At 64.6% G+C, this 44,672-nt stretch carries 51 protein-coding genes and 1 tRNA gene; 18 read left to right on the forward strand and 34 right to left on the reverse strand.

Translation table 11 applies throughout. The features are described from left to right. On the forward strand, positions 1-1,881 hold a 1,881-nt coding region (gene cobT / locus LXM94_RS13560), incomplete at its 5' end, for a cobaltochelatase subunit CobT (RefSeq protein ID WP_235772002.1). A gap of 59 nt (positions 1,882-1,940) precedes the next feature. Further along, complete coding sequence (locus LXM94_RS13565; protein ID WP_235772003.1) at positions 1,941-2,942, forward strand: esterase-like activity of phytase family protein; 1,002 nt, start codon at positions 1,941-1,943, stop codon at positions 2,940-2,942. Between the two features lie 93 nt (positions 2,943-3,035). Here LXM94_RS13565 and LXM94_RS13570 read toward each other — a convergent pair whose 3' ends face one another. Beyond that, the gene (locus tag LXM94_RS13570; RefSeq protein WP_235772004.1) at positions 3,036-3,683 is read right to left on the reverse strand and encodes a VUT family protein; all 648 of its coding nucleotides are present in this window, start codon (positions 3,681-3,683) and stop codon (positions 3,036-3,038) included. A gap of 115 nt (positions 3,684-3,798) precedes the next feature. Then, complete coding sequence (gene rpmB, locus LXM94_RS13575; protein ID WP_235772005.1) at positions 3,799-4,089, reverse strand: 50S ribosomal protein L28; 291 nt, start codon at positions 4,087-4,089, stop codon at positions 3,799-3,801. A gap of 281 nt (positions 4,090-4,370) precedes the next feature. On the opposite strand from rpmB, the gene LXM94_RS13580 reads away from it, so the two are divergent. Together LXM94_RS13580 and yddG are read left to right on the forward strand one after the other, a co-directional pair. Then, positions 4,371-5,144, forward strand: a complete 774-nt coding sequence (locus LXM94_RS13580) for a DUF3108 domain-containing protein (protein ID WP_235772006.1) — start codon at positions 4,371-4,373, stop codon at positions 5,142-5,144. Between the two features lie 54 nt (positions 5,145-5,198). After that, entirely contained in the window at positions 5,199-6,098 is a 900-nt protein-coding gene (yddG, locus tag LXM94_RS13585; protein ID WP_235772007.1) for an aromatic amino acid exporter YddG, read from the forward strand. 99 nt (positions 6,099-6,197) lie between these two features. On the opposite strand, the gene LXM94_RS13590 is transcribed toward yddG, so the two are convergent. Next, positions 6,198-6,626, reverse strand: a complete 429-nt coding sequence (locus LXM94_RS13590) for a cupin domain-containing protein (RefSeq protein ID WP_235772008.1) — start codon at positions 6,624-6,626, stop codon at positions 6,198-6,200. Continuing rightward, a complete protein-coding gene (gene gloB, locus LXM94_RS13595) occupies positions 6,626-7,396 on the reverse strand; it encodes a hydroxyacylglutathione hydrolase (RefSeq protein WP_235772009.1) in 771 nt (256 codons plus the stop codon). The genes LXM94_RS13590 and gloB overlap by 1 nt, the downstream gene beginning before the upstream one ends. 89 nt (positions 7,397-7,485) lie before the next feature. Here gloB and LXM94_RS13600 point away from each other — a divergent pair, with 89 nt between their 5' ends. After that, complete coding sequence (locus LXM94_RS13600) at positions 7,486-8,235, forward strand: class I SAM-dependent methyltransferase (protein ID WP_235772010.1); 750 nt, start codon at positions 7,486-7,488, stop codon at positions 8,233-8,235. A gap of 104 nt (positions 8,236-8,339) precedes the next feature. Then, a complete protein-coding gene (locus LXM94_RS13605; RefSeq protein WP_235772011.1) occupies positions 8,340-9,269 on the forward strand; it encodes a prephenate/arogenate dehydrogenase family protein in 930 nt (309 codons plus the stop codon). A 3-nt stretch (positions 9,270-9,272) separates the two neighbouring features. Here the strand turns inward: LXM94_RS13605 and LXM94_RS13610 are convergent, their stop codons facing one another. Next, positions 9,273-10,277 carry a DUF2125 domain-containing protein gene (locus LXM94_RS13610; protein ID WP_235772012.1) on the reverse strand — a complete coding sequence of 335 codons (1,005 nt, stop codon included), beginning with the start codon at positions 10,275-10,277 and terminating at the stop codon, positions 9,273-9,275. A 104-nt stretch (positions 10,278-10,381) separates the two neighbouring features. On the opposite strand from LXM94_RS13610, the gene LXM94_RS13615 reads away from it, so the two are divergent. Continuing rightward, positions 10,382-10,921, forward strand: a complete 540-nt coding sequence (locus tag LXM94_RS13615) for a gamma-glutamylcyclotransferase (RefSeq protein WP_235772013.1) — start codon at positions 10,382-10,384, stop codon at positions 10,919-10,921. On the opposite strand, the gene LXM94_RS13620 is transcribed toward LXM94_RS13615, so the two are convergent. The 4 genes from LXM94_RS13620 to ftsE all read right to left on the reverse strand — a co-directional run bounded on the left by LXM94_RS13620 (position 10,916) and on the right by ftsE (position 14,210). Further along, the gene (locus LXM94_RS13620) at positions 10,916-11,707 is read right to left on the reverse strand and encodes a lysophospholipid acyltransferase family protein (RefSeq protein ID WP_235772014.1); all 792 of its coding nucleotides are present in this window, start codon (positions 11,705-11,707) and stop codon (positions 10,916-10,918) included. The genes LXM94_RS13615 and LXM94_RS13620 overlap by 6 nt on opposite strands. A gap of 75 nt (positions 11,708-11,782) precedes the next feature. Then, on the reverse strand, positions 11,783-12,463 hold the full coding sequence (locus LXM94_RS13625; protein ID WP_235772050.1) for a YdcF family protein: 681 nt from the start codon (positions 12,461-12,463) through the stop codon (positions 11,783-11,785). Between the two features lie 84 nt (positions 12,464-12,547). Beyond that, the gene (locus LXM94_RS13630) at positions 12,548-13,558 is read right to left on the reverse strand and encodes a cell division protein FtsX (protein WP_235772015.1); all 1,011 of its coding nucleotides are present in this window, start codon (positions 13,556-13,558) and stop codon (positions 12,548-12,550) included. Continuing rightward, positions 13,551-14,210 (reverse strand): cell division ATP-binding protein FtsE, encoded by a 660-nt coding sequence (gene ftsE / locus LXM94_RS13635; RefSeq protein ID WP_235772016.1) that lies wholly within the window; start codon positions 14,208-14,210, stop codon positions 13,551-13,553. The genes LXM94_RS13630 and ftsE overlap by 8 nt, the downstream gene beginning before the upstream one ends. Positions 14,211-14,397: 187 nt before the next feature. Here ftsE and LXM94_RS13640 point away from each other — a divergent pair, with 187 nt between their 5' ends. From LXM94_RS13640 to LXM94_RS13650, 3 genes are all read left to right on the forward strand, one after another. Further along, positions 14,398-15,072, forward strand: a complete 675-nt coding sequence (locus tag LXM94_RS13640; protein ID WP_235772017.1) for a hypothetical protein — start codon at positions 14,398-14,400, stop codon at positions 15,070-15,072. A gap of 66 nt (positions 15,073-15,138) precedes the next feature. After that, entirely contained in the window at positions 15,139-15,684 is a 546-nt protein-coding gene (gene hpt, locus LXM94_RS13645; protein WP_235772018.1) for a hypoxanthine phosphoribosyltransferase, read from the forward strand. A gap of 135 nt (positions 15,685-15,819) precedes the next feature. Continuing rightward, the gene (locus LXM94_RS13650; RefSeq protein WP_235772019.1) at positions 15,820-16,179 is read left to right on the forward strand and encodes a response regulator; all 360 of its coding nucleotides are present in this window, start codon (positions 15,820-15,822) and stop codon (positions 16,177-16,179) included. 10 nt (positions 16,180-16,189) lie between these two features. Here the strand turns inward: LXM94_RS13650 and LXM94_RS13655 are convergent, their stop codons facing one another. From LXM94_RS13655 to argH, 4 genes are all read right to left on the reverse strand, one after another. Continuing rightward, positions 16,190-18,856, reverse strand: coding sequence for a TIGR02302 family protein (locus LXM94_RS13655; RefSeq protein ID WP_408015642.1), 2,667 nt, complete (start codon positions 18,854-18,856; stop codon positions 16,190-16,192). Between the two features lie 169 nt (positions 18,857-19,025). Then, positions 19,026-20,294, reverse strand: a complete 1,269-nt coding sequence (lysA, locus tag LXM94_RS13660) for a diaminopimelate decarboxylase (protein WP_235772021.1) — start codon at positions 20,292-20,294, stop codon at positions 19,026-19,028. 12 nt (positions 20,295-20,306) lie between these two features. Continuing rightward, on the reverse strand, positions 20,307-20,498 hold the full coding sequence (gene lptM, locus LXM94_RS13665) for an LPS translocon maturation chaperone LptM (protein ID WP_235772022.1): 192 nt from the start codon (positions 20,496-20,498) through the stop codon (positions 20,307-20,309). Between the two features lie 106 nt (positions 20,499-20,604). Further along, positions 20,605-22,008 (reverse strand): argininosuccinate lyase, encoded by a 1,404-nt coding sequence (argH, locus tag LXM94_RS13670; RefSeq protein ID WP_235772023.1) that lies wholly within the window; start codon positions 22,006-22,008, stop codon positions 20,605-20,607. 23 nt (positions 22,009-22,031) lie between these two features. Between argH and tlpA the strand changes: the two genes are divergently transcribed. Further along, positions 22,032-22,712, forward strand: coding sequence for a thiol:disulfide interchange protein TlpA (gene tlpA, locus LXM94_RS13675; RefSeq protein ID WP_235772024.1), 681 nt, complete (start codon positions 22,032-22,034; stop codon positions 22,710-22,712). Here the strand turns inward: tlpA and LXM94_RS13680 are convergent, their stop codons facing one another. The 11 genes from LXM94_RS13680 to LXM94_RS13730 form a co-directional block, all read right to left on the reverse strand. Continuing rightward, a complete protein-coding gene (locus LXM94_RS13680) occupies positions 22,713-23,735 on the reverse strand; it encodes a sulfate/molybdate ABC transporter ATP-binding protein (RefSeq protein ID WP_235772025.1) in 1,023 nt (340 codons plus the stop codon). It abuts the gene before it with no gap. After that, positions 23,732-24,625, reverse strand: a complete 894-nt coding sequence (cysW, locus tag LXM94_RS13685) for a sulfate ABC transporter permease subunit CysW (protein ID WP_235772026.1) — start codon at positions 24,623-24,625, stop codon at positions 23,732-23,734. The genes LXM94_RS13680 and cysW overlap by 4 nt, the downstream gene beginning before the upstream one ends. Positions 24,626-24,627: 2 nt before the next feature. Beyond that, complete coding sequence (gene cysT, locus LXM94_RS13690) at positions 24,628-25,449, reverse strand: sulfate ABC transporter permease subunit CysT (protein ID WP_235772027.1); 822 nt, start codon at positions 25,447-25,449, stop codon at positions 24,628-24,630. A gap of 71 nt (positions 25,450-25,520) precedes the next feature. Continuing rightward, positions 25,521-26,504 (reverse strand): thiosulfate ABC transporter substrate-binding protein CysP, encoded by a 984-nt coding sequence (gene cysP / locus LXM94_RS13695; RefSeq protein ID WP_235772028.1) that lies wholly within the window; start codon positions 26,502-26,504, stop codon positions 25,521-25,523. 140 nt (positions 26,505-26,644) lie between these two features. Next, positions 26,645-27,517: a 3-hydroxybutyryl-CoA dehydrogenase gene (locus tag LXM94_RS13700; RefSeq protein ID WP_235772029.1), complete on the reverse strand. Its 873-nt coding sequence runs from the start codon at positions 27,515-27,517 to the stop codon at positions 26,645-26,647. Positions 27,518-27,667: 150 nt separating this feature from the next. Continuing rightward, positions 27,668-28,597, reverse strand: a complete 930-nt coding sequence (locus LXM94_RS13705; protein WP_235772030.1) for an electron transfer flavoprotein subunit alpha/FixB family protein — start codon at positions 28,595-28,597, stop codon at positions 27,668-27,670. Positions 28,598-28,622: 25 nt separating this feature from the next. Further along, the gene (locus tag LXM94_RS13710) at positions 28,623-29,372 is read right to left on the reverse strand and encodes an electron transfer flavoprotein subunit beta/FixA family protein (protein ID WP_235772031.1); all 750 of its coding nucleotides are present in this window, start codon (positions 29,370-29,372) and stop codon (positions 28,623-28,625) included. Positions 29,373-29,556: 184 nt separating this feature from the next. After that, a complete protein-coding gene (locus tag LXM94_RS13715) occupies positions 29,557-30,342 on the reverse strand; it encodes a rhomboid family intramembrane serine protease (protein ID WP_235772032.1) in 786 nt (261 codons plus the stop codon). Between the two features lie 33 nt (positions 30,343-30,375). Next, positions 30,376-30,954 carry a cob(I)yrinic acid a,c-diamide adenosyltransferase gene (locus tag LXM94_RS13720; protein WP_235772033.1) on the reverse strand — a complete coding sequence of 193 codons (579 nt, stop codon included), beginning with the start codon at positions 30,952-30,954 and terminating at the stop codon, positions 30,376-30,378. A gap of 17 nt (positions 30,955-30,971) precedes the next feature. Next, the gene (locus LXM94_RS13725) at positions 30,972-31,178 is read right to left on the reverse strand and encodes a twin transmembrane helix small protein (protein ID WP_235772034.1); all 207 of its coding nucleotides are present in this window, start codon (positions 31,176-31,178) and stop codon (positions 30,972-30,974) included. 110 nt (positions 31,179-31,288) lie between these two features. Then, complete coding sequence (locus tag LXM94_RS13730; RefSeq protein WP_235772035.1) at positions 31,289-32,137, reverse strand: SDR family oxidoreductase; 849 nt, start codon at positions 32,135-32,137, stop codon at positions 31,289-31,291. Positions 32,138-32,240: 103 nt separating this feature from the next. Between LXM94_RS13730 and LXM94_RS13735 the strand changes: the two genes are divergently transcribed. Next, positions 32,241-33,182, forward strand: a complete 942-nt coding sequence (locus LXM94_RS13735) for a YihY/virulence factor BrkB family protein (protein ID WP_235772036.1) — start codon at positions 32,241-32,243, stop codon at positions 33,180-33,182. Here LXM94_RS13735 and gluQRS read toward each other — a convergent pair. Next, a complete protein-coding gene (gluQRS, locus tag LXM94_RS13740) occupies positions 33,129-34,025 on the reverse strand; it encodes a tRNA glutamyl-Q(34) synthetase GluQRS (protein ID WP_235772037.1) in 897 nt (298 codons plus the stop codon). The two genes, LXM94_RS13735 and gluQRS, sit on opposite strands and share 54 nt — an antisense overlap. A gap of 95 nt (positions 34,026-34,120) precedes the next feature. Here gluQRS and LXM94_RS13745 point away from each other — a divergent pair, with 95 nt between their 5' ends. Continuing rightward, entirely contained in the window at positions 34,121-34,765 is a 645-nt protein-coding gene (locus LXM94_RS13745; protein WP_235772051.1) for a DNA-3-methyladenine glycosylase family protein, read from the forward strand. Positions 34,766-34,888: 123 nt separating this feature from the next. Next, the gene (locus LXM94_RS13750) at positions 34,889-35,446 is read left to right on the forward strand and encodes an HNH endonuclease (RefSeq protein ID WP_235772038.1); all 558 of its coding nucleotides are present in this window, start codon (positions 34,889-34,891) and stop codon (positions 35,444-35,446) included. A 95-nt stretch (positions 35,447-35,541) separates the two neighbouring features. Here the strand turns inward: LXM94_RS13750 and LXM94_RS13755 are convergent, their stop codons facing one another. Next, positions 35,542-36,051, reverse strand: coding sequence for a disulfide bond formation protein B (locus LXM94_RS13755; RefSeq protein WP_235772039.1), 510 nt, complete (start codon positions 36,049-36,051; stop codon positions 35,542-35,544). Between the two features lie 177 nt (positions 36,052-36,228). Between LXM94_RS13755 and LXM94_RS13760 the strand changes: the two genes are divergently transcribed. After that, a tRNA-Leu gene (locus LXM94_RS13760) sits at positions 36,229-36,313 on the forward strand. 167 nt (positions 36,314-36,480) lie between these two features. On the opposite strand, the gene LXM94_RS13765 is transcribed toward LXM94_RS13760, so the two are convergent. The 5 genes from LXM94_RS13765 to LXM94_RS13785 all read right to left on the reverse strand — a co-directional run bounded on the left by LXM94_RS13765 (position 36,481) and on the right by LXM94_RS13785 (position 40,356). Then, positions 36,481-37,377 (reverse strand): LysR family transcriptional regulator, encoded by an 897-nt coding sequence (locus LXM94_RS13765; protein ID WP_235772040.1) that lies wholly within the window; start codon positions 37,375-37,377, stop codon positions 36,481-36,483. Positions 37,378-37,461: 84 nt separating this feature from the next. After that, positions 37,462-38,187, reverse strand: coding sequence for an amino acid ABC transporter ATP-binding protein (locus tag LXM94_RS13770; RefSeq protein WP_235772041.1), 726 nt, complete (start codon positions 38,185-38,187; stop codon positions 37,462-37,464). Further along, positions 38,165-38,824: an amino acid ABC transporter permease gene (locus LXM94_RS13775; protein WP_235772042.1), complete on the reverse strand. Its 660-nt coding sequence runs from the start codon at positions 38,822-38,824 to the stop codon at positions 38,165-38,167. The genes LXM94_RS13770 and LXM94_RS13775 overlap by 23 nt, the downstream gene beginning before the upstream one ends. Then, entirely contained in the window at positions 38,821-39,492 is a 672-nt protein-coding gene (locus LXM94_RS13780; RefSeq protein WP_235772043.1) for an amino acid ABC transporter permease, read from the reverse strand. Before LXM94_RS13780 ends, LXM94_RS13775 begins: the two co-directional genes overlap by 4 nt. Positions 39,493-39,561: 69 nt before the next feature. Continuing rightward, positions 39,562-40,356 (reverse strand): transporter substrate-binding domain-containing protein, encoded by a 795-nt coding sequence (locus tag LXM94_RS13785; RefSeq protein ID WP_235772044.1) that lies wholly within the window; start codon positions 40,354-40,356, stop codon positions 39,562-39,564. A 334-nt stretch (positions 40,357-40,690) separates the two neighbouring features. Here LXM94_RS13785 and LXM94_RS13790 point away from each other — a divergent pair, with 334 nt between their 5' ends. From LXM94_RS13790 to ubiG, 3 genes are all read left to right on the forward strand, one after another. After that, positions 40,691-41,581 (forward strand): transglutaminase family protein, encoded by an 891-nt coding sequence (locus LXM94_RS13790; protein WP_235772045.1) that lies wholly within the window; start codon positions 40,691-40,693, stop codon positions 41,579-41,581. A 153-nt stretch (positions 41,582-41,734) separates the two neighbouring features. Next, positions 41,735-42,616, forward strand: a complete 882-nt coding sequence (locus LXM94_RS13795; protein WP_235772046.1) for a transglutaminase-like domain-containing protein — start codon at positions 41,735-41,737, stop codon at positions 42,614-42,616. Between the two features lie 55 nt (positions 42,617-42,671). Continuing rightward, positions 42,672-43,433 (forward strand): bifunctional 2-polyprenyl-6-hydroxyphenol methylase/3-demethylubiquinol 3-O-methyltransferase UbiG, encoded by a 762-nt coding sequence (ubiG, locus tag LXM94_RS13800; protein ID WP_235772047.1) that lies wholly within the window; start codon positions 42,672-42,674, stop codon positions 43,431-43,433. A 13-nt stretch (positions 43,434-43,446) separates the two neighbouring features. Here ubiG and LXM94_RS13805 read toward each other — a convergent pair whose 3' ends face one another. From LXM94_RS13805 to LXM94_RS13815, 3 genes are all read right to left on the reverse strand, one after another. Continuing rightward, positions 43,447-44,031, reverse strand: a complete 585-nt coding sequence (locus LXM94_RS13805; RefSeq protein WP_235772048.1) for a DUF3291 domain-containing protein — start codon at positions 44,029-44,031, stop codon at positions 43,447-43,449. After that, a complete protein-coding gene (locus LXM94_RS13810; RefSeq protein WP_235772049.1) occupies positions 44,031-44,459 on the reverse strand; it encodes a DUF1178 family protein in 429 nt (142 codons plus the stop codon). Before LXM94_RS13810 ends, LXM94_RS13805 begins: the two co-directional genes overlap by 1 nt. Further along, positions 44,456-44,672 (reverse strand): nitrilase-related carbon-nitrogen hydrolase (locus tag LXM94_RS13815; protein ID WP_329605609.1); only part of this gene is annotated, 217 nt, incomplete at its 5' end. The genes LXM94_RS13810 and LXM94_RS13815, both read right to left, overlap by 4 nt.

Raw genomic sequence — 44,672 nt, forward strand, 5'->3', positions numbered from 1 at the left:
TCCAAACCAAGACCCGGTGCCCCGATCGACGCGGAACCGTTCCGGCGGGCGCTGACGGGCTGCATCCGTTCGATTGCCGGCGATCCGGAGATAGAGGTGAGCTTCGCCAACGAACGGCCCGGCATGACCGGCGAGCGGATGCGGTTGCCGGAGATTTCCAAGCGGCCGACGCGCGAGGAACTCGCGGTCACGCGCGGGCTCGGCGATTCCATGGCGTTGCGCAAGGCCTGCCACGATGCCCGCATCCACGCGACCATGTCGCCGCAGGGTGCCGACGCGCGTGCCATTTTCGATGCCGTCGAGCAGGCGCGCGTCGAAGCGATCGGCGCCACGCGCATGAGCGGCATGGCGGCCAATCTCGGTTCGATGCTCTCGGAAAAATATGCCAAGGCGAATTTCGGGGCGATCAGCCGGCAGGCCGATGCACCGCTCGAGGAGGCCGTCGCGCTGCTCGTCCGGGAGAAGCTGACCGGCACGAAGCCGCCGGCGTCGGCGGGCCGGGTGCTCGATCTCTGGCGCGATTTCATCGAAGAGAAGGCCGGCCGGGACATGCAGGGCCTGTCGGCCGCTCTTACCGACCAGCAGGCCTTCTCCCGCGTCGTGCGCAACATGCTCGCCTCGATGAATGTCGCCGAACAGTACGGCGATGACGACGTCGAGCCCGACGACCAGGACAGCGAGACCGACGAGGACCAGCCGCGCAGCGACGAGCAGGACGACAGCACCTCCGAGGAGGAGGCGGGCGACGACGCCGCGCCGGCGGACGAGAACGAAACCTCCGACGACCAGATGGACGAAGGCGAGATGGACGGCGCGGAAATATCCGACGACGATCTCGTCGATGACGACAGCGACGACAGTGAGACGCCCGGTGAGGTGCGCCGTCCGAACCATCCGTTCTCGGATTTCAACGAGAAGGTCGACTATACGGTTTTCACCGAGGAGTTCGACGAGACGATTACTGCCGAGGAGCTTTGCGACGAGTCGGAACTGGACCGTCTGCGCGCCTTCCTCGACAAGCAGCTCGCCCATCTGCAGGGCGCCGTCGGGCGGCTGGCGAACCGGCTGCAGCGCCGATTGATGGCGCAGCAGAACCGATCCTGGGAATTCGATCTCGAAGAAGGCTACCTGGACACCGCACGGCTGCAGCGCATTGTGATCGATCCGATGCAACCGCTTTCCTTCAAGCGGGAAAAGGACACGAATTTCCGCGACACGGTGGTGACGCTGCTGATCGACAATTCGGGTTCGATGCGCGGGCGGCCGATCACCGTCGCCGCCACCTGCGCCGATATCCTCGCCCGGACGCTGGAGCGTTGCGGCGTCAAGGTGGAGATCCTCGGCTTCACCACCAAGGCTTGGAAAGGCGGGCAGTCGCGCGAAAAATGGCTTGCCGGCGGCAAGCCGCAGTCGCCGGGTCGGCTTAACGACCTTCGCCATATCGTCTACAAGTCGGCGGATGCGCCCTGGCGGCGGGCGCGCCGCAATCTCGGCCTCATGATGCGCGAGGGGCTGCTCAAGGAGAACATCGACGGGGAGGCGCTGATTTGGGCGCACAACCGGCTGCTGGCGCGTTCCGAACAGCGGCGCATCCTCATGATGATCTCGGACGGCGCTCCGGTTGACGACTCGACGCTGTCGGTCAATCCCGGAAACTACCTCGAGCGTCATCTGCGGGCAGTGATCGAGCAGATCGAGACGCGCTCACCCGTCGAACTGCTGGCGATCGGCATCGGCCACGACGTCACGCGCTACTATCGCCGTGCCGTCACGATCGTCGACGCGGACGAACTCGCCGGCGCCATGACCGAGCAGCTTGCGGCCCTCTTCGCCGACGAGGGTGCGTCGAGGAGGACCGGCCGTATGCGCCGGACCGCATGAGGGGTCTTGCGGAACGCACGGCACCGAGGATACGCGCGAGCGACAGAAGGCGGCCTCATGTGAAGCCCGTCTCCTTGCTCCTCGCCGCGACAGTTCTTGTCTCAATCGCCTTGGGCGCCACGCGCGCGGAGGATACGGCCGTTCCGGTCACCAGCCGCGTTATCGCCCAGTTCGCGATCGGCAACGACCGCAAGAATTTCGGCGCGCTGGAATTCATCGGCGGTGTCACCTATTCCTCGACCAATCCGCTGCTCGGCGCGATGTCCGGCATCCGCTTCGGCGAGGACCGGCAGACCTTCCTGGCGATTCTCGATACCGGCCACTGGCTGACCGGCAAGGTCGTGCGGGACAGGGAAGGCCGGATCGAGGCGCTTTCCGACGTCACGGTTGCCTCGATGATGGCAGAGGACGGGCGCGCGCAGATGTTCAAGGGCCTGGTGGATGCCGAAGGGCTTGCGCTTTCCGGTGACCGCGTCCTCGTCAGCTTCGAGCAGAGGCACCGGATAGACGAATATGGCGGGGCCGATTTCGTTGCGAAGCCGCCGGTCGGCAGCCTCGACATCCCGTTCGACCGGAGCGAACTGAGGAGCAACCAGGGCCTGGAGGCTCTTGCGGTCGCGCCTGCGACCTCTCCCCTCGGCATGGTGCCGGTCGTTGTCGCCGAGCGCAGCCTTGACGAGAACGGCGACCTCTACGCGGCGGTCCTCGAAGGACCGATGCGCGGCGAATTCCGCGTGCGGCGGCAGGATCCGTGGGACGTCACGGATGCAGCGTTTCTGCCCGACGGCGACCTGCTGCTGCTTGAAAGACGCTTTCGCCTTTCCGACGGCGTCGGCATGCGCATCCGCCGCATCGCCGGCGAAGATATAGAGCCGGGAGCCGTCGTCGACGGCGACGTGCTGATCGATGCCGACATGAGCCATCAGATCGACAACATGGAGGGGCTTGATGTCGTCGTCATGCCGGACGGAGACATCCGGATCATCGTCGTTTCGGACGACAACCACTCCATTCTCCAGCGCAATCTGATGCTGGAGTTTCGCCTGACGAACGGCGACTGACGTTCGGGCTGCTTCGCAGGCTCTCAAGTCTCCTGCCGAATGAAAACGACCGGGTGGCGTACCCGGCCGGTCTCGGTGACAAATGTTGCCGGGTCAGGCCGCCTTGCCCGCTCCGCCCACGCCGGGCATGGGCTTCAGCGTGCTCATCAGCGCGCCATAGGGCAGCAGCATGAGCACGCCGACCATAACCTTGACGCAGAAATCGCCGAGCGCCCAGGAGATCCAGCGCGGCGCCTCGAACGCAAGCGCGCCGAAGAGCGGCGCGCTGCCGATCGCGAAGTCGTCGTTCGGCCCGAAGACGACGAAGGCCGGCGCGAAGGCGAAGGAGAAGAACAGGGCCGTGTCGAGTGCCGAGCCGATCAGGGAGGCGATCAGCGGCGCCCGCCACCAACTTTGGCGGCGCAGCCTGTTGAACACGGATATGTCGAGAAGCTGGCCGGCGAGGAAAGCGGAGCCGGAGGCGATCGCGATGCGGGGCGCGGCAACGGCGAAGGAGAAGATCACGGCGACGGCGAAGCCGGCGGCAACGACCCGCCGTGCGACGCGCGGGCCGAACTGGCGGTTCGTCAGGTCGGTGATCAGGAAGGCGACCGGATAGGTGAAGGCGCCGTAGGTCAGCAGATCCGCGAGGTTGATACCCGCAAATGTACCCGGCAGCGGATATTGCACGAGGATGTTCGAAGCGACGACGACAAGCGTCATCAGGAGGATATAGACGAGGGTCGTGCGGTTCATTCGCATTTTTTTATCCTGGGAGATGCCACCAGCTGGAGGACGACGACGGCTTCAAAACATCAAGGCCTGGCCGGATGCCGGACAAGCCTTGAGCAAAGTCGCACGGGACGAAAGCGTCGGATCAGGCGGCTTCGGCGGTCTTCTTGGCGATCTGGCGGCGCAGCAGGCGGGCACGCATCGACAGCTCGGTCTCGTCGGCCTTCAGGAGGAAGGCGTCGAGGCCGCCGCGGTGTTCGACAGAGCGAAGGGCTGCAGCGGAGACGCGAAGGCGGAAACGCTGGCCGAGCGCGTCGGAGATCAGCGTGACGTTGCACAGGTTCGGCAGGAACTTGCGCTTGGTCTTGTTGTTCGCGTGGCTCACATTGTTGCCCGACATGACGCCTTTGCCGGTCAATTCGCAACTACGGGACATGGTACACCTATTTTTCTTGCGGTTTGGACAATACGCTTCCGGTGCCGTGCCCGGCCGCAGTCCATCTGGCCTTATTGGAAAGTTGCGGTTCTATAGTCATACCGGACGGTGGCGTCAAGCCAAACCTGCAGCGCTGCTGGAAATCGGTTGCAAACTGGCGCCTTATCCAGGCATTAGAGCAGGCAGGACCACAGGTGCTGAACCATGCGAGGCGCAGAAATGCCGCAAAGAACTTCTATGCGCCCCAAAGTCCCTTCTGTCACCCGTGGAGCCGTTGCAGCATGAAATTGCGGTCCGTCGCAGCAGCCATCGTCACGATCGCGCTCGGCCTTGCGCCGATCACGGGGCGGGCATCCTCCGCCGAGCACCAGACGGACTACAGCATCCGCCTGTCCGGCCTTCCCGTTGCCATCGCATCCTTCCGATCGGAGTTTTCCGGCAACCGGTACACGATTTCCGGCAGCATGAGTTCCGCCGGGCTTGCCGACATCCTGGCGAGCACACGCGGCACCACCGCCGTCAGCGGCACGGTCGGCCGCAACGGATTGCGGGCATCGAAATACTCGATGACCTACCAGAGCGGCAAGCGCGGGCGCAGGATCGATGTCACCTTCCGCAACGGCAATGTCGTGCGGGCGAGCATGGTGCCGGAGCGGCGCAAGCCCGAGAACTGGATTCCCGTCACCTCCCGCGACATGCGATCCGTGCTCGATCCGATTTCCGGCCTGATCTTTCCCGCCGATGCACGGGTCTGCCCGCAGACGCTGCCGATCTTCGATGGGGAATCGCGCATGGATATCAAGCTGACGCCCAAGGGGTCGAAGCCCTTTTCGACACAGGGATTCGAGGGCGAGGCGCTCGTCTGCGGCATCCGCTTCATCCCGAAGTCGGGCTATCGCAAGGGGCGCCACGACGTCGAGTACCTGCGCAAGCTGAGCACGATGGAAATCTGGTTTGCCAAGGCGGACGGTGTCAATGTATATGCTCCTGTCTTCGCACGCATCCCGACATCGCTCGGCCCCGTGACCGTCTCCGCGACACGTTTCGGCGACTAGGCCGACCGGAATCGACGGTTCGCCGTCGGGATGCCTGTCACTGGAGGGTTGGGCATGAGGTTACGGGCAACCCTGATCGGGTTCACCGCCATTCTGATGTGGGCGCTGCTGGCGCTCTTCACCGCCGCATCGGGGAAAATTCCGCCGTTCCAGCTTTCGGCCATCTGCTTCCTGATCGGCAGCTTGCCGGGCATTGCCGTTCTGATAGCGCGGCCCGGACGCCTGGCGCTGCTGAGGCAGCCGGCAAAGGTCTGGTTCGTCGGCGTCGCCGGCCTGTTCGGCTATCATTTCCTCTATTTCACGGCCCTGCGCAACGCCCCGGCGGTGGAGGCGGGACTGATCGCCTATCTCTGGCCGCTCTTCATCGTCGTGGGTTCCGCCATGCTGCCGGGCGAGCGGCTGCGCTGGTACCATGTGGCGGGGGCGCTTGCCGGTCTTGCCGGCACGACGCTGATCGTCGGCCGCAACGGCATCGATTTCGACGGCGCCTATGCGATCGGTTATGGAACAGCGTTCCTCTGCGCCTTCACCTGGGCGGGTTATTCACTCGTCACCCGCCGGTTCGAGGCGGTCTCGACCGATGTGGTGACCGGCTTCTGCCTCGCCACGTCCGTGTTGTCGCTGCTATGCCATCTCGCGCTCGAGACAACCGTCTGGCCCGCGACCGGGTTCGAGTGGTTCGCGGTGCTTGGTCTCGGTCTGCTCCCCGTTGGCGCGGCCTTCTATGCCTGGGACTTCGGGGTCAAGAACGGCGACATCCAGATTCTCGGTGCGGCGAGCTACGCCGCGCCCTTGCTGTCGACCCTCATCCTCGTCACGGCAGGTTTCGCGGAACCGTCCTGGCGGATCGCTGCGGCCTGCCTGCTCGTCACCGGCGGAGCGATCGTCGCCGCGCAGGACATGATCTTCCGTCGCCGGCCGGCGACGGGTGACGCCGTAGCGGAACGCGTCTAGAGTATTTCCGGTGAAAACGGGATCACTGGAAATACTCTAGAGTTTTGTTTTTACCGCATTATCCGACGTCGAAGCGATTCCGCTTCGACTGGAAATGCTCTAGCCGGGCGTCCCCGGCCGCCAGCCGGCAGGCGCCATCTCGAAGGACGCGAAATCGAAGCCGGGCGCGACGGTGCAGCCGACGAGGGTCCAGTCACCGAGCGGTTCCGCCGACTGCCAGGCATTGGCCGGCACCACGCCCTGCGGCCGCTGGCCGGCGGCGATATCGGGTCCGAGCACGAGCGTCTCGACCGCGGTTCCGTCTGCAGAGAGCATCAGCGCCAGAGGATCGCCGGCATAGTGATGCCAGATCTCCACCGCGTCGGTTACCCGGTGCCAGTGTGATTGCTCACCTCTTTCCAGCAGATAGTAGATCGCTGTTGAGTGGCCACGCATGCCGCCCCGGGAATCGCGAAATGTTTCCACATACCAGCCGCCTTCTGGATGACGCTGCATGCCGAGCGTTTCGATGATCACACGCGCCTCCATCAGAAACGATCCTTGCGGGCCCGAATTTCTGCGAAGACCTCGTGATTAGCGGCGTCGGCGAGGTCGAGATGGCGCCGGATCTCGGGATCGCCGGCGCGCAGGAAGGGGTTGGTCGCCTTTTCAAGAGCGATTGTCGTCGGGGCCGTGAAGCGACCGGCGGCGCGGGCCTCCTCGATCGCTGCCGCCCTTGCGACGAGGTCGGCATTGCCCGGGTCGATCGTCAGCGCAAAGCGGGCATTCGACAGTGTGTATTCGTGGCCGAAAAAGACCGCGGTGTCGTCCGGCAGGAGGGCGAGCTTCGATAGGGAGCGCCACATGTCGGCCGGCGTCCCCTCGAACAGGCGGCCGCAGCCGAGGGCGAACAGCGTGTCGGCCGCGAAGAGCAGCCGGTCCTTCGGAAGATGATAGCAGATATGGCCCGCCGTGTGGCCGGGTGTCCAGATAACGTCCACAGGATGTCCGGCGAAGTCGAAACGGTCGCCATCGTCGACGGGCCGGTCGAGGCCGGGGATGCGTGTCGCCTCCCGCTTAGGCCCGATGATCTCCGCGCCGAATCTCTGCTTCAGGGGGAGATTCGCCTCGACATGGTCGGTATGGTGGTGCGTCGTGAAGATATGGGTGAGGTTCCAGCCGCGGCGGATGAGTGCGTCGACCACGGCATTCTCCTCCGGGGCGTCGATGCTCGCCGTCGCGCCCGTTGCCGGTTCGTGGACCAGGACGCCGAAATTGTCGCTGCGACAGGGAAAGAGTTCAATTTCGAGCGTGGTCATGCAGTCTCCGCCGGTTCGTTTTCCATTGTCGAGGCGAATGTAGGGGTTGCGGCCTTGAAGTCCAACGGTCGGTCGCTAACATCTGCGGCATGCACGCCGACATCGTCGACCTTCGAGAATTCTATTATTCGGCCCTCGGCCGGCTCGCCGAACATTCGATTGCCATGGCGCTTTCTGCCATCTGGGCACGCATGCCGGAGGAGAGGCTGGTGGGTCTCGGCTATGCCGTGCCTTATCTGGACCGGTTCAGAGCCGATACCGAGCGAACCTTCGCCTTCATGCCGGCGGGGCAGGGGGCGGTCAACTGGCCGCTCGGCGAACTCTCCACGACAGCCCTTGTCTTCGATGAGGAACTGCCGCTTCCGGACGCGTCGATCGATCGGGTCTTGATGGTTCATTCGCTGGAATTTGCGGAAAACCCGCGCGAGACCATGAAGGAACTCTGGCGCATCCTGGCGCCCGGCGGCAGGCTCGTCATCGTTGTGCCGAACCGGCGCGGCGTCTGGGCCCGGATGGAACACACGCCTTTCGGCTCCGGCCGGCCCTATTCACGCCGCCAGCTGACGCATCTCCTGCGCGAGACGAATTTCACGCCGGGCGCGACGGCAGAGGCACTGTTCTTCCCGCCCTCGAAGCGGCGCAGCGTGCAGAAGCTGGGCGGAGGCTTCGAGCGGATGGGGCGGCTGCTCTGGCCGCTTTTTTCCGGCGTCATCGTCGTGGAGGCGCAGAAGCGTCTCTATCAGGGCCTGCCCGTCGCTGCCCGCGCGTCGCGTCGCGTCTTCGTGCCGGTGATCGCACCGCAGGGCGTGCCGACGACGCGCGGCAGTGCCGCGTCATAGGGCTCGACAAGCCGCCGCAACGCCGCTAATCCCACCACGAGACCCGCCATGGCCGCCCTTCGCGGATGTCGCGGTCGCGAGATCGCACGGCGGAAGGTGCACATATGTCAGGGCAGCAGTTCGATAAAATCGCTCTCATCGGTATCGGTCTCATCGGCTCCTCCATCGCCCGCGCTGTCCGGCAGAAGGGTCTTGCCGGCGAGGTGGCGATCGCCACGCGCAGCCAGCCGACGCTGGACCGGGCGCGCGCGCTCGATCTTGGCACGTCCTATACGCTTGATGCAGGCGAGGCGGCGAAAGACGCGGATCTCGTCATCGTGTCCGTTCCCGTCGGCGCGTCAGGAAGTGTGGCGGAGGAGATCGCCCCGCATCTGATGCCGGGTGCGATCGTCACCGACGTCGGATCCACCAAGGCCTCCGTCGTCGCGCAGATGCTGCCGCACATGCCGCGCAACGTGCATTTCATTCCGGGCCATCCGCTTGCCGGCACCGAGCATTCCGGTCCGGATGCCGGCTTCCCGGAACTCTTCCAGGGCCGCTGGTGCATCCTGACGCCCGTGCACGGCACCGACAAGGCGGCGAAGCGGAAGCTCGCGACCTTCTGGGAAGCGCTCGGCTCCAAGGTCGACGAGATGGACACGGAACACCACGACAAGGTGCTCGCGATCGTCTCGCACCTGCCGCACATCATCGCCTACAACATCGTCGGCACCGCCGACGACCTGGAGACGGTCACGGAATCCGAGGTGATCAAGTACTCGGCCTCCGGCTTCCGCGATTTCACGCGCCTGGCGGCGTCCGATCCGACCATGTGGCGCGATGTCTGCCTGCACAACAAGGACGCCATTCTGGAGATGCTCGCCCGCTTTTCGGAAGACCTCGCCTATCTGCAGCGGGCGATCCGCTGGGGCGACGGCGAAAAGCTCTTCGACCTCTTCACCCGCACCCGTGCCATTCGCCGGTCGATCATCGATGCAGGCCAGGACACGGCGGCGCCGAATTTCGGCCGTCCCGCCGACGGATCCAAATCCTGATGTTCAGAGCGGCGGCAGAACGCCGAGCGGGATCACGCCCATATAGATCGTCCCCTCGGTCACGGTCAGATTGACGCCGGCGTTCCGGCCGTCGCCGGAAAGTGCCGTTACGGTGTCGGCGATGTTGTCGACAAGGTCGCGTTCCTGCGGAAACACCTTCGCGGCAACGGACCGCCACGCCGCGATGTCCCGCATGTCGAGTTCGAAGCTGCCGGAGAGCAGTCCGTTCGCGTCGAAGGCGAAGGTGCCCGACAGCGTTGCCGCGACGCCGTCGCCAAGATCGAGCGAGAGGCGGCGAAGGTCGCCGCGAAGAGCCGCAGAGGCAATGTCTCGGGGCATGCGGCCCGCGAGCCAGCCTGCAGCATCCGCCACCGTCAGGTCCGCCTCGGCGTCAACCGTGGGCAATGCTTCGTCGCCGATCCGGAACAGCAGGTCGTCGAAGCTCACGGCGGCATCCAGCGCCTTTGCATTGCGGCGCAGGTGTGCCTCCCCGTGCCGCGCCTCGAAGCGCGCGCGATTGCCCGAAAGGCCGCCGGCGATGCCGCCGTGCAGGCCGTCATGCGCCAGCGAGCCGCGGTCGAGGCCGTCCGTGCCGGCAACGCCGCTCGCCTGCATCAGATCCCAGTCCGCGCTGACGATGAGGCCGGGCGAGACCCGCAGCTGGGCCGGACCATCGACCTCGACGACCGCATGGCCCGGCCGGTAGACCTGCGCCGCCGAGCGGAGGGCGCCGAGCGTCAGGGACGTTCCGGAGCCGCTGTCATCGATCCGGACGGAATCGCAGAAGACGCCGATGCGAAAGGGAAAGCCACGCAGGTCGAGATTGGGGCAGGCAACGACGACGGGACCGCTTTCGTCTGCGAAGCGCTCCTCGAGCAGTGTTCTGACCTTGCCCGCTCCATAGAACCAGGCACCCGTATAGAGCACCGCGACGGCAACGACGCCGATCGTCAGCCCTTTCAGCCGTCGGCCATAGGGACTGGCGATCTGCTGTTCTGAAACGGCCATGCTGGTCTCCGCAAGGTGGCGAGGCAAAGGTGATTTGGTTATATCTTTCGAAAGAGCGGCCAATTGCGGCGGCTTTTCGATGATGGCGGCAGGTACGCTTGGATATGAACGAGAATTGGGTTTTCGGCTACGGTTCCCTCATGTGGAATCCCGGTTTCGAGGTCGAAGAGAGCCTTCCTGCCCATCTCCACGGCTATCGCCGCTCGCTGTGCGTCCGCTCCTGGGTCCATCGCGGCACGGAACAGGATCCGGGTCTCGTGCTCGGTCTGGATCGCGGCGGATCCTGCCGCGGCATGGCCTTCCGCGTTTCGCCTGACAGCTGGCCGGCCGTGCTTGCCTATCTGCGCGAACGCGAACTGGTCACGCATGTCTATCGCGAACGGATCCTGCCAGTATCGCTGCCGGGCGGCGTCCGCAGGCCGGCGCTCGCCTATGTGATCGACCGCGGGCATCGGCAATATGCCGGGGCCTTGGCCACGGCGGAGGCAGCGGAAACGGTCAGCCGGGCTGTCGGCAGATCCGGGCCGAACATCGACTATGTGACGAATACGCTCGCCCATCTGCGCGACATGGGCATCCGCGATCACTGGCTCGAGGAGGTTGGCCGCATGGCCGCGGCCTTCAGTGCCGGCCTGGGATCATGAAGTCTCGCGCAGGCGCAGTTCGGCAAGGCGGGTCGCGGCGGTTTCGGGAAGCGGAACGTGCGGATTGGCCTCGGCGGTTTCGATGAGCAGCCGGTCGCTGGCGCTCTCCATGACCTCGATCAGATGGGCGAGAAAGGCGTCCGGATCCATGCCGGGCGCGACCGGCGGCAGAATGCGGACCTTGAAGTGGCCGGGGAAGCGCAGGAACTTCCGGCGCGGCCAGAAAAGGCCGGGATGCATCACGACGGGCACGACCGGCACCTTGAGATCGCGATAGAGTCGCGCGATGCCGTATTTGTATTCGGGCGGTGCGCCCGGCGGACGGCGGGTGCCTTCCGGATAGATGATGAGTTGGCGCCCGCTCGCCATTTCGCGCTTCGTGCGCTCCATGACTTCCGCCATGATCTTGCCGCGCGCGCCGCGATTGACCGGTACCATGCGCTGCTTGAGCACGTACCAACCAAAGAGCGGGATCCATGTGAGCTCGCGCTTCAGGATGTAGAAGGGATCGTCAAGCCAGGGCAGGAGTGCGTAAGCGTCCCAGAAGGACTGGTGCTTGGGGGCGAAGATGTAGCTGCTCTTCGGGATGTTCTCGAGGCCTTCGATCTCGAAGGTGGCGCCGACGATGACCTTGAAGAGCCAGTGGTTCGTCCTCACCCAGTTCTTCGGGACGATGTAGGCCTTCTTGCGCGGCAGGAGGAAGTAGACCGGCGTCAGCACGACCATCTGGGCGATGAGATTCAGGTAGAACGCGATATTGAACAGTACGGAACGTACGACGATCATCGGGCAGGACTTCTCCGCGGCATTGCCGCCTGCCTACACGGTTGCCGCCGTTTTCGCAAACGGCGTTCAGGCAGATCAGTCGAGCGAGGCCTGGCGCGCGGAATCCTGGCGAAGGCCGGTGGACCAGCCGGTTCCGGTCAGATCGCGCAGCGTCGCCAGCGAGTACTTCATGTATTCCGACAGCATGGTCTTCATCACCATCGGCTCCGAGAGCCAGTTGCGGCTCTTCAGGTCTGAATTGACCACCGGATAGGAGATGAAGTCGGTCTTCCTGTCGCTACGCCTCAGTTCGAGAAGGCTGCGCGGCATATGGTAGTTGTTCGTGACGACAAGCACGTGGCGGTAGCCGTGGTCGCTGATCCACTTGGCGGTTTCGTTGGCGTTGCCGATCGTGTCCAGCGCATCGTAGCCGATGTCGATGCAGCACTCGAAGAGCGACGACGAACTTTGCGTGAATTTGCGGATCTGGGTGCTGCTCGTCGTCGGGTGCACGCCGCTGATCAACAGACGCTGGCCGACGCCCTTGTCAAGCAGTTCGATCGCCTGATCGATACGCTGGAATCCGCCGGTCAGCACGACGATCGCGTCGGCCTTGGGATCGTCGGGCGGCTGCATGCTGGCGACCGTCTCCGCGAAATACAGGAAGCCACCGACCACAATCGCGAGGCAGAGCAGCATTACCGACAGGAAGACGCGCACCAGACGGCGCAGCGGACGAATCCGCCACCGCCTGCCAACCGGTGCATGACCGGACATGTCCGTCCCGGACTCGCCCATCGCCTTCATGATTCCTTCGTAGCCGAGGATTGCGGCGAGGTGTAGTCGCATTTTCTTGCGTCGCTACCCATTGGGCAATCCATCGCTGCGGGCCGGATCGGACCGGATCTGGTCTATCTCGTAGATCGTGCGCATGACCGTGAAGCGGGCCGTGAGCGTCGTCAGGGTGGCGATGACGACCATGGTTGCCGCGATGCCGAGGTAACCGGTAAACCCCATGGAGAAGGTGCCGAAGAGAGCCGTTGCCTGGTCGCTCTGGGGCGTTGCCAGCGACCGGGACTGCCAGTAGCCGGCGATCGCGAAAAAGAGCGCGGCCAGCGCGCCGCCCGCAAACGACCCTTTGAGGCTGATCTTGAGGAAGTGCTTCTGGAATTCGGAGGCGACGAAACCCGCCTCCGCGCCGACGAAATGCAGCACTTCGACGATGTGCCGGTTGCCGGAAAGTGCGCCGCGCGTCGCGAAGACGACTGTCAGCACCATGGCGGAGAAGACGAGGACGAGCACGCCGGTGCCGATCATCGCGGTCGTGCGGGCCATGGCAACGAGCCGGTCGACCCAGGTGCGATGGTCATCGAGCGTCGCGCCCGGTACCTTTTCCGCAAGCGCCGTCCGGATCGCCGCGAAATCGGGCGGGGACTGTTCGTCGATCGTGATGACGACGAGGCGCGGCACGGGCAGTTCGTCGAGATTGAGGCCTTCACCGAGCCATGGCTCAAGCAGGCGGGCCGTGGCTGCCCTGTCGACGATCTGACCGTCGCGCGTACCGTCGAAGGTCAGCGCCAGATCGCGCGCGTCGCGCAGGGCCGCATCCATGTCGACGGTCTCGTCCGGCATGATCTGGATGGTGATCTCGCGGGAGATTTCGCTCTGCCAGCTCGCCGCCGTCGCCCGCACCATGCTGACCGCGCCGAACGTGAGGCAGGCCAGGAAGGCCATGATGGCGATGACGAGCATCAGCGCATTGCCCGAAACATTCGACGGTGGCACGATCGGCGCGGTTGGCCGCACCTGCATCGGCGGGCGCCGCTCCGCCGCAGAGGGCGTCGTCGGATGGGACGGCTGGTCGTCAGTCATAGATATCGAGCCTCCCCTGTGAGAGGATCATGCGGCGTGCGTCGATCTGGTCCATCAGCGACAGATCGTGGGTGGCGATGACGACGGCGGTGCCGAGCCGGTTGAGTTCGAGGAAGAGGCTCAGCAGACGGCGCGCCATCGGCGGGTCGACATTGCCCGTGGGCTCGTCCGCCAGCAACAGTTCCGGCCGGTCGATCAGGGCACGGGCGATCGCCGCGCGTTGCTTCTCGCCGCCCGAAAGAACCGGCGGCAGCACATTGATCCGTTCGCCGAGTCCGACCCATTTCAGCAACTCCAGCACATCGGCCCGGTAGGACGATTCCTCCTTGCCGCGCACCCGCAGCGGCAGTGCGACATTCTCGTAGGTCGTCAGATGGTCCAGCAGGCGAAAATCCTGGAAGACGATGCCGATCCGACGCCGCAACATCGGCAGTTCTTCGCGCGGGATCGTCGATATGTCTCGGTCGAAGGAGCGGATGAGGCCGCGGGTCGGCTGCAGCGACAGGAAAAGCAAACGCAGCAGCGTCGTCTTGCCGGCACCCGACGGACCGGTCAGGAACTGGAAGGAGCGTCCGGGGATGTCGAAGGTGAGGTCGCGGAGGATCTCCGGGCCCATCCCATAGCGCAATCCGACATTCTCGAAATGAATCAACGGTGTTACCTGATTTTCCGCGCCTGGTTCGGCCTGCTGCCTGATCGCGAATCGCATGGAATCTAGGCCCATCCAAGGCCGGTTTCCAAAGCATTAACCAATATGGTTTACGATTCGTAAGGATTCGATTCAATGCCCGTTTTTCACGGGTGACGCGTGCATCCGCCAATGCCGAGGGAGGTCGTTCATGGGTGCTTTCCGCTTCAGGAGCGACGGCGATGCGAACCGGGTCGATCTCATTCCCCCGACCGTCCGGAACGCCGCGATTGCCCGGCCCCAGCACCGGTTCGAGGTGGTCGACGCGCATTTCGTCGTGCTGGTCCCTCCTTCCGACCGCAGGCCAAGGCAGGCACCGAACGACAATCGACGCGGCAGCGTATCGACGGACCTCGCGGGCCGGACGGTCTCGCTTCTGTCTCTCGGGGCGGCAACCGCGGCGCGTCTTGCCGAACGTCTTCTGCAAATGCTGCCGGCACAGGTCTTCACGAGTTTCGTCCTGATCCTGTCGCTCACTGTCTTCCTTGTGTGCGGCGGCTTTTCCCTTCTCAGGGAGGCGATCGCCGGTCGTGCCGCACCTCTCGAGATCGTCGGACTTTCCCATGTCGTGCGGGATCGCGACGGCATGAAGGTGATCACCGTGCGGGGCGGCGTTCGCAACAACACGTCCGGCAGCCTCGCGGTGCCGGATCTCCTCGTCGCGATCGACCGGCCGGACGCCGCTCTTTCGACGCGGGTCACGTCTGCCGAAGCGGTGTTGCCCGCCGGAGGGGAGCGCCGTTTCACGGTGACGCTTCCCTATGCCGGCGGCGCGCTGCCGAAAGTGACGGTTTCCTTGATCTCGGCGGATGCCAAGACCCGGTGACTGTGCTAAGCGCGGGAAAACGCGCTCGGATCGAGCGTCCGTCGAGCAAAACCGGAGCAAGTCGCGATGCACATCGTCCGCGGAAAGAAGATCGACACCCTTTATAGCGCGGAGCAGATCGCTGCCCGCAACGCGGAACTGGCGACCCAGATCAAGGAAGGTCCGACCGAGGACCTGCTGGTCATCTCCGTGCTCAAGGGCTCCTTCATCTTCGCGGCCGACCTGATCCGCGCCATGCATTCGACCGGCATGGCGCCGGAAGTCGAGTTCATCACACTGTCGAGCTATGGGGCCGGAACGGTCTCCCAGGGCGTCAGGATCATCAAGGACATCGATAGCGATGTGCACGGACGCGACATCCTGTTGATCGACGACATCCTGGAATCGGGCCGCACGCTGCGGTTCGCCAAGGAACTGATGCTGGAACGCGGCGCGCGCAACGTGACGATCGCAGTTTTGCTCGACAAGCGGGTCAAGCGCCAGACGGAGCTCGAAGCGGACTATGTCGGCTTCGAATGCCCGGACTATTTCGTCGTCGGCTACGGCATGGATGTTGCCTATGCCTTCCGCGAGCTTCCCTTCGTCGGCATCGTCACGGGCGACGCCGAATAGTCGCACCTGCAAATCCTCTCCCCGGCCGTTTACCGATCGCAAAGAAAAGTCTGGTCTCTTCGGGACCGGGCGGGCTTTGCACATGCGGTGGAGACACCGCGAACCGGCCGCATGAGCGGCATGAAAGGGGGATTGATGGCCAGGATCCTGATCGCCGAGGACGAGGACTCCTTGCGCATCTTTGTCGCACGGGCCCTGCGTCTCGACGGGCACGAGACGGTCGAGGCGCCTGACGGCGCCGCCGGCCTCGAGGCACTCGATCGGACGACCTTCGACCTCCTGCTCTCCGACATCCGCATGCCGGTGATGGATGGCATCGAGCTTGCCCACAGGGCGCATTCCAGCCACCCGGGCATGAAGATTCTGCTGATGACCGGCTACGCGGAACAGAGGGAGCGGGCGGACGACCTCAACGGCAAGATCGTCGACGTGGTCAGCAAGCCCTTCAGCCTGCCGGATATCCGCACGGCCGTCGCCCGCGCGCTCGCCGCCTGATCGTTGCCCGTTACTGCAGGCCGAGCAGCCGCTCCAGATATTGCCGTTCGAGACCCGGCGTCATGCCGGTGCCGAGGCGGCGGCGGATTTCTTCGAGGATCTCGCGCGCCCGCTGGATGTCGATCTCTTCCGGGATCTGCGTGCGGCCGTCGTAATCCGGACCGTGGGCCGAGGTCGGGCGTTCGCGGCCGAGCGGATCGCGCCCGTTGCGGCCTGCCTGCGGCATACCCTGGCCGGGACCCTGGCCCTGACCCATCATCGCCTGCATCTGGCTCATCATGTCCTGCGCACCCTGGCGCAGTGCTTCCAGTGCGCGGCCCTGGCTGCCGACGGCGGATTCACCCTGGCCCTGGCCGAGTGATTCGGCTGCGCCATTCATTTCGCGGCCGGCCTGGCCAAAACCCTTGCCGGGTTCGATGCCCATGCCCTTGAGCGCCTGCTCCAGTTCGCCGAGCTGCTTGGACAAGGCTTCCTGCTGGGCCTTCAGGTCTTTCAGCGCCTGTCGCAGCTCCTCGGCTGTCATGCCGTCGGTCGGCGATTGCTGCTCGCCGTCCTGCTGCTGCTCGCCGCCGTCGCCCGGCTGCTGATCGAAGAGCTCCTCCCCGTCCTCGCCTTGCGGATCACCGCGCTGCATGCGATCGCGCAGCGCCTGATCGTAGTTGAAGGTCTGGTCCATCAGCTGCTGCTGCTGCTGCATGAGTTCGCCGAGCTTGTCCATCTGCTGGCGCATCGCGTCGTTCTGCTGGCCCTGCTGCTGTTGCATGCGGCCGGCCTGCAGGTTGTTCATCATGCGCTGCATTTCGGAGAGCAGCTGACGGGCCTGATCCTTGGCGCCGGAGCGGGCGAGGTTCTCGATCTGGTCCATCATGCGCTGCAAATCCTGCTGGCGCAGAATCTGGCCCTGCTGCTGCGCGTTCTGCTGCATCTGCCCGTTCTTTTGCGCCTGGCGCGCGAGCTCCTCCATATAGGCCTGCATCGCTTCGCGCAGTTCCTTCATGAGCTCGGCGATCTCCTCGTCGGAGGCGTTGCGCTCGAGCGCGTCGGCGAGCGCCTGCTGCGCATCGCGCAGGCGCCGGTCGGCGAGCGACAGGTTGCCGTCCTCGATGCCGAGGGCGATCTCCCAGAGATAGTCGGCTGCTTCCCGCAACTGGTCGTCGTCGCGTGCCAGCCGCATGCGCTCCTGCGCGGATTTCAGAAGCAGGTAGTGCGTGAGATTGGGTATCGTTTCCTCCGGCCGGATCATCAGCGCGTCGCTGAGCGCGATCGCATGCGGCAAACGGTTGGCGTCGAGCGCGAAGACCTGGCGCTGCTCCGCAACCGAAGCCGCCAGGGGTTCGAAGAAGTTCTTCGCCGGGAGGATCATCTCCTGTGGCTGGCTGCGCCCCTCCTGGCCGGCCGCATCGCGCGCGACCAGCGTGACCTTGACGCGCTTGCCGGAAAGCGGGTGTTCGGAGAGATTGCGGCTCGTCGTGCCCTTGGCATCGCGTGCATTGCGGCGCGGCAGGTCCAGGCGGTACTCGGGCGCGGGATAGAGCGGTCGGGCGTCCTTCTTCGGCTCGTCCGCCGGCACGATTTCGGCCCAGGCATTCTGGATGCCGTAGTCGTCCTTGGCGAGGAAGCTGATCTCCAGCGCGGCGGCGACCGTCGTCTTCGGCAGGCCGTCGAAAGCGATTTCGGGCACACGGTCGGGGATGATCGAGAAGGACCAGCTGCGGCCATCGACATTCAGTTCGCCGCCGCGGGTGATCTTGTAGGTGAGCGTCTCGGTCGTCGTCTGGCCGGCCGTTGCCGCGGGTTCGGGCTTTGCCGCCGCTGTTTCGGCATCCGCTTCGCCGGCGTCGTCGTCGGTGGCGTGCTCTTCGGGCTCTTCCTCCTTCGGGCCGATGACGATCGGTTGTACCGCTTCGCCCGTCTTGAAGGTGACCGGGCGATCCGTGTCGGATCCGGTGATGCGGACCGTCAGTTCGCTGAACTGCGGTATGCGAATTTCGCCGGCCGGCGCTTCCGCGCTGCCCGTCAGGAAGACAGGCGCGCGTCCGGTATAGGCCGGCGGTGTCACCCAGGCGTCGATGCGCACATCGGGCTGCTCCTCCGCCGGCGCGCGAACGGCGACGATGTCGGACAGCAGGCCGCCGCGGTTGGAATAGGAGAAGGCGAAGGCGACGGCGACGAGCAGCAGCGGGACGGCGCGCAAGGCATTGCGGTCATGGCTTGCGATATCGGGCTGCGGCAGGCCGGCCTGGAGCGCGCCGATCATCCGGGCCATGCGGCTCTGGTGCTCCCGCCAAAGCGCCTCGGCCATCGGGCCGCCACCGGCCGGCCGATCCTCCTGGACCCGGATCGCCTGGTGCTTCAGACCGTTGCGGCGCTCGAGCAGGCGATCGGCTTCATCGACGCTCGGCCAAACGGTGTGCGGCAGACGGGCCAGAAGGACGGCAAGCGCGACCGCAAATGCGCCGAGCGTGGCAAGATGCAGCCAACCCGGCACGTGGCGGAAAAAGCCGAACCAGGTGACGCCGAGGAAAATGGCGACGAGCAGCACGAGCGGTAACAGGCGGGGAAGGAGGGCTTCGGCGAAGAGCACGGCACGGGCAAGGGACCGCTTCAACCGAAGTGTGCGGGACAAGTCGGCAAAGGAGTTGGGTGCGGGGTGCCTGCTTTCGTTGACCGTCATCAGTCCTCGTCCCGTTCGCGCCGCAGGGGAGGACCGTGCATGCCCTCACGGTTCGAAAGGATAACACTGTTTGTGGCGAAGACGAGGGCAGCGGCGGAAATCCCGCGACGCTGCACTGCAAATATATGTGAATGGAGCTTGCGAGACAGGCCGTGCCGGGTCCCGCGTAGCGTCAGGCAAGCCAGTCGGGCGTCGAATCGAGGCCGATGAGGTCGTCGTAGCGCGGCCGCGGCCGAATCACGTGGAAGCGGTCGCCCTTGACGAGAACCTCGGGAACCAGCAGGCGCGAGTTGTATGTGCCCGCCTGAACGGCGCCATAGGCGCCCGCAGAACCGACGGCGATCAGATCGCCGGGCTTCGGCATGGCCATCTCGCGATCGAGAGCCAGATAGTCGCCGGTCTCGCAGACGGGGCCGACCACATCCGCCTTGATGCGTGGCGCACTGGCGGCGGAAAGGCGGACCGGCTGGATCTCGTGCCAGGCCTCGTAGAGCGTCGGGCGGATCAGGTCGTTCATCGCGGCATCGACGATGACGAAGGTCTTCTCGCCGGCGTCCTTCACATAGATAACCTCGGTCACCAGGATACCCGCATTGCCGACGATGAGGCGTCCGGGCTCCGTCACGATCCTGCAGTTGAGGTCGCGAAGCTGGTTCTTGACGATCGCGGCATAGGCGTCGGGCAGCGGCGGCGGCTGGTTGTCGGTCTTGTAGGGAATGCCGAGGCCGCCGCCGACGTCGACATGATCGATGGTATGGCCGTCGGCGCGGAGCGTGTCGACCAGCTCCCTGAGCAGCTTGAAGGCGTCGTCGAAGGGCTGCAGCTCGGTGATCTGGCTGCCGATATGCATGTCGATGCCGGTCACCCTGATGCCGGAAAGCGTCGCCGCATGGGCATAGACGGCGCGGGCACGCTCCCACGAGATGCCGAACTTGTTTTCCTTCTTGCCGGTCGAGATCTTCGCATGGGTCCGCGCGTCGACGTCCGGGTTGATGCGGAAGGAAACATGCGCCTTCCTGCCGGCCTTCACGGCGCGGGCATTCAGGACCTCGAGCTCCGGTTCGGACTCGACGTTGAAGCAGTAGATGCCGGCCTCAATTCCAAGATCCATCTCGCGCGGCGTCTTGCCGACGCCGGAGAACATGATGCGCGAGGCAGGCACGCCGGCGGAAAGCGCGCGGCGAAGTTCGCCTTCGGACACGACGTCGATGCCTGCACCCAGCCGGGCGAGCGTCTTCAACACCGCCTGGTTGGAATTCGCCTTCATGGCATAGCATACCATGGCGTCGACGCCGTCGAAGGCGCGGGAGAACACCTCGTAGTGGCGTTCGAGCGTTGCCGTCGAATAGACATAGAAGGGCGTGCCGACGGTCTCGGCGATCTCGGGGACCGGCACATCCTCGGCGAAGAGAATGCCGTCGCGATAGTCGAAATGGTTCACGGGTCTGGTCCGTCAGAGAAGGGGATCGAGGATGAAGGGCCGGTCCTCGACGTCCGCCAGCGCATCGCCGGATGTGTCGGTTCCCGAGCGGGCGACCGGTTCGGCGCCGGGCGCGTCGAGGTCACCCTTGCGGCCGCAGCCTGACAGCACGGCAGCCGTCATGGCGATGGCGACGACCAGTCTGCCGATGTCACTGAAGGTCATGCGGGATACCTCGATGCCGGACGTGTCGAAATTGTCGTTTTCTCTTAGCGAAAAGGCTGCGGCTTGTGCACCCTCATTCTTCTGATGAGTCCTGCACGGATTTCGATCAGAGCCGCTCGCGCCACCAGGCGATCTGCTGACGCACACCGGACGGAGCCGTGCCGCCGAAGGAGGTCCGGCTCGCGACCGACGCCTCGACGGTCAGCACGTCGTAGACCCTGGCGGAGATCGACGCATGGATCGACCGAAGGTCCTCCAGCGAAAGCTCCGCCAGCTCGCAGGATTTCGCCTCCGCCATGGCGACGGCGCGGCCGGTTGCGTGATGGGCATCGCGGAAGGGGAGGCCCGCCTCGCGCACCAGCCAGTCGGCGAGATCGGTCGCCGTCGAGTAGCCCGAGCCCGCAGCCGCTTTCATCCGGTCCGTGCGTACCGTCAGGTCGCGGACCATGCCGGTCATGGCGGCTATCGCGAGTTCCAGGCTCTCGGCAGCGTCGAAGACCTGTTCCTTGTCCTCCTGCATGTCCTTGGAATAGGCGAGCGGCAGGCCCTTCATCACGGTGAGCAGCGCAACCAGCGAGCCGTTGATGCGGCCCGTCTTGGCGCGCACCAGTTCGGCTGCGTCCGGGTTCTTCTTCTGCGGCATGATGGAAGAGCCGGTCGAGAACGAATCCGAAAGCCGTATGAAACCGAACTGCGGCGTCGACCAGATGACGATTTCCTCGGCGAGACGGGAAAGATGCGTCGCGGCGATCGCGGCGACGGACAGGAATTCCAGCGCGAAATCGCGGTCGGAGACCGTATCGATGGAGTTGCGGGTGGGCTCGCGGAAGCCGAGCGCCGACGCGGTCATGTGGCGGTCGATCGGATAGCCGGTTCCGGCAAGCGCGGCAGCGCCGATCGGGCTCTCGTCGAGCCGCTCGATCGCGTCGCGAACCCGCGAGCGGTCGCGGCCGAACATCTCCACATAGGCCATGCAGTGGTGGCCGAATGTCACGGGCTGGGCGGTCTGCAGGTGCGTGAAGCCCGGCATGACGGCCGCGGCATGTTCCTCGGCACGGTCGAGGAAGGCACCGATCAGGCCCGTCAGCAACCGCTCGGTCTTCTGGAGCTCTTCCTTGACCCAGAGGCGGAAGTCGAGCGCCACCTGATCGTTGCGCGAGCGCGCGGTATGCAGCCGGCCGGCCGCCGGACCGATCAGCTCGGCAAGCCGCGCCTCGACATTCATATGGATGTCTTCCAGGTGCCGGGAGAATTCGAAAGCGCCCGATTCGATCTCTGACAGGATCGTGTCGAGGCCGTGAACGATCTTGTCTTTATCCTCGGCCGAAATGATGCCCTGATGCGCGAGCATCGTTGCATGCGCCTTCGAGCCGCGGATGTCCTGTGCGTAGAGCTTCTTGTCGAAACCGATCGAGGCATTTATCTCCTCCATGATCGCATCCGGTCCGGAGGCAAAGCGACCGCCCCACATCTGGTTGGAGGAACGCGTGTCAGAGGTGCCGTCAGCCATGGGATGCCTATCTGGAGAATGAGATGACAGTAACGAAGACGCTGGGTCTGCCGAAGGCGAGGCTCGTCGCGCTTGCCGGCGTCGCCGGGCTTCTTGCCGGTGCGGCAGCGGTATACGTGATCGAGAGCCGGTCTGGCAATGGTGCGGTGGCGACGGATGCCGGGGCGCAGCAATGCCCCGCGACGGCGGCACTCGCCGAGCGGCTGGCGCCGCTCTCCACCGGGCAGGTCGCGGCCATGATGACGGTGGCGGAACATCGGCCTCTGCCGTCGCTTGCGTTTAAAGGCCCGGACGGCACCGGCAGGACGATCGCCGACTTTTCCGGCAAGACGCTGCTCGTCAATCTCTGGGCGACCTGGTGCGTGCCGTGCCGCGAGGAGATGCCGGCGCTGAACGCATTGCAGAAGGAACTCGGCAGCGACCGGTTCGAAGTGGTGGCGATCAATATCGACACGGGTTCCGACGAGAAGCCCAAGGCATTCCTCGAGGAAACGGGCGCGACTGATCTCGCCTATTACCGCGACAACTCCCTGGGCGTCTTCAACGCGCTGAAGAAGGAAGGCCTCGCCTTCGGCCTGCCGGTGACGCTTCTGATGGACGATACCGGGTGCCTCGTGTCGGCGATGAACGGTCCCGCCGCCTGGGACGGCGCGGATGCCAGGGCGCTCATCCGTGCGGCCGTGGAGAGACCGCCGGCGAGCTGATCAGGCTGCCGCGTAGACGCGCGGGCGGCGGATCACCAGCGAGCCGCGCCCGCCCGCCCTGCCGGGAAACTCCGGCGACGTATCGAACTCGACGGTGCCGCCAGCGGTCGTGAGCGCCACCACCCGCTTGGAATCGGGGCGGTCGATGACCCGGATGATCGTCGCGGCAATGCCCTGATCGTCTTCGTGCCAGACGACGTCGGCCGGGCGGAACAGCAATTGCGCCTTGCCATCGTTGATGCCCGGTGCATCGAAGGGAATGTCTTGCACGAAGGCTCTGCCGTCGCGCACCTGCGCATCCAGGTGATTGGCATCGCCGAGGAAGTTCATGACGAAGGCATTTGCCGGATTGCGGCAGACCTGCTCGGGCGCGCCCTGCTGGACGATCCTGCCCTTGTCGAGAATGACGACGCGGTCGGCGAGGTCGAGCGCCTCTTCCTGGTCGTGCGTGACGAACAGGGTTGTGATGTTGAGCTCCTCGTGGATCTTGCGAAGCCAGCGGCGCAGGTCGCGGCGCACATTCGCGTCGAGCGCGCCGAAGGGTTCGTCGAGCAGGAGAACCTTGGGATCGACGGCAAGCGCGCGGGCAAGCGCCACGCGCTGCCGCTGGCCGCCGGAGATCTGGCCGGGGAACCGATCGCCGAGACCCTTGAGCTGAATCAGATCCAGAAGCTCCTCGACCCGCTCGGCGATCTCGACCGAAGACCGCCTGACCTTCGAGACTTTCATGCCGAAGGCAATGTTCCCCGCGACCGTCATGTGCGGAAAGAGCGCATAGTGCTGGAAGACGAAGCCGACACCGCGCTCGCGCACCGGAATGTCGGTCGCATTCTCGTCACCGAAATAGATGGCGCCGCCATCGGCGAATTCGAGTCCGGCGACCATGCGGAGGATCGTCGTCTTGCCTGAGCCGGAAGGACCGAGGAGCGCGACGAGCTCGCCACTGTCGATCTCGAGTGACACGCCGTGGACGGCGCGGAAGGTATCGAAGGTCTTGACGACGGTGTCCAGGGTGATCTTCACGGTCTTGTCTCCGCGGTTGGCTCGACGCCGGCAAGCGAGGCGGGGCGGCTGCGTCGTCCCGCTCCCTGGCGCTCCAGGGCAACCTTGGCCACCAGCGTCACGATGGCGAGCAAGGCAAGGATCGACGCTGCGGCAAAGGCGCCGACGGCATTGTAGTCGTGATAGAGAAGCTCGATGTGCAGCGGCAGGGTGTTGGTCTGGCCACGGATATTGCCCGAGACGACCGACACGGCGCCGAATTCGCCCATGACACGCGAGTTGCAGAGCACGATGCCATAGAGCAGCGCCCACTTGATGTTTGGCAGCGTCACCGAGAAAAAGGTGCGCCAGCCGGAAGCGCCGAGCGACGTCGCCGCCTCCTCGAGGTCGCGGCCCTGCGCCTGCATCAACGGGATCAGTTCGCGTGCGACGAAGGGCGCCGTGACGAACATGCTGGCAATGACGATGCCCGGCAGCGCGAAGAGAATCTTGATCTCGGCCGACTGCAGCATGGGGCCGAACAGTCCCTGCAGACCATAGACGAAAAGATAGGCGACGCCCGCGACGATCGGCGAAATGGAGAAGGGAAGCTCGATGACGATGGTCAGCAGCCGCTTGCCGCGGAAATCGAACTTGGTGATCGCCCAGGCGGCGGCCACACCGAAGACGGTGTTGATCGGCACGGCGATCAATGCCGTCACCACCGTCAGCAGGATCGCATGGCGTGTGTCCGGTTCGGCGATGGTCTTTGCGAAATAGCCGATACCGAGCGAAAAGGCCTGCGCGCCGATGACCACGAGCGGGGCGATGACGACGATTGTGACAAGGACCAGCACGATGGCGAGCAGCGTTCGGCGAAAGCGCGGATTGTCGCCCACCCGCGGCGGGCGCTTTGTCGCGTGATTGGCCATCGTCAGCCCTTTACCGTGTAGCGCAGGGCACGTGCTTGCAGCAGGTTGGTGACGGCGAGCATCGTGAAGGCGGCAAGCAGCATGACCGAGGCGATCGCTGCCGAGGCGGGATAGTCGTATTCCTCGAGCCGGATGAAGGCGAGAAGTGCCGTGATCTCCGTCTCGAACGGCTGGTTGCCGGCTATGAAGATGATGGCGCCGAATTCGCCGAGACTGCGGGCGAAGGCAAGCGACACGCCCGCCAGCAGCGCCGGGGCGAGAAGCGGCAGGATGACGCGCAGGAAGATCGACCAGTCCGTCGCTCCGAGCGTCTGGCCAGCCTCTTCCAGCGCCGGGTCGAGCTCTTCCAGAACGGGCTGAACGGTGCGCACGATGAAGGGAAGGCTGGTAAAGGCCATGGCGATCATGATGCCAAGCGGCGTATAGGCGACCTTGATGCCGATCGCGTCAAGCGGTGCTCCGAACCAGCCGTTGGTCGCGAACAGTGTCGTCAGGGAGATGCCGGCGACGGCCGTCGGCAGCGCGAAGGGCAGATCGACCAGGGCGTCAACCAGACGTCGGCCTGGGAAACGGTAGCGTACGAGGATCCAGGCAAGCGCGAGGCCGAAGACCAGGTTGAACACGGTCGCGGCGAGCGCCGAGAGAACGGTCACACGATAGCTGGCGATCGCCCGTTCTGAGGATATGATGCGCCAGTAGTCCTCCGGGCCGAGGCTCGCGGCCTTGAAGATCAACGCCGCCAGAGGCAGCACCACGATGATCGCGACATAGACGAGGGTGATGCCGAGCGTGAACGGCAGTCCGGGCAGCACGCGCCGTTTCAAGATGATTGTCCTCTCCAACATGCGACGGGCAAAAGCCGCGGCCGACGATATCGCTCGCAGGTGTCGACTTTTTATCGGCTGCCGTAGATGCTGTCGAGAATTCCGCCCTCGGCAAAATGTTCCAGCGATATCTTGTCCCAGCCGCCGAATACGTCGTCGACATTGACGAGGCGCACGTCGGGAAACTGGCTCTTGAATTCAGCGGTGACGGCATCGTTGTGGACGCGATGGCCGAAATCGGCGGCGATGCGCTGACCCGTCTCGGTGTAGAGGAAGTCGAGATAGGCCTTGGCCAGGTCGCGGCTGCCCTTGGCATCGGCGACCTTGTCGACGATCGCGACCGGGAACTCGGCGAGCAGCGAGACGGACGGGACGACGCTCTGGAACTTGTCCTCGCCGTATTGCTTGGCGATCGCCTTCGTCTCTGCCTCGAAGGTGATGATCACGTCGCCGATCTCGCGTTCCACGAAGGTCGTCGTGGCTGCGCGGCCGCCGGTGTCGAAGACCGGCACGTTGCCGAAGATCCTGGCGACGAAGTCTTTCACCTTTTCCTGATCGCCCCCGAAGGCCTCGATGGCATAGGCCGTGGCCGCCAGATAGGTGTAGCGCGCGTTGCCCGAGGTCTTCGGGTTCGGGAAGATGACCTTCACGTCGTCGCGGACGAGATCGCTCCAGTCCTTGATGTTCTTCGGATTTCCGGCGCGCACCAGGAACGACGGGAAGGAATAGAAGGGCGAGGCGTTGTTGGGGAATTTCGACTGCCAGTCTGCGGCGACGAAGCCGTTCTTCACGAGGAAGTCGATGTCGGTCACCTGGTTGAAGGTCACGACGTCCGCCTCGAGACCCTCGACGATCGCGCGCGCCTGCTTCGACGTGCCGCCGTGCGACTGGTCGATGGTGACGCCCGGGTGTTCCTTGATGAAGGCCCCGTTCTCGGCCGCGAATATCTCGCGCGCAATGTCGTAGGAGGCGTTGAGCAGCGTGTCGGCGGCGCGGGCGGACAGCGGTGCAGCGAACGCGAGGACGGCGGCGCCGATCAGGAGCAGTTTTTTCACGGGAAGTCTCCGGACGTCAGATGCGATTTGCCGGGAGCCTATCGCCTCGAGGATTTTCAACCGAGGCACCAGCGGCCAGCAGGCCGCTGCCGCGCGGAAAATCTTTCTCCCGGGAGCGTTTTATACGGAATGTGCCGCAGTCAGCGGGTCGGCACCGGCACGTCGCCGCGATAGTCGTAGAAGCCGCGGCCGGACTTGCGGCCGAGCCAGCCGGCCTCGACATATTTGACGAGCAGCGGACAGGGCCGATATTTCGAATCCGCGAGGCCTTCGTAAAGGACCTGCATGATGGACAGGCAGGTGTCGAGGCCGATGAAGTCGGCGAGCTGGAGCGGCCCCATCGGATGGTTCGCGCCGAGCTTCATGGCGGTGTCGATCGCCTCGACCGAGCCGACGCCTTCGTAAAGGGTGTAGATCGCCTCGTTGATCATCGGCAGCAGGATGCGATTGACGATGAAGGCGGGGAAGTCTTCCGCGACGGTGACGGTCTTGTCGAGCTTTGCCACGAACTCCTTGGCGGCCCGGAACGTCTCTTCCTCCGTGGCGATGCCCCGCACGAGTTCCACGAGCTTCATCACCGGAACGGGGTTCATGAAGTGAATGCCCATGAAGCGTTCCGGCCGGTCCGTGGCGGACGCGAGACGGGTGATCGAGAGCGACGAGGTATTCGTCGCCAGCATCGCCTCCGGCTTGAGCACGGCGCAGACCTGTCCATAGATCTTGCGCTTGATGGTCTCGTCTTCGGTTGCCGCCTCGATCACAAGGTCTGCCGGGGAGAGATCGTTGATGTCGTTCGAACCCTTGATCAGTGACAGCGCCTTCTTGCGGTCCTCGTCCGTCATCTTGCCGGAGGACACCTGCCGCGCGAGATTGCCATGGATGGTCGCAAGGCCCGCCTCGATCCTTTCGGAGGAGAGATCGTAGATCTGAACCTTGTAGCCGGCTGTCGCGCAGACATGCGCGATGCCGCATCCCATTTGACCCGCTCCGACAATTCCGACGTACTTGATCATCTGGTTCGCTGCCCTGTTTGTCGTGTTCGGCTGCCCCGTTGCGGCGGCAAAAAGAAACCGGGCTGGATCGACCAGCCCGGTGAAGTGATAAAGCGGCGCGGCGGCAAATGCCAGCGGTTATTCGTCGCGGGTAGCGCGGCCGAGGGCGGGTTACAGGGCCTTTTCGAGCTCCGGCAGGGCTTCGAAGAGGTCGGCGACGAGGCCATAGTCGGCGATCTGGAAGATCGGGGCTTCCTCGTCCTTGTTGATGGCGACGATGACCTTCGAATCCTTCATGCCGGCAAGGTGCTGGATGGCACCGGAGATGCCGCAGGCGATGTAGAGCTGCGGAGCGACGACCTTGCCTGTCTGGCCGACCTGCCAGTCGTTGGGGGCGTAGCCTGCATCGACGGCGGCGCGCGACGCGCCGACCGCCGCGCCGAGCTTGTCGGCGACCGGAAGGATCACTTCCTTGAACTTCTCCGACGAGCCGAGCGCACGGCCGCCGGAGATGATGATCTTCGCAGAGGTCAGTTCCGGACGATCGGACGAGGAGAGCGCGTCCGCGACGTGGGTCGAGAGGCCGGGATTGGCGGCAGCCGGGATGGTCTCGACCACGGCGTTGCCGCCTCCGGATGCGGCGGCGAAGGAGGCGGTGCGCACGGTGACGACCTTCCTGGCATCCGTCGACTGCACGGTCTGGATGGCATTGCCGGCATAGATCGGCCGCTTGAACGTGTCCGGCGAGACGACCTCGGTGATCTCGGAGACCTGCGCGACATCGAGCAGCGCCGCGACGCGCGGCATGACATTCTTGCCGACCGACGTCGCAGCCGCGACGATCGCATCGTAGTTGCCGGCAAGCGACACGATGAGGGCTGCCAGCGGTTCGGCGAGGTTGTTGGCGAGGCTGGCGTCCTCGGCGAGCAGCACCTTGGAAACGCCCGCCAGCTTTGCGGCGGCCTCGGCGGCAGCCTTCGCGCCGGCGCCGGCGACCAGCACGTGCACGTCCGAGCCGATCTGCGCGGCCGCCGTCAGCGCCTTGGCGGTCTGGTCGGAAAGGGTTGCGTTGTCGTGATCTGCCAGAAGAAGAATGGCCATGTGTCTGATCTCCTATCCGTTCCGCTTACAGCACGCCGGCTTCGGTCTTGAGCTTCTCGACGAGCTCGGCGACCGACTTGACCTTGACGCCCGCCTTGCGGCCGGACGGCTCCTCGGTCTTCAGAACCTTGAGACGCGCCGTGGTGTCGACGCCGAAATCGGCCGGGCTCTTCTTGTCGAGCGGCTTCTTCTTCGCCTTCATGATGTTCGGCAGCGAGGCGTAGCGCGGCTCGTTGAGGCGAAGGTCCGTCGTGACGACCGCCGGAAGCTTGACCTCGATGGTCTGCAGGCCGCCGTCGACCTCGCGCGTGACCTTGGCCGCGCCGTCGCCGATTTCGATCTTGGAGGCAAACGTGCCCTGTGCCCAGCCGAGCAGCGCCGACAGCATCTGGCCGGTCTGGTTCGAATCGTCGTCGATCGCCTGTTTGCCGACGATGATGAGGCCGGGCTGTTCGGCCTCGGCGACACCCTTCAGGATCTTGGCCACGGCGAGCGGCTCGACGGCATCGTCGGTCTCGACGAGCACGGCGCGGTCGGCGCCCATGGCGAGCGCGGTGCGCAGCGTCTCTTCCGCCTTCGCCGGACCGATCGACACGACCACCACTTCTTCCGCCTTGCCCGCTTCCTTCAGCCGCAGCGCCTCTTCCACGGAGATCTCGTCGAAGGGGTTCATCGACATCTTCACATTGGCAAGCTCGACGCCCGAGCCGTCCGGCTTCACGCGGATCTTAACGTTGTAGTCGACTACCCTTTTCACAGGGACTAAGATCTTCATGGCTTCCTTCCTTCCAATGTCCGCGGGGAAAATGCGCCTTTCGGCAGCGGCCCGATTGTCGGTTGGCGACATCGATACGCGTTTTTCCCCCAATTTCAACGTCGCGGACGGTCTCCCGGCACGAAAATCCCGGCTGTATAAATTACCTTTACGTCAACGTCAATGAATTGCGCGTGCCGCCGCCTTAGCGGCCCCAGTGGGTTGGCGGGACCGATGCCTTGCGGTGCGGCACCGGGCTTTCTCCGAGCGTGATTTCCTTATGCCGCACGGCCTCGGGACTGACGATCGTGCGGTCGAAGAGTGGGACGCCGCGGCGGCGCAGGACGAGCACGAGGACGGCGCCGACCAGGATGCCACCGACATGGGCGCCCCAGGAGATGCCGCTGCCGCTGTCGACGACGAGCATGTAGAACTGCTGTCCGATCCAGAAGGCGAGCGGAATGACGGCGGGAAGCGGCAGGGGAAAGCGGAAGAGCACGAGAACCCAGACCCGTACTTTCGGGTGAAGCAGGAAATAGGCTGCCACGACCCCGCTGACGGCTCCCGACGCGCCGATCAGCGGTGCTTCCGAATCGGGCTCGACCAGTCCGTGGAACAGCGCGCCGCCGGCCGCGCAGAGCAGATAGAAGACGAGATAGCGGAAATGGCCAAGGGCGTCCTCGACATTGTCCCCGAACACCCACAGGAACAGCATGTTCGAGGCGAGATGCATGAAGTCGCCGTGCAGGAAGGCATAGGTGATATAGGTTGCGTCCTCGGGGACGATGACGAGGCTCGGTTCGAGATCGGCATAGTCGAAGGCGACGGCCGGGATATAGCCGAGGCCGACCACCGTCGCATCGCTGAAGGCCTGGGTGGAGGCAAGGCCGGTCACCAGCCAGACGACGACATTGGTGAGGATCAGCCCGAGCGTGACATATTGCAGCTTGATGTATTTCAGGGAGTTCGCGTCGTGCAGCGGTATGAACATCGATCTCCGTCCCCGCGAGGTCCGGCCCAATCCTTACCTGCTTTTTCCCGGAACCCAAAGCACATCCGCGCGGCCCTTGCCGTTGGCGTAGCGTGCCGCCACGAAGAGCAGGTCCGACAGGCGATTGACATAGGCGATCGCCTGTCGGGAGACGGTTTCCCCATCGAGGCGGGACAGTTCCACCATGCGCCGCTCGGCGCGGCGACAGACGGTGCGGGCGACATGGAGGGCCGCGGCGGCTGGCGTTCCACCCGGCAGCACGAAGGAACGCAGCGGGTCGAGTTCGCCGTTCATGCGATCGATCTCGGCTTCGAGCCTGTCGACCTGCCGCTGCACGATGCGCAGCGGCTCATGGGACAGCGGTTCGCCCGTCTCGGGTGTCGCGAGGTCGGCGCCGAGATCGAAGAGGTCGTTCTGGATCGTGGCCAGCAGGTCATCGAGCCCGGTCAGGTCGGCGAGGTGCAAACGGGCGGCGCCGATCAGCGAATTCGTCTCGTCGACATCGCCATAGGCCTCGACGCGTGCGTCGTCCTTGCGTCGCCGCGGGCCGGAGACGAGCGCGGTGGTCCCGTCGTCCCCGGTGCGGGTGTATATCTTGTTCAGCTTGACCATGCCGCTCCCCCGGCTGCTCAGGACGGCCGCCCGCCGCCCGTGACCCACAGCGTGAGCATGATGAGGATGATGGCGATGGCCTGCAAGACCACGCGGGCCTGCATGAGCTTGTTCGAGGTGCTGCCGCTTCCTCCCTTGGCCATGTTGACCAGACCGCGCACCAGAACGATCGCGACCAGACCCATGACGAGCAGCGTCAGAAAGGTGAGAACGGAGGATGACATGCCGGAAGTTCCTTCTGGTGTTTCCATCCTTCAAATAGGGAGTTTTACAAAAATGACACGTGAAATCTGCCGATCCGGCTGCAACGCACGGCAGCGGCGGTACCGGCCTGTCATCCGAGCCTGCCGATGATCCGGTAGAAGAGGTCGGCGGGCAGCAGCTTCTTCAGGAGCACGCCCTGCCGTGCCGGCCTCGTCACGACGTAGTGCGCCCGCGGATCGCGCGCCGTCAGTGCGTGACGCAGGACGTCGTAGACGGCGTCGGGACCGAGCTTGCCGCGGGCCGGCGGACTTTCGCCGCGCAGTCGCCGCAACTGGCGCTGGTATTCCTCGCGGTGGACCGAGTTCTCGATGTCGATGTTCTTCTCGACATGGGCCAGCGCATTGGCGGTGAAGCGCGATTCGATCGGGCCGGGCTCGATCAGGCTGACATGCAGGCCGCTGCCGGCGAGTTCCATGCGCAGCGTGAGCGACAGGCCCTCGAGCGCGAATTTAGAAGCATTGTAGGCACCGCGCCAGCGATAGGGAACGATGCCGAGGATCGAGGAGCACTGCACGATGCGCCCATGGCCCTGCGCGCGCATCGCCGGGATCACGCGCCGCGTCAGATCATGCCAGCCGAACACATTGGCTTCGAACTGCTGCCGCAATGCTTCGACCGGAAGATCCTCGACCGCTCCGGGCTGGCCATAGGCACCGTTGTTGAAGAGCGCATCGAGACGTCCGCCCGTGCGGGAAAACACATGCTCGACGAGCGCCGCGATCGATTCCGGCTTCGTATAGTCCATCAGCACGCATTCAATGTCGCCATCCTCGAGTGGCGTGCGGTCCTCCTCGCGGCGCACGGTGGCAAAGACGCGCCAGCCGTCGGCCTTCAGGGCCTGCGCGCAATGGGCGCCGATGCCGGAGGAACATCCGGTGACGATAATGCTTCTGTTTGCGGCAGACGGATTGGCTGACATGGCTTTCCTGTACAAATCCGCCGAGCTTTCCCATATTCACGGCTCGCATACAATTGCGTCCGGCGAGGGAAAGCGCGGGCGTCGACGGAAACGGACATCGATAATGCCCTCAGCCATTCGCGTCACCTACAAGGTTCTCTTCGATGCGATCTGGCATTTTTCCGAGGACGACGGCTGGGCCATGGCCAGCCACGTGGCGCTGTCGACGCTGCTCGCGATCTTCCCCTTCCTGATCTTCGGGACGGCGCTCGGCTCGTTTCTCGGCGCCGACCAGTTCGCCGACACCGCCGTGCATCTGATCTTCGACACCTGGCCGGAATCGATCGCCGAGCCCATATCGCGCGAGGTCGTCGCGGTGCTGACGATCCCGCGCGGCGGCCTGCTGACGGTCTCTGTGCTGGCGGCCGCCTATTTCGCCTCGAACGGCGTCGAGGCGTTGCGCGTGTCGCTCAACAGGGCCTACCGGGTCGCCGAGACCCGCTACTGGTATGTCACGCGGCTTGCGAGCCTCGGCTTCGTCGTCGTCGGCGTCCTGGCGCTGGCGGTCATCAGCATCGTGCTCGTCGCGGCACCGCTCGCCGTCAGGGCGACCGATCAATGGTTGCCCTGGCTCGGCTATCTCTATTCGTGGATCGACGGCTGGGGGCTCTTCGGCACGATCGCCATGCTCTTCGCCGGCCTGCTGATCGCCCATCTCTGGCTGCCGGCCGGCCGGCGCAAGGTGGCCGACGTGCTTCCTGGCATCGTCGTCACGCTTGCCGCCTGGGGCGTCGGCGCCTATGCCTTCGCCTCCTATCTCACGACCTTCGCCAACTATGTGTCGACCTATGCGGGCCTCGCGTCGATCATGATCGCCCTCGTCTTCCTCTATATCGTCGGTGTGATCTTCATTCTCGGCGCGGAGATCAATGCCGCGCTCTTGAAGTTCCGCGTCAAGCATCTCGTCCTCGACCGGCTGCGCGGCAGGCGGTCGTCCGGCGTCGACGAACCCTCAATGGAGGACGAGGCCATCGCGCGCGAACAGGGTGCGAAGGCCGGCCGGTGAAAGGCCTGCTGCGCGATAGGCGGCGATGCCGGTATCCCGGTTGCTCTTCGACAGCTTCCGGCCGTCGGAGCCGCGCACGAGGCCGTGATGGCGATAACGCGGTTCGGGCAGGTCGAGCAGGCGCTGCAGAAGGCGATGAACGGAGGTGGCATGGAAAAGGTCGACGCCACGCACGACGTCCGTCACTCCCTGCAGCGCATCGTCAATGGTGACGGAGAGGTGGTAGCTCGACGGTGCATCGGGGCGTGACAGGATCACGTCGCCCCAGCGCTGCGGTTCCGCGACGACCGTGCCGCTCTCCCCAGCAGGCCCCCGGCCGCCTTCCTGCCAAGTGAGCCTGCCGCCCGTCGCTGCAATCGCGGCGTCCATGTTGAGCCGCCAGGCATGCTGGCGCCCTTCCGCGATCCATGCGCCGGTCAGCGAAGCATCGAGCGATCGCTCCTCGGTCGGATAAAGCGGCGCGCCGTCCGGATCGCGTGGCCACGGCCGGCCTTTCGCCTCCTTGGACGCCACAAGGTCACGGATCTGGCCGCGGCTGAGGAAGGCCGGGTAGACGAGGCCGAGCGCCCGCAGGCGGTCGAGCGCCTGCTGGTAGAGGTCGAAATGCTCCGACTGGCGGCGCACCGGCGTCTCCCAGCCGAGTCCGAGCCAGCAAAGGTCGCGCAGGATCGCCTCCTCATATTCCGGCCGGCAGCGAGCCTGATCGATGTCTTCGATCCGCAACAGGAAGCGTCCGCCGCAACCGTCCGCAAGTGCATGGTTCAGCATGGCGGAATAGGCGTGCCCGAGGTGCAGGAGGCCGTTGGGACTCGGGGCGAAGCGGAAGACGCGCGTCTTTGACAAAGATCGTTCCTTGGGCTTTTGTGGCGCAAACCGGCATCGAACGGCCATAGCGGCTTGCCAGGAAACGAGGTGCCGGAAAAGAGACTGCCATGCAACTGCATATGATCAGAACCGATGCCGATGTCGCGGCCGGACTCGTCGATCTCGCGCTGCTCGATCCCCGCCTGTTCGTGATCATCGACAAGGCAGGGCCGGTTCCGTTGCGCCGGCTCGACCCCGGCTATCGTGGACTGGCGGGCATCGTCGTGTCGCAGATGGTGTCGCGTGCAAGCGCGGATGCGATCTGGCGCAAGCTCGAGGCGCTTGCCGGCGACGTCACACAGCATCACGTGCTCGGCCTTACCGACGAGGACTGTCGCGCGGTCGGATTGTCCCGGGCCAAGGCGGATACGCTGCGGCGGCTTGCCGAAAGCGTCGACAGCGGCGCCGTCGACCTCGACGCGATCTGTCACCTCGACGCGCCGGTCGCCGTTCGCGCCCTAACCCAGGTCAAGGGCATCGGTCGCTGGACGGCAGAAGTCTACCTGCTGTTCTGCGCCGGTCATCCCGATATCTTCCCGTCCGGCGACGTGGCGCTGCAGAACGCGGTCGCCCATGCGCTGGGTCTGGCGGTGCGTCCCACCGCGGCCGAACTGGACGAAATCGCCGCGCGCTGGTCGCCCTGGCGCGGCGTCTCGGCACGGCTTTTCTGGGCCTATTATGCGCGCGTGATGCGCCGCCAGGGGGCGCCGCTTGCGTGAGGCTTGCGGGCTTGCCGAGGGGAAGGCGAATCTTCTGTTTTTGCTTTTTCTTTCCGGCTTCACAATGCTGTAACAACGCGCCTAATATAGAAGTGCAGATGCCGAATCGCTCAGGAGAAGCCCTTGACGATTTCTGTTTCACCACAGGCCCTGCCAGCGCTGGTACTGAATGCTGACTACAGGCCGCTGAGTTATTATCCCTTGTCGCTTTGGTCTTGGCAGGACGCGATCAAGGCGGTTTTTCTTGACCGCGTCAACATCATCGCCGAATACGAGCATTCGGTGTCTTCCCCGAGTTTCACGATGCGCCTGCCGAGCGTTGTGTGCCTCAAGAGTTACGTGCAGCCCTCGCGCCACCCGGCCTTCACCCGGTTCAACGTGTTTCTGCGCGACAGGTTCGAATGCCAATATTGCGGTACGCCGGACGACCTGACCTTCGACCATGTCATCCCCCGCGCTCATGGCGGCGAGACGACCTGGTGCAATGTCGTGGCGGCCTGTTCGCCGTGCAACCTGAGAAAAGGCAGCAAGCTGCCGAAACAGGCGGGCATGTTCCCGCATCAGAAGCCCTATCAGCCTACGGTTCAGGATCTGCACAACAACGGGCGACTGTTTCCACCCAACTATCTGCATGAAAGCTGGATGGACTATCTCTATTGGGACGTCGAACTTCAGCCGTGATCCGTCGTCCCGGCACAACGCGGAAGCCCGGCGCATGCACCGCCCGTGCTTCCGGGGCACGACGTTCTGCGACAGGGTGACGACACATGCGGTGGTCAGGCGGCCTTTGCGCGCGCGCCCGTGAAGGCGATCGCCGCGAGGACGAGGCTGACGATGACGTTCCATCCCGCGAAAGACAGGCCGAGCAGGCGGAAGGATGCCTCGGTGCAGGACGGACCATGCTTGGCATTGAGGTCGGAGAGCAGGTCGCCCGCGTTCTGCGTCACGCCCTGGGCCGAGGTGGCGCAGGTCGCCGGTCCTTCCCAGAAGCTCCATTCTACGCCGGCGTGATAGACGCCCATGCCGGCGCCCACGAGCATCATGATGCCGGCGATGCCGAGCAGGCCCCTGGTCAGCCATGCGGGGCCGCCGAGTGCGGCCGAGGCCGTCGCGGCAAGCGCCACCGGTATGCCGTAATAATAGGGATCGCGCTGCAGCAGGCAGAGCGCGCAGGGGATGTAGCCGCCGATATGCTCGAAGCCGAGCGCGCCGCCGACGGTTGCGGCCATGCCGGCGGCAAGCAGCGCCGCAACAGCGGTGTAAGGGCGGGAAGGGCAAATCGTCATCGTGAACGCCTGGACAAAAGCGCGGCCCGGCTGCCGGCTGCGCCTTTCTTATCAGGTGGCCATACCATGTAAATCACCGCACGGATTTGTGATCGGGTGTTTTGCTCCCTTGCAAATGCGGATTGACCTCGCCGAAAACCATCGTGTAAACGGCAAGGGCTACTCGCATAGCTCCGTGCCCCATTGGCGGAACTGGTAGACGCGCTCGACTCAAAATCGAGTTCCGAAAGGAGTGCTGGTTCGATTCCGGCATGGGGCACCAATATCAAATTCAGTTCGGTCGCGCCGCGGCCCGATCGCCGATAGCGGCCCGATCCTCGAGCATTGCTCGACCGCGTGACAACGCGCCGTCGTCGAGAAGCCATACGGCCGGGCGGCCGTCAGGAAGGCGCTGTCCGCGCTTCATGGCCAAGCCCGGGCGGCAAGAGGCTATCCATTGGCGCCGGGCGATGGAACTGCGGCAAACCCCTTCAACCAGTCGCGGAACTGCCGCATCGCGGCGGTGGGCTCGCGCGACTGAAGGCGGGTGAGCCAGTAGCTGCCGCGGGACGTGTAGATGCGGAACGGCTGGCGGATCGCGCCCGAAGCGAGCTGGCGCGAAAACATCAGGGGCGGGCAGAGTGCCACGCCGGCGCCCTGCAGTGCCGCCTCCATCATCGCAAGCGTCGAATCGAAAACGATGCCCTTGACGACCGGGTTGGTGCTGACCGCGCCCGCTGCCTTCAGCCAGCTCGCCCACTCGTCGGTTCGGTAGGAGCGCAAAAGCGTTTCCTGGGCGAGGTCGTCGGGTGATTTCAGCCTGCGGGCGATCTCCGGAATGCAGAGGGCGGTCAGCGGCGCGTCGAGCAGGCGTTCAGCGTCGGTGTCGTGCCAGGCGCCGTTGCCGAAGCGGATGGCGAAGTCGAGACCCTCGGCCGCGATGTCGACGCGGTTGTTGTTGGTGGAAAGGCGAAGGTCCACGAAGGGATGCTTCTCGTGAAAGGAGGGCAGGCGCGGCAGCAGCCAGCCGACGGCGAAGGTTCCGACACAGCCGACCGTCAGCACCTCCCGCAGGTGCCCGCCCTGGAAACGCTCCAGCATGTCGGCCACCCGGTCGAAGCTGTCGCGCAGCACCGGCAGCAGCGCCTCGCCCTCCGCCGTGATCATCAGGCCGCGCGGCAGACGCTTGAAGAGCGGGACATTAAGCCGTTTCTCGAGCAGTTTGACCTGATGGCTGACGGCTGCCTGCGTGACGCAAAGCTCGATCGCCGCCCGCGTGAAGCTCAGGTGGCGGGCGGAGGCCTCGAAGGCGCGAAGGGCATTGAGGGGAAGGTGAGGCCGGACCATGGCTGCCCTCGAAAAATGGAGACCGTTCCGGGTACCACGGCTTGCCGGAGGCGCGCAAATTCCGTCGGCGACGGATCCGCCGCCTCAGTGCACGCCGAGGAACTGGCGCAGCTCGGGCGTCTGCGGGCTGGCGAAGACCGCCTCCGGCGGCCCGATTTCGTGGACGCGGCCCTGATGCATGAAGACGACGCGCGAGCAGACGTCGCGGGCGAACTTCATCTCGTGCGTCACCATCATCAGCGTCATGCCTTCGGCGGCAAGCTCGCTCACCACCGCCAGCACCTCTGCGACGAGTTCGGGATCCAGCGCAGACGTGATCTCGTCGCAGAGCAGCGCGATCGGCTGCATGGCGAGCGCGCGGGCGATCGCGACACGCTGCTGCTGGCCGCCGGAGAGTTCGTCCGGATAGGCGTCGAACTTGTGACCGAGGCCGACACGCTCCAGCATCCTGCGCGCCATTGCCTCGGCCTCGGGCTTCGGCACCTTCTTCACCACCATCTGCGACAGCATGACATTTCCGCCGGCCGTCAGGTGCGGGAAGAGGTTGAACTGCTGGAAGATCATGCCGACCTTGAGCCGCAGCGCCTTGAGGTGCAACTCGTCGGGAAGCAATTGCGCGCCGGCAACCGCGATGGAACCGCCGTTGATCGTCTCCAACCCGTTGATGCAGCGAAGCAGCGTCGACTTGCCCGAGCCGCTCTTGCCGATGATCGCAATGACCTCGCCCGGCTCGACGTCGATATTGATGCCCTTCAGAACCTCGTTGTCGCCGAAGCTCTTGCGGACCTCAGTGATTTCGATGAGCGACATTGAGCTTCCTTTCGAGGATCTGGCTCGATTTCGACAGCGGCCAGCAGAGCGCGAAATAGATGAGCGCCACGAGGCCGTAGACCGTGAACGGCTGGAAGGTGGCGTTGGTGACGACGGTGCCGGCCTTGGAGAGCTCGACGAAGCCGATGATCGAGGTCAGCGCCGTGCCCTTTACCACCTGCACCGAAAAGCCGACGGTCGGCGGGATCGCGAGCTTGAGTGCCTGCGGCAGGATGACGTAGCGCATCTGCTGCAGGTAGCCCATGCCCAGGCTGGCCGAGGCTTCCCATTGCCCCCTGACGATCGACTGTACGCAGCCGCGCCAGATCTCGGCCAGGAAGGCCGCTGTCCAGAGCACGAGTGCGACGCCTGCCGCAAGCCAGGCGGGCACGTCGATGCCGAAGAGGCCCAGGCCGAAGAAGGCGAGGAAGAGCTGCATCAGGAGGGGGGTGCCCTGGAAGAGCTCGACATAATATTTCGCGAGGAACCGGCCGATGCGGGCACGACCGATGCGCATGAAGAGCAGCAGCAGGCCCACCATGCCGCCGCCGGCGAAGGAGACGAGCGACAGCACGATCGTCCAGCGGGTGGCGAGCAGCAGATTGCGCAGGACGTCCCAGAGCGTGAACTCGATCATCGCGCAGTCCTCCGCGGGAAGATCGTCGATCCGACGAGCGCCATCGCCTGCCTGAGCAGGATCGCCAGCATGAGATAGATGATCGTCGTCACGAAATAGGCCTCAAAGGCACGGAAGGAGCGCGACTGGATGAAGTTCGCCGCGAACGTCAGATCCTCGGCTGCGATCTGCGAGACGACGGCGGAGCCCAGCATGACGATGATGACCTGCGAGGAAAGCGCCGGCCAGATCCGCTGCAGGGAGGGCACCAGCACGACATGCCAGAAGGTCTGGAACGGCGTCATGGCAAGGCTCGCGCCGGCCTCGAACTGGCCCTTCGGCGTCGCCTGGATGCCGGCGCGGATGATCTCGCAGCTATAGGCGCCGAGATTGACGATCATCGCGATATTGGCGGCCGTCAGTTCGCCAAGCTGCAGACCGAGCGACGGCAGGCCGAAAAAGATGAAGAAGAGCTGGATCAGGAAGGGCGTGTTGCGGATCAGTTCCACATAGGTGGCGACGACCGGGCGCAGCCACGGCGGCCCCAGGGCGCGCACCCAGGCGCAGGCGATGCCGAGTGCAATGCCGGCGACCGCACCGATCGCGATCAGCTGGATCGTGATGCGTATGCCCTTCAGGAGCACCGGATAGTATTCAAGCAGCCAGGCAAAATCGAACTGATAGGCCAAGTGTCAGCGCCCCTGCACCGTTGGAAATGGCGGATGCCGCCCTGCCCTTCGGCCTGACGGCACAGGCGGTCAGAGGTCGGCCGGTATCTTGTCGCCGAGCCATTTCTCTGCGATGGCGCTGAGCGAACCGTCGGCTTTCGCCTCGGCGATGATGGCGTTGACCTTCTCCGTCAACGCCGGCTCGTTCTTGTTGAGGCCAATGTAGCAGGGCGAGTTCTTGATGAGGAACTTCATCTCCGGCCGCTTCGGCGGATTTTTCGCCAGGATTGCGGCAGCGACGACATTGCCCGTGGCGACGACTTCGACCTGGCCGGAGAGGAAGGCGGAGATCGTGCCGTTGTTGTCCTCGTAGCGCTTGATCGTTGCGTCGGCGGGCGCGATCTTCGTCAGTTCGAGATCCTCGATCGCACCGCGCGTGACACCGATCGTCTTGCCGGAGAGATCCTCGGCATTGCTGACCGCCACGTCCGCCGGCGCGAAGACGCCGTTGAAGAAAGGTGCGTAAGCGGAGGTGAAGTCGATCACCGCCTCGCGTTCGGCATTCTTGCCGAGGCTCGAGATCACCAGATCGACCTTGTTCGTCTGGAGATAGGGGATCCGGTTGGCGCTCGTGACCGGCACGAGTTCCGCCTTCACGCCGAGCTTTTCGGCAATGAGGTTCGCCATGTCGATGTCGTATCCCATCGGGGCCATGTCGGTGCCGACGCTGCCGAAAGGCGGGAAATCCTGCGGCACGGCAACGCGCAGGACGCCGCGCGACGTGACGTCCGCCAGGGCGTCTGCACGGGCCGGAGCCGGCGCGAGGAGCGGCGAGGCGAGGAGGACAGCGGCGCCGAGCAGGGCGAGAACGTGACGTCTTTGCATGGGAATCCCTTTCCGATGAACACGGAATGGACAAAAGCAAGCTTCGTGCCACCTCCCGTATCCGGTGCATTTGTATGCGCAAGACGTGGGTTATTGGATACAATCCGATCAGAAAGCCAATCGCGTCCACCAAACTGCCTATTGTTTAGGCGAGGCTGGCAGAGGCGCCGGAGCCGGCATCTATTCGCGGAAGAGACCGGATTAAAGCTGCGGCCTGTGAGCGCTTGATGCTACAGTGGCGGGCATCGCGCGGATTTCCGGCCCGCCGGAACTGATCAATCCTGCTTTGGCCTGCACCGAAGCAATCTTCTTCGCGCAAGGACGAAACGTTCACATGACGATCTTTTCCGTCCATCACACCACCCGGTATGAATACAAGCGTCGCGTCTCCTTCGGCGACCATCGCCTGATGTTCCGGCCGCGCGATGCCTATGATCAGACGCTGCTCTCCGCCGAGCTGAAGGTCGATCCCGAGCCGGAAAACGTCCGCTGGATTCTCGATGTCTTCGGCAATTGCGTCGCGATCGTCGGTTTCGACAAGCCGTCGAAGCATCTGCACTTTGAAACCCATATCCGTCTGGATCACACGCCGCATGTTTCCCTGGAACTCCAGATCGACGACGATGCGCTGTCCTATCCCTTTCGCTATGACGGCGAGGAACTCGCGGACCTCCTTCCGACGATACGCCGCCACTATGACGATGCCGCGGACGAGGTCGGCAACTGGGCGCGGCAGTTTCTGAGCGGCGGCCGGAGCACGGATACCGGTCATCTCCTGATGACCCTCTGTTTTGCCATCCACGAGAGCTTTGCCTACGCCCGGCGCGCGGAGCGCGGCACGCAGACGCCGCAGACGACACTGAAACTCCGGCGCGGGACCTGCCGCGACTTCGCACTCCTGATGATGGAGGCCGTCCGCGCGCTGGGCTTCGCGGCGCGGTTCGTGACCGGCTACGTCTATGTCGCCGATCGGGACGGTTCGACGACACTGGGCGGCGGCTCGACGCATGCCTGGTGCCAGGTCTACCTGCCGGGCGCCGGCTGGGTGGAGTTCGACCCGACAAACGGCATCGTCGGAAATCGCGATCTTATCCGGGTCGCCGTCGCACGTGATCCGAGACAGGCAGTGCCGCTCTGGGGAAGCTATGACGGTGACGCCGCCGATTTCGAGGATATGACGGTGCAGGTGAATGTCACCACGCAGCCGGTTCCGGTTGCAGCCTGACGCGTCGACGTTCCACCCGGCGGAACCCTCTGATTTCCGCCGCGTTGTAAGCCGGCGGACGTAAGCGGTGCATGTCCTGGATCCGACCATCGCGGTTTGCGCGGGGGTGGGGCCAGCCGCCCGCATCTGTTCTCACACATGAAAGGCGGCCCCATGAAGATCCATGCCGGTTTCACCCTGGCCTATGAATGCAAGCATCCGACACCGATGCTGCTCGCCCTCAACATCCATCCGTCGCGGCGCGTCGACTTGCTGACCGAGCAGGTTCTCGTTTTCGATCGCAACATCGATGCGTGGGGCTATACGGACGTCTTCGGCAATGCCTGCACGCGGATCGTCGCGCCGGCCGGCCTGACGACGATCTCCACATCCTTTGATATCTATGACAGCGGCCAGCCCGATATCGTTCCCGAGGATGCCGTGCAGCATCCGATCAACGACCTGCCGGACGAGGTGCTTGTCTTTCTGCTCGGGAGCCGCTACTGCGACACCGATCGCCTTGCGGATTTCGCCTGGACCCGGTTCTCTCAGGTGCCGCTCGGCTGGCCCAAGGTCCAGGCGATCTGCGATTTCGTGCACAATCACATCACCTTCAGCTACCAGAACGCCGACTCGTTGCGGACCGCCCATGGGGGCTATGTCGATAGGACGGGCGTTTGCCGGGATTTCGCGCATCTGGCCGTCACGCTCTGCCGTTGCATGAACATCCCCGCGCGTTATTGCACGGGCTATCTGGGCGACATCGGTGTTCCGGTGGATGTCAATCCGATGGATTTCAGCGCCTGGTTCGAGGTCTATCTCAGCGGGCGGTGGCACACGGTCGATGCACGGCACAACAAGCCGCGGATCGGGCGCATTCTCATGGCGACCGGCCGTGACGCGACCGATGTGGCCCTGTCGACAACCTTCGGACCGACCATTCTCTCCCGGTTCGAAGTCGTTACCGACGAAATTCCGAACGGTGACGCGCCGGACGGCCAGGCCGCGGTCGCGTCGACGGCCACATACACGACGCAGGATTGCCGCACCGCTTGACATTCGGCTGCAACCGACCGACTTCAGGGCGCATCCGGGAACAAGGAGACTTGCCATGAGCGAGACGGCACGCACGACGATCGACCAGGCGGAAGTCGACCGCTTCTCGGCGATGGCCGCCGAATGGTGGGATCCGACGGGCAAGTTCAAGCCGCTGCACAAATTCAACCCGGTGCGCCTTGCCTATATCCGCGACCTGGCATCGGCTCACTTCGACAAGGACCCGAAGGCGCATCGGCCGCTCGAAGGCCTGCGCGTGCTGGATATCGGCTGCGGCGGCGGACTGCTCTCCGAGCCAATGGCCCGCATGGGTGCGGAGGTTTTGGGCGCGGACGCGTCGGAGAAGAACATCGGCATCGCCAGAACGCATGCCGCCGGCAGCGGGGTTGCGGTCGATTATCGCGCCGTGACGGCGGAGGCGCTGGCCGAGGCCGGTGAGACCTTCGATATCGTGCTGAACATGGAGGTCGTCGAACACGTTGCGGACGTGGACTTCTTTTTGACGACCTGCGCCTCGATGGTGCGGCCCGGTGGCATGATGTTCGTCGCCACCATCAACCGGACGCTCAAGGCTGCGGCGCTCGCCATCTTCACCGCCGAGAATGTCCTGCGCTGGCTGCCGCGCGGCACGCATCAGTACGAAAAACTGGTGCGCCCCGAGGAGATCGAAAAACCGCTCGCCGCGTCCGGTCTTGCCGTGACCGATCGGACGGGCGTCTTCTTCAATCCGCTGTCCAGCCAGTGGAACCTGTCGAAAGACATGGACGTCAACTACATGCTGGTTGCCCGCCGTGCGCCGACCGGCACGCCTGACTGAGGCAGCGCGCGGGTCAAACCCTCAGATCCTTGACCGCCTCAAGAAGATCGGTCTGTGTCGAAGCGTTCCGGGCCGCGATTTCGCGTATGCGGGCGCGGTCGATCGCCGCCGCGGCACCGGACGGGTCGTAGGGCTGTTTGAAGGTGAAGGCGTACGGCGAGGGGCCGTGATCGTCGAGATGTTCAAGCCGCGCGGCGCCTTCCGCCCAGTCCGGATACCGGCCGGCGGGTGTCCACCACAGCACCAGGGGCGGCCAGGTCTGCTTTCGGTTCCAGTGCCGTGCGTGTTTCAACGCATCGGCATGGACGCCGTCATAGCTGAAGGCCATCAGGCTTTCGATGTCGCGCCAGAGCGACAGCTGCGATGGCGCGCTGTCGAAGCCGCTGTCCTTGATGTAACGCGGAAAGACCTGCGGTCCCCAGCTTCGCGGCCCGGGTTCTCCGGCATAGCCGGAGCGGCCGACGAAGCCCTCGGCCCGCCGTGCAGCCTCGAAGTTGAACGGTTCGCGGAGGCGGAATCCGTCGATCGCCGGATCGTCGAAGGGTGCGACATGCAGTCCGAAATTGTAGAGCGCCAGATGATAGGCCGGCCCGTCCATCAGTTGACGTCGTCGGGAAGGACGGGCAGCGGGGCGATTTCGATGCCTTCCTCGATGAGGGCCTTCGCGTCCTCGGCGCTCGCCTTGCCGATCAGCCCGCGCTGCTCCGCCTCGCCGTAGTGGATCTTTCGGGCCTCCTCGGGGAAGCGCTCGCCCACGTCGTCGGCATTGGCGCGGATCTGCGTGACGATCTCGCGCAGCTTGCCGACCATTTCCGACTGCTGTGCGTTCATCACGAGTTGCCGGCGCTCGTCTTTCCTGCGCGCCGTCGCGACCGACGGGGCCATCAGGCGCTTCGATACGCTTTCCGAGTTGCAGACCGGGCAGCTGACCAGACGCATCGCCGTCTGCCGGTCAAAGTCGCTTGCCGACTTGAACCAGCCATCGAAGTCATGACCGTTGTCGCAAACGAGGCCGTAGAGGATCACGCGGCTGCTCCTGCGCCGACCGTGGCGGGCTGGTCAAGCGTGAAGGGGCGGCCGTTCTTCAGGTTCGGAATCTTGTCGTGCGCCGCCTTTACCGCCTGAATGTCGACGTCGGCAAGAACGACCGTTTCGCCGGTGCCACCGGCCGACGCGACCACACGCCCCCAGGGGTCGACGATCATCGAATGACCGAAGGTTTCGCGCCCGTCCTCGTGC

Origin of the sequence: Rhizobium alarense (assembly GCF_021555155.1) — a bacterium.
In the GTDB taxonomy this organism is placed as follows: Bacteria; Pseudomonadota; Alphaproteobacteria; order Rhizobiales; family Rhizobiaceae; genus Rhizobium_D; species Rhizobium_D alarense.

Bases quoted from the DNA above. Each gene is read 5' to 3' on its own strand.
- LXM94_RS13570 (WP_235772004.1), bottom strand. From the start codon at position 3,683: ATGCGAATGAACCGCACGACCCTCGTCTATATCCTCCTGATGACGCTT.
- rpmB (WP_235772005.1), bottom strand. From the start codon at position 4,089: ATGTCCCGTAGTTGCGAATTGACCGGCAAAGGCGTCATGTCGGGCAAC.
- LXM94_RS13580 (WP_235772006.1), top strand. From the start codon at position 4,371: ATGAAATTGCGGTCCGTCGCAGCAGCCATCGTCACGATCGCGCTCGGC.
- yddG (WP_235772007.1), top strand. From the start codon at position 5,199: ATGAGGTTACGGGCAACCCTGATCGGGTTCACCGCCATTCTGATGTGG.
- LXM94_RS13590 (WP_235772008.1), bottom strand. From the start codon at position 6,626: ATGGAGGCGCGTGTGATCATCGAAACGCTCGGCATGCAGCGTCATCCA.
- gloB (WP_235772009.1), bottom strand. From the start codon at position 7,396: ATGACCACGCTCGAAATTGAACTCTTTCCCTGTCGCAGCGACAATTTC.
- LXM94_RS13600 (WP_235772010.1), top strand. From the start codon at position 7,486: ATGCACGCCGACATCGTCGACCTTCGAGAATTCTATTATTCGGCCCTC.
- LXM94_RS13605 (WP_235772011.1), top strand. From the start codon at position 8,340: ATGTCAGGGCAGCAGTTCGATAAAATCGCTCTCATCGGTATCGGTCTC.
- LXM94_RS13610 (WP_235772012.1), bottom strand. From the start codon at position 10,277: ATGGCCGTTTCAGAACAGCAGATCGCCAGTCCCTATGGCCGACGGCTG.
- LXM94_RS13615 (WP_235772013.1), top strand. From the start codon at position 10,382: ATGAACGAGAATTGGGTTTTCGGCTACGGTTCCCTCATGTGGAATCCC.
- LXM94_RS13620 (WP_235772014.1), bottom strand. From the start codon at position 11,707: ATGATCGTCGTACGTTCCGTACTGTTCAATATCGCGTTCTACCTGAAT.
- LXM94_RS13625 (WP_235772050.1), bottom strand. From the start codon at position 12,463: ATGTCCGGTCATGCACCGGTTGGCAGGCGGTGGCGGATTCGTCCGCTG.
- LXM94_RS13630 (WP_235772015.1), bottom strand. From the start codon at position 13,558: ATGACTGACGACCAGCCGTCCCATCCGACGACGCCCTCTGCGGCGGAG.
- LXM94_RS13640 (WP_235772017.1), top strand. From the start codon at position 14,398: ATGGGTGCTTTCCGCTTCAGGAGCGACGGCGATGCGAACCGGGTCGAT.
- hpt (WP_235772018.1), top strand. From the start codon at position 15,139: ATGCACATCGTCCGCGGAAAGAAGATCGACACCCTTTATAGCGCGGAG.
- LXM94_RS13650 (WP_235772019.1), top strand. From the start codon at position 15,820: ATGGCCAGGATCCTGATCGCCGAGGACGAGGACTCCTTGCGCATCTTT.
- lptM (WP_235772022.1), bottom strand. From the start codon at position 20,498: ATGACCTTCAGTGACATCGGCAGACTGGTCGTCGCCATCGCCATGACG.
- argH (WP_235772023.1), bottom strand. From the start codon at position 22,008: ATGGCTGACGGCACCTCTGACACGCGTTCCTCCAACCAGATGTGGGGC.
- tlpA (WP_235772024.1), top strand. From the start codon at position 22,032: ATGACAGTAACGAAGACGCTGGGTCTGCCGAAGGCGAGGCTCGTCGCG.
- cysW (WP_235772026.1), bottom strand. From the start codon at position 24,625: ATGGCCAATCACGCGACAAAGCGCCCGCCGCGGGTGGGCGACAATCCG.
- LXM94_RS13700 (WP_235772029.1), bottom strand. From the start codon at position 27,517: ATGATCAAGTACGTCGGAATTGTCGGAGCGGGTCAAATGGGATGCGGC.
- LXM94_RS13705 (WP_235772030.1), bottom strand. From the start codon at position 28,597: ATGGCCATTCTTCTTCTGGCAGATCACGACAACGCAACCCTTTCCGAC.
- LXM94_RS13710 (WP_235772031.1), bottom strand. From the start codon at position 29,372: ATGAAGATCTTAGTCCCTGTGAAAAGGGTAGTCGACTACAACGTTAAG.
- LXM94_RS13715 (WP_235772032.1), bottom strand. From the start codon at position 30,342: ATGTTCATACCGCTGCACGACGCGAACTCCCTGAAATACATCAAGCTG.
- LXM94_RS13720 (WP_235772033.1), bottom strand. From the start codon at position 30,954: ATGGTCAAGCTGAACAAGATATACACCCGCACCGGGGACGACGGGACC.
- LXM94_RS13725 (WP_235772034.1), bottom strand. From the start codon at position 31,178: ATGTCATCCTCCGTTCTCACCTTTCTGACGCTGCTCGTCATGGGTCTG.
- LXM94_RS13730 (WP_235772035.1), bottom strand. From the start codon at position 32,137: ATGTCAGCCAATCCGTCTGCCGCAAACAGAAGCATTATCGTCACCGGA.
- LXM94_RS13735 (WP_235772036.1), top strand. From the start codon at position 32,241: ATGCCCTCAGCCATTCGCGTCACCTACAAGGTTCTCTTCGATGCGATC.
- LXM94_RS13755 (WP_235772039.1), bottom strand. From the start codon at position 36,051: ATGACGATTTGCCCTTCCCGCCCTTACACCGCTGTTGCGGCGCTGCTT.
- LXM94_RS13765 (WP_235772040.1), bottom strand. From the start codon at position 37,377: ATGGTCCGGCCTCACCTTCCCCTCAATGCCCTTCGCGCCTTCGAGGCC.
- LXM94_RS13770 (WP_235772041.1), bottom strand. From the start codon at position 38,187: ATGTCGCTCATCGAAATCACTGAGGTCCGCAAGAGCTTCGGCGACAAC.
- LXM94_RS13775 (WP_235772042.1), bottom strand. From the start codon at position 38,824: ATGATCGAGTTCACGCTCTGGGACGTCCTGCGCAATCTGCTGCTCGCC.
- LXM94_RS13785 (WP_235772044.1), bottom strand. From the start codon at position 40,356: ATGCAAAGACGTCACGTTCTCGCCCTGCTCGGCGCCGCTGTCCTCCTC.
- LXM94_RS13790 (WP_235772045.1), top strand. From the start codon at position 40,691: ATGACGATCTTTTCCGTCCATCACACCACCCGGTATGAATACAAGCGT.
- LXM94_RS13795 (WP_235772046.1), top strand. From the start codon at position 41,735: ATGAAGATCCATGCCGGTTTCACCCTGGCCTATGAATGCAAGCATCCG.
- ubiG (WP_235772047.1), top strand. From the start codon at position 42,672: ATGAGCGAGACGGCACGCACGACGATCGACCAGGCGGAAGTCGACCGC.
- LXM94_RS13805 (WP_235772048.1), bottom strand. From the start codon at position 44,031: ATGGACGGGCCGGCCTATCATCTGGCGCTCTACAATTTCGGACTGCAT.